The 57671-nt window shown below is 67.7% G+C and carries 46 protein-coding genes (1 of these 46 running past the window's edge); 30 read left to right on the forward strand and 16 right to left on the reverse strand.

Annotation, left to right across the window (positions count from 1 at the left end; translation table 11 throughout):
• The 7 genes from BM115_RS18935 to BM115_RS18965 form a co-directional block, all read left to right on the forward strand.
• Positions 1-1631: DUF637 domain-containing protein (locus BM115_RS18935; protein WP_218158044.1), on the forward strand; the 1631-nt coding region annotated here is incomplete at its 5' end.
• A 10-nt stretch (positions 1632-1641) separates the two neighbouring features.
• Complete coding sequence (locus tag BM115_RS27140; RefSeq protein ID WP_143093919.1) at positions 1642-1956, forward strand: hypothetical protein; 315 nt, start codon at positions 1642-1644, stop codon at positions 1954-1956.
• A gap of 418 nt (positions 1957-2374) precedes the next feature.
• Positions 2375-2665 (forward strand): colicin E5-related ribonuclease, encoded by a 291-nt coding sequence (locus tag BM115_RS18945; RefSeq protein WP_255370915.1) that lies wholly within the window; start codon positions 2375-2377, stop codon positions 2663-2665.
• 5 nt (positions 2666-2670) lie between these two features.
• Entirely contained in the window at positions 2671-3000 is a 330-nt protein-coding gene (locus BM115_RS18950; protein WP_092297487.1) for a colicin immunity protein, read from the forward strand.
• A 141-nt stretch (positions 3001-3141) separates the two neighbouring features.
• Positions 3142-3471 (forward strand): hypothetical protein, encoded by a 330-nt coding sequence (locus BM115_RS18955; RefSeq protein ID WP_255370900.1) that lies wholly within the window; start codon positions 3142-3144, stop codon positions 3469-3471.
• The gene (locus BM115_RS18960) at positions 3468-3926 is read left to right on the forward strand and encodes a DUF2846 domain-containing protein (RefSeq protein WP_092297495.1); all 459 of its coding nucleotides are present in this window, start codon (positions 3468-3470) and stop codon (positions 3924-3926) included. The genes BM115_RS18955 and BM115_RS18960 overlap by 4 nt, the downstream gene beginning before the upstream one ends.
• A gap of 109 nt (positions 3927-4035) precedes the next feature.
• Positions 4036-5130, forward strand: coding sequence for a M14 family metallopeptidase (locus BM115_RS18965; RefSeq protein WP_092297498.1), 1095 nt, complete (start codon positions 4036-4038; stop codon positions 5128-5130).
• Between the two features lie 15 nt (positions 5131-5145).
• On the opposite strand, the gene BM115_RS18970 is transcribed toward BM115_RS18965, so the two are convergent.
• The 5 genes from BM115_RS18970 to sctQ all read right to left on the reverse strand — a co-directional run bounded on the left by BM115_RS18970 (position 5146) and on the right by sctQ (position 10571).
• Entirely contained in the window at positions 5146-6048 is a 903-nt protein-coding gene (locus tag BM115_RS18970; RefSeq protein WP_092297501.1) for a LysR substrate-binding domain-containing protein, read from the reverse strand.
• A gap of 90 nt (positions 6049-6138) precedes the next feature.
• Positions 6139-7371, reverse strand: a complete 1233-nt coding sequence (locus tag BM115_RS18975) for a metal-dependent hydrolase family protein (RefSeq protein ID WP_092297504.1) — start codon at positions 7369-7371, stop codon at positions 6139-6141.
• A gap of 25 nt (positions 7372-7396) precedes the next feature.
• A complete protein-coding gene (locus tag BM115_RS18980) occupies positions 7397-8701 on the reverse strand; it encodes an MFS transporter (protein ID WP_092297507.1) in 1305 nt (434 codons plus the stop codon).
• 128 nt (positions 8702-8829) lie between these two features.
• A complete protein-coding gene (gene sctR / locus BM115_RS18985; RefSeq protein ID WP_092297510.1) occupies positions 8830-9489 on the reverse strand; it encodes a type III secretion system export apparatus subunit SctR in 660 nt (219 codons plus the stop codon).
• Complete coding sequence (gene sctQ, locus BM115_RS18990; RefSeq protein WP_092297513.1) at positions 9486-10571, reverse strand: type III secretion system cytoplasmic ring protein SctQ; 1086 nt, start codon at positions 10569-10571, stop codon at positions 9486-9488. The genes sctR and sctQ overlap by 4 nt, the downstream gene beginning before the upstream one ends.
• A 281-nt stretch (positions 10572-10852) precedes the next feature.
• On the opposite strand from sctQ, the gene sctV reads away from it, so the two are divergent.
• The 13 genes from sctV (at position 10853) to BM115_RS19055 (ending at position 23014) form a co-directional block, all read left to right on the forward strand.
• Complete coding sequence (gene sctV, locus BM115_RS18995) at positions 10853-12973, forward strand: type III secretion system export apparatus subunit SctV (RefSeq protein WP_092297516.1); 2121 nt, start codon at positions 10853-10855, stop codon at positions 12971-12973.
• A 7-nt stretch (positions 12974-12980) separates the two neighbouring features.
• Positions 12981-13247, forward strand: coding sequence for a flagellar biosynthetic protein FliQ (locus tag BM115_RS19000; RefSeq protein ID WP_092297519.1), 267 nt, complete (start codon positions 12981-12983; stop codon positions 13245-13247).
• Positions 13248-13292: 45 nt separating this feature from the next.
• Positions 13293-15008, forward strand: a complete 1716-nt coding sequence (gene sctC, locus BM115_RS19005; protein WP_092297522.1) for a type III secretion system outer membrane ring subunit SctC — start codon at positions 13293-13295, stop codon at positions 15006-15008.
• Positions 15009-16154 (forward strand): BON domain-containing protein, encoded by a 1146-nt coding sequence (locus BM115_RS19010; protein WP_092297524.1) that lies wholly within the window; start codon positions 15009-15011, stop codon positions 16152-16154. It begins immediately after the preceding gene.
• A gap of 76 nt (positions 16155-16230) precedes the next feature.
• Complete coding sequence (locus BM115_RS19015; RefSeq protein ID WP_092297932.1) at positions 16231-16434, forward strand: hypothetical protein; 204 nt, start codon at positions 16231-16233, stop codon at positions 16432-16434.
• A 175-nt stretch (positions 16435-16609) separates the two neighbouring features.
• A complete protein-coding gene (locus BM115_RS19020) occupies positions 16610-17101 on the forward strand; it encodes a hypothetical protein (protein ID WP_092297527.1) in 492 nt (163 codons plus the stop codon).
• Positions 17098-17889 carry a type III secretion system inner membrane ring lipoprotein SctJ gene (gene sctJ, locus BM115_RS19025; RefSeq protein WP_255370902.1) on the forward strand — a complete coding sequence of 264 codons (792 nt, stop codon included), beginning with the start codon at positions 17098-17100 and terminating at the stop codon, positions 17887-17889. Before BM115_RS19020 ends, sctJ begins: the two co-directional genes overlap by 4 nt.
• On the forward strand, positions 17886-18677 hold the full coding sequence (locus BM115_RS19030) for a type III secretion system protein SctK (protein ID WP_092297532.1): 792 nt from the start codon (positions 17886-17888) through the stop codon (positions 18675-18677). The genes sctJ and BM115_RS19030 overlap by 4 nt, the downstream gene beginning before the upstream one ends.
• On the forward strand, positions 18659-19267 hold the full coding sequence (locus tag BM115_RS19035) for a type III secretion protein (RefSeq protein WP_092297535.1): 609 nt from the start codon (positions 18659-18661) through the stop codon (positions 19265-19267). The genes BM115_RS19030 and BM115_RS19035 overlap by 19 nt, the downstream gene beginning before the upstream one ends.
• Before the next feature lie 11 nt (positions 19268-19278).
• The gene (locus BM115_RS19040) at positions 19279-20640 is read left to right on the forward strand and encodes a FliI/YscN family ATPase (protein ID WP_092297538.1); all 1362 of its coding nucleotides are present in this window, start codon (positions 19279-19281) and stop codon (positions 20638-20640) included.
• The gene (locus BM115_RS19045; protein WP_092297541.1) at positions 20637-21149 is read left to right on the forward strand and encodes a flagellar FliJ family protein; all 513 of its coding nucleotides are present in this window, start codon (positions 20637-20639) and stop codon (positions 21147-21149) included. Before BM115_RS19040 ends, BM115_RS19045 begins: the two co-directional genes overlap by 4 nt.
• A 3-nt stretch (positions 21150-21152) precedes the next feature.
• On the forward strand, positions 21153-21977 hold the full coding sequence (sctT, locus tag BM115_RS19050) for a type III secretion system export apparatus subunit SctT (protein ID WP_092297544.1): 825 nt from the start codon (positions 21153-21155) through the stop codon (positions 21975-21977).
• A complete protein-coding gene (locus BM115_RS19055; protein ID WP_092297547.1) occupies positions 21974-23014 on the forward strand; it encodes an EscU/YscU/HrcU family type III secretion system export apparatus switch protein in 1041 nt (346 codons plus the stop codon). The genes sctT and BM115_RS19055 overlap by 4 nt, the downstream gene beginning before the upstream one ends.
• Before the next feature lie 14 nt (positions 23015-23028).
• Here the strand turns inward: BM115_RS19055 and BM115_RS19060 are convergent, their stop codons facing one another.
• The gene (locus tag BM115_RS19060) at positions 23029-24036 is read right to left on the reverse strand and encodes a helix-turn-helix transcriptional regulator (protein ID WP_092297550.1); all 1008 of its coding nucleotides are present in this window, start codon (positions 24034-24036) and stop codon (positions 23029-23031) included.
• Between the two features lie 338 nt (positions 24037-24374).
• Complete coding sequence (locus tag BM115_RS19065) at positions 24375-25688, reverse strand: MFS transporter (RefSeq protein ID WP_255370903.1); 1314 nt, start codon at positions 25686-25688, stop codon at positions 24375-24377.
• A gap of 382 nt (positions 25689-26070) precedes the next feature.
• On the opposite strand from BM115_RS19065, the gene BM115_RS19070 reads away from it, so the two are divergent.
• The 6 genes from BM115_RS19070 (at position 26071) to BM115_RS19095 (ending at position 40888) form a co-directional block, all read left to right on the forward strand.
• Positions 26071-26637: an SRPBCC family protein gene (locus BM115_RS19070; RefSeq protein WP_092297553.1), complete on the forward strand. Its 567-nt coding sequence runs from the start codon at positions 26071-26073 to the stop codon at positions 26635-26637.
• Positions 26634-27599: a LysR family transcriptional regulator gene (locus tag BM115_RS19075; protein ID WP_092297556.1), complete on the forward strand. Its 966-nt coding sequence runs from the start codon at positions 26634-26636 to the stop codon at positions 27597-27599. The genes BM115_RS19070 and BM115_RS19075 overlap by 4 nt, the downstream gene beginning before the upstream one ends.
• Before the next feature lie 105 nt (positions 27600-27704).
• Complete coding sequence (locus BM115_RS19080) at positions 27705-28508, forward strand: putative hydro-lyase (protein ID WP_092297559.1); 804 nt, start codon at positions 27705-27707, stop codon at positions 28506-28508.
• A 141-nt stretch (positions 28509-28649) separates the two neighbouring features.
• Positions 28650-39299, forward strand: coding sequence for an LWXIA domain-containing protein (locus BM115_RS19085; protein WP_092297562.1), 10650 nt, complete (start codon positions 28650-28652; stop codon positions 39297-39299).
• A gap of 90 nt (positions 39300-39389) precedes the next feature.
• The gene (locus BM115_RS19090) at positions 39390-40145 is read left to right on the forward strand and encodes a sulfite exporter TauE/SafE family protein (protein ID WP_092297564.1); all 756 of its coding nucleotides are present in this window, start codon (positions 39390-39392) and stop codon (positions 40143-40145) included.
• Between the two features lie 239 nt (positions 40146-40384).
• On the forward strand, positions 40385-40888 hold the full coding sequence (locus BM115_RS19095; RefSeq protein ID WP_255370904.1) for an RcnB family protein: 504 nt from the start codon (positions 40385-40387) through the stop codon (positions 40886-40888).
• 70 nt (positions 40889-40958) lie between these two features.
• Here the strand turns inward: BM115_RS19095 and BM115_RS19100 are convergent, their stop codons facing one another.
• The 8 genes from BM115_RS19100 to BM115_RS19135 all read right to left on the reverse strand — a co-directional run bounded on the left by BM115_RS19100 (position 40959) and on the right by BM115_RS19135 (position 48639).
• On the reverse strand, positions 40959-42410 hold the full coding sequence (locus BM115_RS19100) for a Fic family protein (protein ID WP_255370905.1): 1452 nt from the start codon (positions 42408-42410) through the stop codon (positions 40959-40961).
• 281 nt (positions 42411-42691) lie between these two features.
• The gene (gene prmB / locus BM115_RS19105; protein ID WP_092297570.1) at positions 42692-43582 is read right to left on the reverse strand and encodes a 50S ribosomal protein L3 N(5)-glutamine methyltransferase; all 891 of its coding nucleotides are present in this window, start codon (positions 43580-43582) and stop codon (positions 42692-42694) included.
• Positions 43583-43642: 60 nt separating this feature from the next.
• Complete coding sequence (dapE, locus tag BM115_RS19110) at positions 43643-44794, reverse strand: succinyl-diaminopimelate desuccinylase (protein WP_092297573.1); 1152 nt, start codon at positions 44792-44794, stop codon at positions 43643-43645.
• Between the two features lie 22 nt (positions 44795-44816).
• Positions 44817-45164, reverse strand: a complete 348-nt coding sequence (locus tag BM115_RS19115) for an arsenate reductase (RefSeq protein WP_092297576.1) — start codon at positions 45162-45164, stop codon at positions 44817-44819.
• Between the two features lie 5 nt (positions 45165-45169).
• The gene (locus tag BM115_RS19120) at positions 45170-45529 is read right to left on the reverse strand and encodes a hypothetical protein (RefSeq protein WP_255370906.1); all 360 of its coding nucleotides are present in this window, start codon (positions 45527-45529) and stop codon (positions 45170-45172) included.
• A 93-nt stretch (positions 45530-45622) separates the two neighbouring features.
• A complete protein-coding gene (gene dapD, locus BM115_RS19125; RefSeq protein ID WP_092297582.1) occupies positions 45623-46450 on the reverse strand; it encodes a 2,3,4,5-tetrahydropyridine-2,6-dicarboxylate N-succinyltransferase in 828 nt (275 codons plus the stop codon).
• 68 nt (positions 46451-46518) lie between these two features.
• On the reverse strand, positions 46519-47724 hold the full coding sequence (dapC, locus tag BM115_RS19130) for a succinyldiaminopimelate transaminase (RefSeq protein ID WP_092297585.1): 1206 nt from the start codon (positions 47722-47724) through the stop codon (positions 46519-46521).
• A 75-nt stretch (positions 47725-47799) separates the two neighbouring features.
• Positions 47800-48639, reverse strand: a complete 840-nt coding sequence (locus BM115_RS19135; RefSeq protein ID WP_092297588.1) for a ferritin-like domain-containing protein — start codon at positions 48637-48639, stop codon at positions 47800-47802.
• A 451-nt stretch (positions 48640-49090) separates the two neighbouring features.
• On the opposite strand from BM115_RS19135, the gene smc reads away from it, so the two are divergent.
• The 4 genes from smc to def are packed head-to-tail and all read left to right on the forward strand — an operon-like array spanning position 49091 to position 56664.
• Positions 49091-52606 carry a chromosome segregation protein SMC gene (gene smc, locus BM115_RS19140; protein ID WP_092297592.1) on the forward strand — a complete coding sequence of 1172 codons (3516 nt, stop codon included), beginning with the start codon at positions 49091-49093 and terminating at the stop codon, positions 52604-52606.
• Between the two features lies 1 nt (position 52607).
• Positions 52608-53969, forward strand: coding sequence for a cell division protein ZipA C-terminal FtsZ-binding domain-containing protein (locus BM115_RS19145; protein WP_092297595.1), 1362 nt, complete (start codon positions 52608-52610; stop codon positions 53967-53969).
• Positions 53970-53980: 11 nt separating this feature from the next.
• On the forward strand, positions 53981-56134 hold the full coding sequence (gene ligA / locus BM115_RS19150) for an NAD-dependent DNA ligase LigA (RefSeq protein WP_092297598.1): 2154 nt from the start codon (positions 53981-53983) through the stop codon (positions 56132-56134).
• Positions 56131-56664, forward strand: coding sequence for a peptide deformylase (gene def / locus BM115_RS19155; RefSeq protein WP_092297601.1), 534 nt, complete (start codon positions 56131-56133; stop codon positions 56662-56664). The genes ligA and def overlap by 4 nt, the downstream gene beginning before the upstream one ends.
• A 50-nt stretch (positions 56665-56714) precedes the next feature.
• Here the strand turns inward: def and BM115_RS19160 are convergent.
• Positions 56715-57671, reverse strand: part of the annotated coding region (locus tag BM115_RS19160; protein ID WP_143093922.1) for a pseudouridine synthase (this coding region is incomplete at its 5' end). The annotated region continues 117 nt past the right edge of the window; 957 of its 1074 annotated nt are in view.

The raw sequence follows: 57671 nt of genomic DNA on the forward strand, positions 1-57671 counted from the left end.
GCAGCCTGGACCTGAGCCCGAACGTGGTCGACATCGGCACGAATGCGTACAAGGCGCAGGGCGGCTGGAATGTGGTGACGGGCACGGTGGTGCAGCCGGGCGGGTTCCTGTCGGCGATGCGCATGGACATCGACGCCGGCACGATCCACGCGGTGAACGACGCGTTCCGGATCACCCGAGCCGACGGCACCGTGGACGAGGAAGCCAGCGCGGCGCTGGTGGCGCAATTGAAGGAGAGCCTCGGGCTGAACTACACCGAGGACACGCTCCAGGACGACATCCACACCCGGTTTATCAAGGAAAAGAAGGGCTTCGGCATCATCGGCCAGATTGTGGCGATGGTCGCGGCGGTGGCGATCTCGATTGTTACGGCTGGGGCGGGGGCGGTTGTTGTCACAGCGGCATTTGGTGCGACGTTTGCCGGTTCCGTGATGGGCGTCGCGCTATCGGCGGCGATCTCCGGCTTGGTTGCCGGTACGTTGTCCAGCATGGTGACGCAGGTCATTACCACGGGCTCGCTCAACCTCGGCGCCGCGCTGAAAGCGGGCGCGGTATCCGGCCTAACGGCCGGGCTGACCCAAGGCGCGATGGGAGCTTTGGACCTCAGCTCTCCCGGGGTGACAAGCTTTGGCGACAACATCGCCAAGGGCGACTGGGCTGCGGTGCAGGCGAACCTGGGGAATTACGTCGAAGCAACGGTAGTCCGCTCTGCCATCAGCGCGGGCGTGAACACCGTGGCCTATGGCGGAAGCTTTGGGCAGGCGTTCGTGGGTGGGCTGGTAAGGGATGCGGCAGCAGTTGGGGCCAACGCCGTGGGAGTAAGCGCGCCGGGTATTGGCATGCCGGGCTCGGACTCCTCGACGATCCTGACCAATGTGTTGGGACATGCGCTGGTGGGGTGTGCTGCGCAGGGCCTTACAGGTGGTGATTGTGCAGGAGGCGCGATCGGCGGCGCGGCGAGTGCCATTGCGGCCCCATTGATTCGGGACGAGGTCTACGCGGGCAGCAATGTCATCAACTACAGCGATGACAAGATTCGGCAGGCTATTACGGTTGGGCTTGCGACGCTGATTGGAGGAGCAACTGGCGCGCTGTTGGGCGCCGATGTTACCTCCGCCGGGATGGCGGCGCAGAATGAGGCGCTGAACAATGCGACGAGCGGTTCAAAGAAGCCAACGGTTCCTGACGAAGTGCGCAAACTGCTTGAGCAGCAGCGGCGTGCGTTTGGTCAGGCAGGCACGGTCCCCAATTCGGGCAACGGAGTCGCGCCCCCGATGGTTGGGCCGAGCCCGTTGGTCCTTGGCGGTGCGAAGGGCGGTGCACCGAACTTCATCGTTTCGTCAGGAGGGACTGTCTACCCAGTTCCCAACGGCGCAACCGGTCCCACCCCAGTCTTGAACCCAGGGGGCAATCAAACCGGCGTAGCGTTCACGGGAGGGGCGGGCGGTGAAAATGGGAAAGTTTCAACGATACGGATTATGGATCCGACTCAACCGAGGGGGGCGAGTCCGGGCTATCCGGATGGATATGTAAAATATGAAAACTCGGCTCAGCCAAAGCCGCAAGGAGTTGATCCATATACTGGAAAAACTTTGCCGAATTCACAGTCGCATTTTCCAATAACCAAGTGAGGAAAGTATTATGCCGAGCGCGCTTTCGATTCTCGTCGGTAAAAAAATTGTTGAAATTGACATGACTCCACAGGACGGTGGAGTCATGTTTGAGGAGGGTATAACTTTAAATATATATAATAGTTATGAGGTAACTTTCAAGGATCCAGAGCGCTCGCCGTTAACTGGCTCGATCGTTGTGAGGGTTGAGGAAACTACGGAAGAAGCGATCATTGTCCTAGATAATGGTGTTTGCGTGAAGGTGGCGTTAACGAGCGATGCTTATTTCGGCCCTGAGGCAATGCAACTTCGCGTTCCAGGAAAATCAATTGTTATTTGGAGTTGACGCTCACTGCCTTAAGCTCAGTTTCCTTCTTCGTGCCATGCGCAAGTTCCAAAAAAAGACAGACTGGCGCGCTGTTGGGGCGTGACGTAACTTCCGCCGGGTTGGCTGCGCAGAACGAGGCCATCAATAACGCGACCAGTGCCGCGATGGTCCCGAAGCCGGCGCCCAGTGGGCCTGGCGGCACCGCCTTCCCGAACAACGGTCCGCGGAAGACCGACCCGCTGACGAATCCGCTAGAAGTAGAGAATGATGGTGTCCCATTGGGACGCCGAACAATGGGCCGCAGGGCGGGACGCTGACGGGTACGCCAGCAAGCGGGCCACAGGGACCAACGATTCTGAGTAATCCCGGGTGTATGCTGATGCCGGCGCTCTGCGCGGGTCTCACGCTTATCGCGCAGATTCAGAACGGCATTGGAATGCCGGTAGCCAATGTCACTATCGACAGTAAGATTGCCGGCCAACTCGGCGCGCGAGGGTGGACGCAACAAGGCGTGAGAACCGTCATTAGTGATGGGCCGGTCGGTACTACATTCGACAACCGATCCGCATCTAAAACACCAGATGGTTTGCCGAGGAACGATCCTGCATCTGTATATGGATCAAAAAATGGTTACGTCGTAGTAAATAATCGGACAGGCGAGGTTGTTCAGGTAAGTGGAAAGAATGACCCAGGTTGGATACCCGACAGCCGAATTCAGTGGAAATGACTGCAATGAAGATCGATCTCCAGCAGCGCTACACCTCATCGGAGGACTTCTTTTCCCTCGGCGGAAGTGTTGTGATGAAGCTGACTAAGGAAGCAGCGCTCAAAATTTGTGAAGGGGCGGTGGAGCAAGGGCTGGTCATTGCCCGGGTTGAAGGAGGTATTTGGCACGCGCCAGGATTCGAAGCGAGGCTAGATTGCGTTTGGGATGGAGTTGATCCTCCTGTTGATCGTCGGGAGGCCGAACGGAACAATTACGCTGCGGCTGCCTTTATTCGATCAGAGAGTGCCGAGCATGACGTCTTTGTGCTCACTGCGCCGTCGATGGCAGGGTGGTAGGCGGCAGTGTCGAACGAATCAGTCTTCGGTAGGATTCGGTGTTTTCCATCGATGTTTTGATCTTCATTCTTTATGCTTATGAAAGCTATTCGCTTTGTTTTCTCAATTGTGGCCGTTGTCGCCATGACAGCATGCGCCCCAATGATCTCCACATCGCCTGCGCACCTCGCGCTTGTGCAGCCGAGCACAGACAATAACCGCATCCAGTTCCAGTCCGACGTCCCAGTCAAACTGGACACCGGCTATACCCGCACCCTACGCGACAAATCCATCTGGTCCCGCATCGGCCAAGTCCCCCAGGGCGACGTCTACCGCCCATTCGGCACCATTTTCACCATCGAAGGTCGTCAGGTCCACGAAGCCTATCTGGTCGTAAGAGATCGCCGGCTAGTCGGGTTTTATCTTCCCGGGGAGGAGCACTATTCCCCGCTTTCCACCGCAGTACCCATAACATTTGGAGAAGTTGAATGAAACGAGTCGTTCGCCTCGCGCTGACCGGTATGGCGTTGTCATTCCTGATGGCCGGTTGCGCTTCTGGCGTGAAGCATTCGGAAATGGCGTCTTCGATCCCGTCGCTCAAGTCGGGCGAAGGTCGCGTTTATTTCCTGCGCTCGGCGTCGATGTTTGGAGTTGCCGTCCAGCCCGATCTCCGCCTGAATAACGAAGTGGTGGGCGAATCGAAGCCCGGCGGCTTCTTCTTTGTGGATCGGCCCGCCGGTAAATACGTTGCCTCGGCTGCCACCGAGACGGAGAAGACCCTCAGCTTCGTGCTTGATTCCGGGGAAACCAAATACGTACGCAGTTCGCCGTCGATGGGCCTGATGGTTGGTCGCGTCGTGCTGGAACTGGAAACGCCGGAAAAAGCAAAAGAGGATCTCTCGTCGCTGAGCTATACGGGCGATCAGGTCAAGACGGCCGCGAAGTAACAGAAGTCGTTGGGAGGATGCTGGCTTCGGCATCCTCCACGGTAAGCCTTGGCACACCCCCAAAAAATGGCGTTAAATAAACAAATCTCCACTCCCTCCAGGCCCCGCCATGCCTGCCAGCGCCAGCCCCATCGCCCGCTGCTTTGCCCAGCGCTACGCGGAAGCAAGACAGAAATTCCTCACCACAGCGCGCCAGGCCGGCGCCACGCTGACTGAATTTCCCCATCCCACCGAAACCGGCAGCGAAGGCGAGGTGCTTGCCATCGACGTGGCGTGGATTGGCCCCGCTGATGCGCTGCGCGTATTAATGATCACTTCCGGCACCCACGGCGCCGAAGGGTTTTGCGGATCCGGTGCCCAAGTGGCCTTGCTGGGCGATACCGCGCTCCATGCCGAGTGCCGCCAGGCCGGCTATGCGTTGTTGTTCGTGCATGCGGTGAATCCGTACGGGTTTTCGCACCTGCGGCGGGTCAATGAGGACAACGTCGATCTGAATCGGAATTTCATCGATTTCGATCAACCGTTGCCGACGAACGCGCCGTATGCGGAGGTGGCGCCCTTGTTGCTGCCGGCACACTGGCCGGCGTCGGATGCGGATCAGGCCGCGCTGATGAAGATTGCGGCCGAGCGTGGGATGGGGTGGTATCAGGCGGCGGTCAGCGCCGGGCAGTATCACGATCCGGGCGGGCTCTTTTTCGGTGGGCAGGAGCCGGCCTGGAGCAACTACACGCTGCGGCGCATCCTGGCGCGTTTTGGCGCGGACCGGCAGGTGCTGCGCTGGATCGATATCCACACCGGCCTCGGCCCGTGGGGCTATGGCGAGCCGATCTATATGGGGCCGGACGAGCCCGCGCAAATCGCCAAGGCCCGCGAGATCTGGGGAGCGGGTGTGACGTCGATCTATGACGGCTCGTCGACGTCGGCCAACCTCACGGGGCTGGCGTGGCAGGCGGTGCCGCAGACGCTGGGCAGCATCGACTATGCGGGTATCGCGCTCGAATTCGGCACGCTGCCACTGGCGGAGGTTCTCGATGCGCTGCGCGGCGACCACTGGCTCCATCGCCACCCCGAGGCTGACGAGAACCAGCGCGCGCTGATCAAGCTTGCGGTCTGGCGGGCGTTTTATGGGGACGCCGATGACTGGCGCGACGGCGTTGTCGCGCAGGTGCTGGAGGCGGTGCGGAAGGGCGTGGGCGTGGCCTAGCGGCGTATTGGCAAGCTACGCCTGCGCACCACTCTGTTCCACCAGCCAATTCCGGAACGAGCGCGCCGCCGCCGGCTCCACGCGGTCGCGCGGCCAGACCGCGTAGTAGCCGCCGCCCAGCGAGGCGCTTGCATCGCAGGCCCGCACCAGCACGCCAGCATCCAGGCAGTTGTCGATCATGTGTCGCCAGCCGAGCACGATGCCCTGGCCCTCGATGGCCATCTGCACGAGCACCGGATAGGCGTTGACCACCAGTTCATGTTCGATGCGCGGATCGCGCAGGCCATTGCGGGTAAGCCACGTCGGCCATGACATCCACTGCCGCTGGGCGTCCTCCAGCACCAGAAGCGTCTCCTTCGGCAGGTCAGCCACGGCCAGCTTGCGGCCGCGCAGGTAGCTGGGCGCGCACACGGGGAAGACCTCCTCGTCGTAGAGCCGCCGCGCGGCCAGGCCGCTCGGGGCACCTTCGCGCAGGTAGTAGAGGGCGATATCGAAGTCCGTGCCGGCCAGCGAGGCCAGGCTGTCGTTGACGATGAGTCGCACGCGGTAGTCGGGATGCTGCGCGCGGAACGCGGCGAGCCGGGGCGCCAGCCACAGCACCGCCACGCCGGACGAGCAGGCCACCGACAGCTCCACCTGCCCTTTGCGCTTCATCACGTCTTCCGTGGCCTCGGCGCAGGCCACCAGCAGGCGCTGCACCTGCTCGGCGTACTGCTGGCCGGCCACGGTCAGCCGCAGCGCGCGTGGTTCGCGCACGAACAGCTTCTTGCCGAGAAAGCGCTCGAGTTGCGCTACCTGCCGGCTGATGGCGCTTTGGGTGAGATGGAGTTCTGTGGCCGCGCGCGTGAAGCTGCCGTGGCGCATGGTCGATTCGAAGGCGACCAGGCAGGGCAGGGGCGGCAGGGGTGAGATGCGCATGGGGGAACGAAAACATGGCGGCAGGAGCCGCCATGATAAGTCCCACGCCGGGCGGCGACACGTTTTACCGTTCGTCCCCCGAGTCTTGCACTAGCGAGGTGCCTGATGCACCCGGCCGGCCTGCATGACGAGCCCAATGCGGGCATCGGGGCCGGCCAGCACGCCGATATCGGTGAGCGGGTCGCCATCGACGGCGATCAGGTCGGCCAGCGCGCCGGCGCGTACCGTGCCGAGTTCCCCGTCGCGCTGGAGGATGGCGGCGGCGATGGAGGTAGCCGAGCGAATCGCCTCGAGGTTGCCGAGCAGTTCCGCGCGGATGCGGAATTCCTCGGACTGGTACTGGTGCATTTCCCCGAGCAGGTCCGAGCCGAAGCCCATCTGCACGCCGGCTTCGGCGTAGATGGCCAGCGAATCGCGTCCGGCCTGGCGCACGGTTTCGATCTTGGCGACCGAGTCGGCAGGCAGACCGAGGCGTGCGCCGTCGCGCGCCAGCGCGTCGTAGGTGATCAGGGTGGGCACGACGAAGGCGCCGTGCTCGCGCATCACGCGGGCCGCGGCAGCATCGACGAGATTGCCGTGCTCGATGGTCCGCACGCCGCAGCGCACGGCGCGGGTGATGGCGCGGCCCGTGTAGGCATGGGCCATCACGTAGGTCTGGGCGGCCTCGGCCTCGGCCACGATGGCGCGGATCTCGTCCTCGCTGTACTGCGTGTTGCCGATGGGGTCGGTCGGCGATGCCACACCGCCCGAGGCCATGATCTTGATCTGCGTGGCGCCTTTCTGGATTTCCTCGCGCACAGCGAGGCGCACGGCATCGACCCCATCCGCCACGCGGGCGATGGCCCCGGCACGGAAGGCGCACGAGCAGGGCTCGAGCGTGTCCGAACGCGGCCGGAAGTCGCCATGACCGCCAGTCTGCGAGAGCGCCTTGCCGGACGGGAAGATGCGCGGCCCCGGAATCAGCCCGGTCGCCACGGCCTGCGAGAGGCCCCAGTCCGCACCGCCCGCATCGCGCACCGTGGTGAAGCCGCGCTCGAGCATGCCCTGCATGATCGGCATGGCGCGGAAGGCCACCAGCACGTTGGGCTGCACGGCGTTCACGCCGAGGTTGGCCAGCGAGGCCAGCACGTGCACGTGGCAGTCGATCAGGCCCGGCATCACGGTCTTGCCGGTCACGTCGATCACGGTGGCCTGCGGCGCGTGGATGGGCGTGGCCGAGACTTCGACGATCCGTTCGCCGTCGATCAGGACATCATGGCGCGGCAGCACCGTGCCGCGTGCGGGGTCGAGGACGTTGCCGCCCTGGAGCAGGATTTGAGTCATGAGGCTGTAGCGGAAAGACTTCCGTTCAATGCTTGCGAAGATAGGCGGGCTCGCGCACCAGACGCGTGCCGACGAAGCTGATGGCGGCGGCAATCATCACGTAGAAGGCCGGTGCCATCGTGCTGCCCGTGGTGGCGATCAGCCACGTGATGAAGAACGAGGCGAAGCCGCCGAAGATCGTCACGGCCATGTTGTAGGCCACGGAAAGTCCCGTGGACAGCACCTTGGCCGGGAACAGCTCCGAGAAGGCGGCCAGGATCGGGCCGGTATAGGTGGCGATCAGCACACCGAACACCACCTGGAACACCAGCAGCGAGGCCAGCCCCGGGGCGTGGTTGATGTAGGCGAACATCGGCCAGGCCAGCACGAAGATCAGCGCGGCGGCGCCGGAGAGCAGCCCACGGCGGCCGATGCGGTCCGCCAGCAGGCCGACGATGGGCGCGAACACCATGATCGCCATGCCCCCGGCCATGCCGGCGACAAAGCCGGTGGATTGCGGCACCTTCAGCACCTTCACGGCGTAGGTCGGCATGTAGAACAGCAGCACGTAGGTGCAGACCGTCCACAGGATCACCATCGAGAAGCTGGCGGCGGTCTGGCGCGGGTAGTCGCGCAGCACCTCGGTCAGCGGCGAGTCGGTCTTGTCGGTGGTCTCGCGGAAGGTGGGCGTTTCCTCCAGGTGATGGCGGATGTAGTAGCCCACGGGGCCGATCACCATGCCCAGCAGGAACGGCAGGCGCCAGCCCCAGCTATTGAGCGCCTCGGTGCTCAGGGAGGCCGTGACGAAAGTGCCTACGGCGGCGCCGAGCAGCACGGCCACGCCGATACTGGCCTGGATCCAGCTCGAGTAATAGGCACGCTGGTTTTCCGGCGCGTATTCGGTCAGGAAGGCGGTGGCGCCGCCCATCTCGCCGCCGGCGGAGAAGCCCTGCATGAGCCGGGCCACCACGATCAGCAGCGGCGCGAACAGGCCGATCTGGTCATAGGTGGGGGCGATGCCGATCAGCGTGGTGCCCAGCGCCATCAGCAGGATGGTCAGCGAGAGCGCGGCCTTGCGGCCCACGCGGTCGGCGTAGATGCCGAGGATGATGCCGCCCACGGGGCGCATGAAGAAGCCCACGCCGAAGGTGGCCACGGCCAGCAGCAGCGAAGTCAGTTCGTCGCCGGTGGGGAAGAACAGCTTGGCGATAATCACGGCGAAGAAGCTGTACACCGTGAAATCGAACCATTCGAGCCCGTTGCCGATCACCGTGGCGATGATGGCGCGGCGTCGCTGGCTGGCGCCGACACGGGGTTGGTCGGCCGCGTAGGCGGGGGCGCTGGCTTGCATGTCTCTCTCTCCCTTTTATGGCAGTTCAGGCCGATGTTAGGGGCGCCGCGATGACGCGAGAAACGAAATCTGCGCATGCGGTCATGACGTCAGCGCATGCATGGGCTGTGCCAGGCCGCTGCCAGCCGCTACCGATACGACAGCACCAGCCCCTGTATCAGCTGCGTCCAGCCTTCCAGCATCACGAACAGCAGCAGCTTGAACGGCACCGAGATGGTGGTCGGGGCGATCATCGACATGCCCAGCGCGAGCAGGATGGCCGCGACGATCAGGTCCACTACGACGAACACAAGATAGACCACGAAGCCGATCTGGAACGCGCGCGTCAGTTCGGAGAGCGTGAAGCTCGGGATCAGCACCATCATGTCGTCCGCCTTGAGGTCATCGGCGCGGCCCTCGGGCCAGATCCGCTTGGCCGACTGGACGAAGAAGGTGCGGTTACGTTCCTCGGTGTGCTTCACCAGGAACGCCTTGAGCGGCCCGCTCACGGCGTCGTAGACCACCACCACGTCCCCCACGTTGAACGCGGCGTTGGACTCGGCGCGGCGCTTCATGGCGTCGAACGCGTCGGAGCCGATCGGCGCCATGATGTAGGCGGTCAGGATGATGGCGATGCCGTTCAGCACCATGTTGGGCGGCACCTGTTGGAGCCCCAGTGCGGCGCGCAGCAACCCGAACACGATCACGAGCTTGGTGTAGCTGGTCACCATCAACGCCACGAACGGCGCCACGCCGAAGGCGAGGATGACGGTGAGGATCAGTACCGGATTGTAGAGGCCGTTGTTCATGCGTCGCCTGCCGCGAAGGTCGCCACGCGCACGCCCAGCCGGTTGCCCACGGCGATCAGCGTGCCGGTGCCGATGCGGTTGCCGTTCACCACGATGCGCACCTCGCTTTGCTTGAGCGGCTGGGGCAGCTCGAACACGTAGCCGGGCTTCACGGCGCGCAGTTCGGCCAGCGGCACCGCCACATCGCCAACTTCAAACCGCAGTTCTACCTCCAGGCCGTCCAGGTGCGAAAGCGTCGCCTGCGCCGCGTCGGGATGGGGAATGTCGGCCGGCGCGCCGGGCTCGGCGGCGCGGTGTCCTTCGGGATGCGTGTCTGCCATATGGGCTCCATGGAGGAAGGTGATGTCGTCCAGCGCCGTCACGCGGCGGCCTTCGGCCACGGCGGTCCACGTCATGCCGCGCTGGCCCGTGGCGCAGCGCACCACCAGCGCGCCCGCCTGCGACTGCCAACGCTCGATGCTGACGATGTCGCCCGGCTCGATCTCTCGCATCTCGCCGACCGTGATCGTGGTGGTGCCGATGCGTACGGCCAGCGGGGCCGGCAGGGCAGCCAGCCACGGCGCGGTCCGCGCGGGCGGCGCGGCGGGCAATGCCGCCAGCCGTTCCGGCGCTTCGAACTGCAGCACCGCGCGCAGCGGCGCGGCGCCGGGGCGCGTGAGTTCCACACCGAGCGCGGCGAGATTCGACGGCCACGCGGCAGGCGCCGGATGCCACGTCAGCGCGTCCGGCTGCACGGCGCCAACGGCAGCGGCCACGTCGGCGCAGGCATCGGCCATGATTGCGTGGCGCAGCAGCACAGGTAGCGCCTCGGCGGCACCCGGCACGCCCAGCAGGGTCCGTTCGCTCGCCACGTCCAGGCAGATACGGCCGTGGCGCGTGCCGAGCGTGAAGGCATAGCCCTGCGCTGTACGTGCGGCGATGGCGCCGTCCGGCGGCACGAAGCGGGCGCGCCAGTCATGGCCGGCCAGCCGCAGCGGCACGGGTGCGGCGCGGCAGGTCAGCCAGTTCATCAGGCGCGCGGTGTCGGCCTCCACATGAGGCAGGTCTGGCGCGGTGTCCAGCGTGGCCACGTTCGATGGCATGTCGCGGTGCGGTCGGTCCCGGTTGATGGATGGAAGGGGTGTCTGTCAATTCGCGCCAACTCGATTCGAGCCAACGATACGCAGCCGGGTGCAGCCGCGTCCACTACGAGCCCTTGTAGGCCCCCACCTGCCCGCATCCGCTAGCCCCCGCCGTGGCGCGGTTGGGCGTCGCATGGCGCGGCGTGTGCGCCATGCGCTACGAATCCTCGGTACTGGTCGCGCCCGGAGGTGGCCCATACACTGCGGCAACTGTCGAAACTCCGCTCAACCTGGGCTGATTCATGGCGAAATTCCCGGCAAAACTTCCGGCATTCCCACGTGGTGGTCTGGGGCCCGCTTCACCGGGGCTCCAGCAGATGGCCGCTGTCGCGTCGCGCCAGTCAGACCTCGCGCTGACGCTGCTGCTGTTCGCCGTGATTGCGCTGTTCGTGCTGCCGCTGCCCACGTTCCTGCTCGACTTCCTGCTCACGATCAATCTCGGCATGAGCCTGACGCTGCTGATCGTGGCGACCTATATCCCGTCCGCGCTGTCGCTGTCCACGTTCCCGTCGCTGCTGCTGTTCACCACGCTGTTCCGGCTGTCGCTCAATATCGCCTCGACCAAGCTGATCCTGTTGCACGCCAACGCGGGCCACATCATCGATACCTTCGGCAAGCTGATCGTCGGCAACAACGTGGTGGTGGGCGGCGTGGTGTTCCTGATCATCGCCATCGTGCAGTTCATCGTCATCGCGAAGGGCTCGGAGCGCGTGGCGGAAGTCGGCGCGCGCTTCGCGCTGGATGCCATGCCGGGCAAGCAGATGAGCATCGACGCCGACGTGCGCGCCGGCACCATCTCGGCCGCCCAGGCGCAGGACCGCCGCCGCGCGCTGGAACAGGAGTGCCAGCTCCATGGCGCGATGGATGGCGCGATGAAGTTCGTCAAGGGCGACGCCATCGCCGGCGTGGTGATCGCGCTGGTCAACATCCTGGCCGGCATCTGCATCGGTACGCTGATGCGGGACATGAGCATCGGCGAGGCGCTCCAGCGCTACGCCATCCTGACCATTGGCGACGGCATGGTGTCGCAGATCCCGTCGCTGCTGGTGTCCATCGCGGCCGGCGTGGTTATCACGCGGGTCTCGTCCGATGAAGACCGCACCCGCTCGCTGAACCTGGGCAACGTGATTGGCCGGCAACTGCTGGGCCAGCCGAAGGCGCTGGTGGTGTCGGGGCTGGCCATCGCCGTGTTCCTGGTGGTGCCGGGCTTCCCCAAGTGGACCTTCGGGATCATGGCCATCGTGGTGGCCGGCGGCGGCTACCTGCTGATGCGCCGCGCCGCGCGCAGCACCGGCACGGTTACGTGGATCGAGATGGGCGATGCGGAGGCGGACGCCAATGCCGCCGCCGTGGCCCCGGCGCTGGCGCTGGAGCTGGACGACGCCCTGCGGGGCCGCATCGACCTGCGCCAGTTCGAACAGCGCATGACCACCACCAAGGGCGAGGTGGAGGCGGACCTCGGCATGGTCTTCCCCCGGCTGCGGATCGCGCATCGCCCGCTGGCCGAGCGCGACGCCTACGCCATCCGCGTGCAGGACGTGGTGGCGTCGGCCGGCGTGCTGCGCCCCGGCAAGCGGCTGCTGGAGCCCGGCGCGCGCGCCCGCATCGACCAGGGCGAGGCAGAAGTCGGCGTGCCGTTTGGCCCGTTTCCGGAGGTGGTGTGGATTCCCGCGCCCGCCGGCGACGCGCCGCCGCCTGAGGGCGTACGCACGCTGTCCTGCGAGGAAGTGCTGGCCGTGCACGTCGGCGCCATGATCAAGCAGCACGCGGCGCCGCTGCTCGGCATTCAGGACGTGCAGGCGATGATCCACGTGGTGCAGGCCGACGCACCGGACCTGGTCATGGAACTGGCCCGGGTCGTGCCGCTGCAGCGCATCACCGACGTGCTGCGCCGCCTGTTGCAGGAGGGCGTGCCCATCCGCAACCTGCGCACGATTTTCGAAAGCCTGGTGACCTGGGCGCCGAAGGAGACCGACGCCATCGCGCTGACCGAACTGGTGCGCGTGGACCTGGGCCGACTGATCACCAGCCGTCACGTGGGACCGGCACGGTCGATCGATGCCGTGCTGTTCGAACCGGCGCTTGAAGCGCGCGTGCAGGGCGCCATCGAGCGCGCGGCGCGCGGCAACATTCTGCTGCTGAGCCACGACGTGACGCGCGACATCCGCGAGCAACTGCGCGTGCTGCTGGAGAAAGCCGGCGCCGCGCGCGTGGTGGTCGTGGTCAGCACCGATGTGCGGCGCTATATCAAACGGCTGATCGAGCCCGTGGCGCCGCGTATCGCCGTGCTGTCCTACCAGGAGGTCGACGAGGACGTGACGCTGGTGCCGGTGGGCTGGATCCAGAACCCGCCGAGCGAGTAAGACCGCCATGACCGCCGACACCATCCTCGACATCACCCGCCAGGCGCTGCTGGTGGTGCTGTGGGTCACGCTGCCCGTGGTGCTGATTGGCACCGTCGTGGCGCTGGTGGTGGCCGTGCTGCAGGCCGTCACGCAGATCCAGGACCAGAGCATCGGCACGTCCACGCGGCTGATTGCCGTGCTGGTGTCGCTGGTGCTGCTGGGCGGCTGGCTGGGCGGCGAAGTGATGCGCTTTGCGCAGCGCGCGCTGCAAACGATGCTGACGTTTCTCTGAAGTGCTCCGCAACCTTCCACAAGAACCGAAAGAGACCGAGCCGACATGACGCCGCACCCTGGGGAGCACCGAAACAAGATCCAGCGCACCTGCATGGCGCTGCTGCTGGGCCTGTGCCTGCTGGCTACGGCCGGGGCAGCGGAGGCGGCCGACCTGCGCTGGTCCGGCAAACCGTTCGCCGCCACCGCCAGCGACAAGCGGCTGCCGGACTTCCTGCGCGAGCTGGCCGCCTCGCAGGGCACCACCGCCGTGATCGACCCGAAGGTGGAGGGCACCATCAGCGGCAAGTTCACCGAATCCGCCCAGCACGTGCTGCGCAGCGTCTGCGCGATGTTCGGGCTGACGTACTACTACGACGGCTCGCTGCTCTATATCGACGTGGCCAACGAGGCGCGCAACGAGGTGATTCCGATTGCGCGCGGGGCCGGCACGCGGCTGCGCGAGTCGCTGGTACGGATGCAGGTGCCCGATGCGCGCTATCCGATCACCATCAACGACGCCGAAGGCACGCTGATGGTCTCCGGGCCCAAGCGCTATGTGGAGACGGTGCGGGCCGCCGTGCGCGCCGTGGACGATCGCTCCATCGCCGATGACCGCGCCGAGGTGCAGCTCTTCCCGCTCAAGTACTCGTGGGCGTCTGACTTTCGCATCAACCGCTCCGGCAAGGAGATGACCGTGCCCGGCGTGGTCAGCGTGCTGCGCAATCTCTATGGCCGCAATCGCGGATCGCTGGCGAATTCGAACCCGAGCCTGGGCACCAGCCGTGGCGCCACGCGCATGGCCAAGCTGCGCACCGGCGACAGCGGCGGCATGAGCATTCCATCCGCCGATCCGGGCCAGGTGCTCGACAGCATGGGCGGGAACGGCATGATCGCCGCCGACGTGCAGGGCAACGCCTGGGGCAGCGGACAACTGCCGCAGTTCCAGGCCGACACCCGGCTCAACGCCGTGCTCGTGCGCGACACGCCCGACCACATGGCCCAGTACCGTCGCCTGATCGAATCGCTGGACGTGAAGCCGCGTCTGGTCGAGATCGAGGTGACGATCATGGACATCAGCCAGGAGGACCTGGACAGCCTCGGCGTGGACTGGCGCCTGCACACGCGGCACGTGGACCTCCAGATCGGCGGGGGCAATAACAACGCGCCGCTGACCTTCGGCAACCTGACCTCGGAGGCGGGCACCACGGCGGCGTCGGCGGCTTCCGGCCTGCAGTTCACGGGCGCCATCGGCAACGATGTCACGCGCTTCCTGCTCACACGGGTCAAGGCGCTGGCGGACCGGGGGCAGGCGAACTTCGTCGCCCGGCCCAAGGTGCTGACGCTGGACAACACCGAAGCCGCGCTGGAGAACCTCCAGGAGTTCTATGTGCGGGTGGATGGCTTCCAGGACGCCGGCCTCTTCAACGTGACCGCCGGCACGGCGGTGCGGGTGACGCCGCTGGTGGTCGATGAAAGCCAGAGCCGCGCGGTGATGCTGACCATCGACATTGCCGACGGCAACCTGTCGGGCGAAACCGTGGATCGCATTCCGGTGGTGCGGCGCCGCTCGATCACCACGCAGGCGATGGTGGAGGAGGGCAAGAGCCTGCTGATCGCGGGGTATACCACCGAGGAGCGCATCAACGCCTCGTCCGGTGTGCCGCTGCTGCAGGACGTGCCGATCATCGGCAATCTGTTCAAGTATCAGGAGAAGCGCCAGAACAATATGGAGCGCTTCTACCTGCTCACGCCGCGCCTCGTGCTGCCGGGGATGAGCTAAATGGCCGACATCCTGCATGAGGGCAACTCGGGCTGGTCGCTCCGGTTCCTCGGGGGCGATGTCTACGGCCGTCTCGTCACGCTGCGGCGCGGCGAGAACGTGCTGGGTGCCGCCGGCGAGGTGGACATCAGCGTGCCCGGCGCCGACGTGCAGCCGCGCCATCTGGTGCTCAACGTGGGCGACGTGGCGGTCTCGGCCGAGCGCGTGGGCGATGCCGCCGTGGAGATCAACGGCCGTCCCACCACGCAGCGCGTGTTCGCGCTGGCCGGCGGAGACATCCTGACTATCGGCTCGCTCGATGTGGAGCTGCTGCGCGCGCAGCCGGCGGCGACGGAAGCCACCGACACCCTGTTCGCCTGGGCCGAGTCGGGCCGCCGCGCCGAGCGGCAGGCGGACGGGCAGGGCGAGGGCGAAGCGGCCCGCCGTCATGGGCGCGCCCTGATGGCGGCGATGGGTGTGGCGGCCACGGTGCTGCTGGTCGGCGCCGGCTGGGCCGCAGCCACGCTCTCGCAGCGCGGCGCCCCGGTGCCCGGCGCGCAGGTGGACCCGGCGGCGGTACGCAAGACCGTGGCAGCGTTTCCCGAACTGGAGGTGGTCTCGCAGCCCAACGGCACGGTCGCGGTGCGCGGCTTCGTGAATTCACGTGTGGACCGCCAGCGCGTGACGCAGGCGCTGGCGCCCTATGGCCGCGCGGTGCAGCAGCAGCTCCGTTCCGCCGACGATCTGATCGAGCACATCCAGCGCTATCTGGACGAGCCCGGCGTGGGCATCGCCTATCAGGGGCAGGGCCGCGTGCTGCTCAGCGGCACAGCGGATCCGTCGGCCGGGCGCGACAAGGTCAAGCGGCTGACCGAAGACCTGCACCCGGGCGTGCTGGTCACGGACCGCATCGACTACCGCGAAACGGTGGACAACCGCCGCCGGCAGGTGCGGGATGGCCAGATGGAGAACTGGCAGGGCGTGTTTCCAGCCCGCGTGGTCAGCATCACCGAGGACGGCGAGGGCAAGCGCTCGGTGCAGCTGGCCAACGGCAGCCGGTATTTCGAAGGGGCGGTGCTCAAGAACGGTGCCGAAATCGAACGAATCGACGCGGATGGCGTGGTGCTGCGCGACAGCCCGGCGCCCGCGCCGCCGCAACGCAAGTAATTTGCATCACGCGATGCAGATGCCGCCGGCCTTTGGGGGCCTGGCGGAAGGTCGTCAACCCACCAAGGAGCAAACCATGGCAAATGAAGTGGACCTGAACGCCAAGATGAACGAGATCCAGCAGAAGGCGCAGGAGTTCTCCGTGAACATCCTGAATCTGCAGGACACGCTGACGCGCCAGAACGCGGTCGTCAGCAGCGAGATGGCACACAACACGCAGAAGGCGAACCTGATCCAGGGCGCCATGCAGGATGTGAAGCAGACCTCGCGCACGAACTGACGTTCGCAATGCCGATTGGGTTCTCCCCTCTCCCCTTGGGAGAGGGGCGGGGGAGAGGGCAGGCGGTTCCAGGGGCGATATCGCTTCGAGAGACTCAGGCCCTCTCCCCCGGCCCCTCTCCCGCATGCGGGAGAGGGGAGCAAATCGTCGTCAAATCGAAACAGGGAGAACCACCATGGATCCCACCACGATTGCCGCCACCGGGGCCGTAGCGGGCGCCGGGGGCAACGCGGGCCCGACCTCGGACGCCGCCACGCTGGCCGCGCACCAGGCGCCGCCTGCCGCGCCGACTCACGCCAGTCAGGCCAACCCCGCCGACGCCCAGACCTTTTCCGATATGGTGCGCGGCGGCCAGGCCGCCGATGGCTCGCGCGGTGCCCATGCGGCGCAGGCCGCCAGCGACCCGTCGTCCACCACACTCGGCAATGCCATCCGCTCCAGCTACGTGTCGGCCGGCGAGGAAGCCGCGCGGCAGGCCACACGGCTGCAGGAAATGCGCGAAGGCATGTTCGCCGCCATCCACACCGGCAGCACCTCCGACGTGGTCTATCAGGCCATGATGCTCCAGACCCAGTCGCTCGAGCTGTTTTCGTCGATCCACGTCACGTCGAGCATCGGCAGCGCCGGCACCAACCTGTTCAACAGCCTGCTGAAGAACCAGCAATGACCGCACCCCTTCCCCGTTGGATGTGCCGCGCGCGGCTGGCCCTGCCGCTGCTCGCCGCGCTGGCGCTGGCCGGCTGCAAGGTGGACCTGTACGCCTCCCTGAACGAGAACGAGGCCAACCAGATCCTGGCCGCGCTGACCGCCGATGGGCTCAACGCCGAGAAAGCGCGCGCCGGCGAATCGGGGGGCGGTAACCAGGACGGCAACTGGAGCGTGCGCGTGGAGGAGTCGCAGCTACCCGCCGCGCTGGAGATCTTGCGTAGCGAGGGGCTGCCCGGCGAGCGCTTCGCCTCGCTGGGGCAGGTGTTCCAGAAGCAGGGGCTGGTGGCCACGCCTACCGAGGAGCGCATGCGCTATATCTATGCGCTCTCCCAGGAGCTGTCCGAGACGCTGCGCAATATCGATGGCGTGGTCACGGCGCGCGTACACGTGGTGATTCCGGCCACCGATCCGCTCTCCGACAAGATCCGCCCCTCGTCGGCGGCCGTCTTTATCAAGCATCGGCCGGATGTGGACCTGCGGCTGCTGGTGCCGACCGTCAAGGACATGGTGGCGCACAGCATCGAGGGGGTGACGCATGACAGCGTGTCCCTGTCGCTGGTGGAGGCGCGGCCGTTCACGCCCGTCGCCCATGCAGCAGCGGTGCCCGGGGCGTTCCCGGTGGGCCGCTTTGCGTTGATCGCGCTGATGGTGGTGCTCGCCGCCGCGCTGATTGCCACCGGGGCACTGGCCTGGAAGCGTGGCGGGCTGCGCTGGCCGCCGCGTGCGCCGTCGCGGGGCCTGTCATGAGCCTGCCCGCCGCCGCGCTGCCCACGGCGCTGGCGCCGGCATTGCCGGCCCTGCCGGATGCCGCGCTGGCCCGGGCCGTGGTGGGGCTGCTGCAACGGCCGCTGGCGCAGTTGCATCCGAGCTGGCTGCCCGCCGACTGGCCGCTCGCGTGGCGCCGGCCTGCGCGTTTCGGCGCGGCGGCGGCAGACCTGCTGGCCGCGCCACTGGGTCTTGCCGCCGACGTGGTGACCCGGGACACCCTCGTGCGCGTGCTGACCGGCGATGGCGATGCCCGCGCCGATGTCCTCCCGCGCATCGTCCTGATGGACCGTCCCGCGCTGCGCCTGCTGGCACTTTGGGTGGGGCTGGCCGTGCACAAGCCCGGCTTCGCCAGCGAGCGCCGCATCGTGCCGGCGCCGCTCGCCAATATCGAATCGATCGCCGGCTCGCTGATCGGCCAGTTGCCGCGCGCCATGCGCCGCGTGGCGCGGCGGATCGACGCGCAGGCGGTGGCCTTCCTGCTCAAACGCGTGCCGGACCTCAGCGAACTGCCGATGAACCTCGCCCCGCTGCGCGCCCGCCCGCCCGGCGTGGGCCGTGTGATGGCCGAGCGTGGCTACCGGCTGCTGTGCGGCCTGATGGCCGGCTACGGCGCCCCGTTGCGGCAGGCGCTGATGCGCAAGTTCCCGCGCCGGCTGGCGGCCCTGCCGCCCGTGGCGCTGACCCGCGCGCAGGCCGCGCAGTTGCGCGAACTCCTGCTGCTTAACCTGATTCCCGAACGGTTCCCGGCATGGCACTGGCTTTTCTGATCACGAGCGAGAACCTGCAGCTGCTGTCAGAGCGCAAGGTGCTCAAGGAGGCAGAGTACGCGGCGCTGATGGATGCGGCGGAGGTCATCGAGTCCGCCCGGCGCGAGGCGCTGCACATCAGCACCGAGGCCCAGCGCGAGGCCGAGCAGCGGCGCCAGCACGGCTACCGCGACGGCTGGGCCCGCGCGCAGGCCGATCACGCGGCGGCCCAGGTCAGCGCGGCGGCCGAGGCCGAGCGGCAGCTCACCGGCATGCGCCGCACCATGGCCGAGATCGTCATGAAGGCCGTGCAGCAGATCGCGGGCGAGCTGGACCCGGACATCATCCTCGAAGTGGCGCTGCAACGCGTGGAGGCGCTGGTGCGCGCCGAGCCGTTCATCACCATCCAGATTCCGCTCGGTCGCGAACAGACCGTGCGCGGCCTGCTCGACCAGTTGGCCGAAACGCTCGACTGGCCGCGCCGCGCCAACGTGGTGGTGGAAGGGAGCCTGGAAGCCGATGCCTGCCGCATCCTGACCCCGTCCGGGACGATGGAAGTGGGCCTGCAGGCCCAGCTGGAGGCGTTCGCGCGGCGCCTGCAGGCTAGCTGACGGAGACGACCATGGCGACCGAACTGCCCGCCGCCGACATCCAGGCTGCGCTCCAGCATGCCGCCGCCGACCTGGGCCGCGCCTTCGACCATTTCACGCCGGTGGCGATGCGTGGCCGCGTCAGCAAGGCCGTCGGCATGCTGATCCATGCCACCGGCATCCAGGCGCATGTCGGCGAGATCTGCCAGTTGGTCACGCCGGGCGAGGCGCCGTTGCTGGCGGAGGTGGTCGGCTTCATGCAGCAGACTGCCGTGCTGACGCCGCTGGGGCGCATCACCGGCATTTCCGCGCTGACCGAGGTGGTGCCGGCGATGCACGGGCCGCAATGCCCGGCCGGCGCCGCGCTGCTCGGGCGCGTGCTCGATGCGCTGGGCGAGCCGATCGATGCCAAGGGCTCGCTCGTGGGCGTGACGCGCGTGCCCATCGACAACGAGCCGCCCGATCCGCTCACGCGCCGCCTGATCCGCGAGCCGCTGGCCACTGGCGTGCGCGCCATCGACGGCCTGCTGACGCTGGGCGAAGGCCAGCGCGTGGGCATCTTCGCGCCGCCGGGCGTAGGCAAGAGCACGCTGCTCGGCATGCTGGCGCGGGGTTCGGCGGCCGATGTGAACGTGGTGGCGCTGGTGGGCGAGCGGGGCCGGGAAGTGCGCGAGTTTATCGAATACAGCCTGGGCCCGGAGGGCATGGCGCGCACGGTGCTGGTGGTGTCCACGTCCGACCGCTCGCCGATGGAGCGCGTGCGCTGCGCCTACACCGCCACGGCCATCGCCGAGCACTTCCGCGACCAGGGCAAGCGCGTGCTGCTGCTGGTGGACTCCCTGACGCGGCTGGCCCGCGCACAGCGCGAAATCGGGCTGGCCGGCGGCGAACCGCCCACGCGGCGCAGCTATCCGCCCTCGGTGTTCTCGATGCTGCCGCAACTGCTGGAGCGCGCCGGCACCGGCGTACAGGGGTCGATTACCGCCGCGTATACGGTGCTGACCGAAGGCGAGGACGACAGCGACCCGATTGCCGAGGAAGTCCGTTCGATCCTCGACGGCCATATCGTGCTGTCCCGCAAGCTCGCCAGCGCGGGCCAGTATCCGCCCATCGACATCCTGCAGTCGGTCAGCCGCGTGATGCCGCAGGTGGCGGCTGGCCCGCATCAGCAGGACGCCCTGCGCCTGCGCCAGCTGCTGGCCAAGTTCCAGGACATGGAGCTGCTGCTGCAGATTGGCGAGTACCGGCCCGGCGCCGATGCCGTGGCCGACGTGGCGGTGGGCGCCATCGGCGCGATCCGCGCCTACCTGACCCAGCCGGCGATCCGGCTCGACACCTTTGCCGGGGCGCTCGCCAAGCTGGCGCAGGCCATCCGGCAGGAAGCGAAACCATGAGCCACGATCCGCGACTCGCCCAGCTTGAATCGGTGCGCCAGCGTCGCCACGAGGACGCCACGCGCGTGATGCAGCAGCACCGCGCCTGGGTGATGGAAGGCCTGCGGGATGCCGAAACCGCCCAGCAGGCCGTGCAGGGCGCACTGGCCGAGCGCGCCGCCTTTATCACCCGCTTGCGCGATGGCGCCACGCAGGGCGGGGTGTCGGTGTCCGGCCTGCTGGACGCGCAGGGCTGGCAGGCCGCCTTCGACGCCCGCATCGGGCGCGCCAACACGCGGCTGGCCGAGGCGCTGGACGAGGTCCAACGCCGCCGCACCGTGTTCGAGGAGAGCCGTCAGGCGCTGCTGCGCGCCCATGGGCGGCTGGTCGGGGCGCGTGAACTGGTGGCGCGGGCCCGGGCCGACGCCCGCGCGGGGCTGGAACGCCGCGACGACGAGGCCGTGGACGAGGCCGCCGTACGGGGCTGGCATCGTGCCGATCGTGCCGATCATGTGGACGGAGCGGCATAGCGCATGCCGGGCTCCACCATCGATCCGGCATGGCTGTTCCATTGGGGGCGCGAGGTGGTCATGCCCATCGTGCTGGTCATGCCGCGCCTGCTCACGGCGTTTACCGTGCTGCCGTTCCTGTCGCATCAGGCCGTGCCCGGCGTGGCGCGCAACGGCATCGTGCTGGCCATCGCGCTGTTCGTCTCGCCCGGCGCGCGGGTGGACCTGGACCATATCGCCAACGGCCTGTGGCTGGTGCTGATCTTCAAGGAGGCGTTCATCGGCCTGCTGCTGGGCATGGCTTTCGGCCTGTTCTTCGTGGCGCTGCAGATGGTGGGCGAGCTGATCGACTTCCAGACCGGCTCCGGCAACGCCACCTTCTTCGACCCGGTGACCCAGCAGGAAGACGGGCCGATGGAGAACCTGCTGTCCCACCTCGGCATCGCGCTGTTTGCCTCGTTCGGCGGGTTTTTCGCGATGACGGGCGTGATCATCGAGTCGTTCGCGTTCTGGCCGGTGATGTCGTTCGGCCCTGAGCTGTCGCTGTCGTCAATCGGGTTCGCCGGCGCCTATGCCGGCACGCTGTTCTCGTGGGTGGTGAAGCTGGCCGCGCCGATCCTGCTGTTGCTCGTCATCGTGGAGCTGGGCTTCGCGCTGATCGCGCGCTTCGTGCCGCAGTTCGATGTGTTCCAGTTCGCCCAGCCGGTGAAGATCACCGTGGCGTTCCTGATGCTGGTGTTGATGCTGGCGGTGATGGTGGACACGCTGCAGGGCTTCCTGCGGCCCGACAATACCCTGATCGACCTGCTGCGCAAGGGCATGAGCGCAGGAGGGGGAGGCGGCCCATGAGCCAGGACGGCGAGAAGAACCTCGAAGCGACCCGCCGCAAGCTGGACGAGGCGCGCAAGCGCGGCGAGGTGCCGCGCAGCACGGACGTGACGTCCTCCGTGGTGTTCCTCGGTGTGCTGGCCCTGCTGTGGGTGCTCGGCCGTTACTTCGTACGGCTGTTTCAGGCGCTCTGGCATAGCGCGATGGGTGCCGTACCGCAGCATCTGCAGGATCAGCAAATGCTGGTGCTTGGCGAGGCCAGCGCGCGCTTCCTGCTGATGGGCGTGCTGCCGGTGGCGGCCGTGGCGCTGGTGTGCGGCATCCTCGGCGCCTTCGTCCAGGTGGGGCCGCTGGTGGCATTCGAGCAGATCAAGCCGAACATGGCGCGGCTGAATCCCGCTGAAGGTTTGAAACGGATGTTCGCCGTGAAGAACCTGGTCAACCTCGCCAAGATCGTGCTGAAGATCGCCTTGCTGGGCGGGCTGGTCTATATCCTCGCGCTCGGCGCCATCGAGGACGGCGTGCGCTCGGGCCACGCCCGACCGGCCGAAATCCTGGTGCTGGTGGCCTACATCCTGCTGCGCATGTGCTGCTGGGCCGCGCTGATCTACCTGATCATGGCCGTGGTGGACTACGTGCACGAGCGCTACCAGTTCATGAAGCAGCAGCGCATGAGCGTGGAGGAGTACCGGCGCGAGCACAAGGACACGCAGGGCGACCCGATCATGGCCGGGCGGCGCCGCGCGGCCTTCTTCGAGGCGGCGTTCTTCGGCGTGGGCGAGCGCGTGCGCGTGTCCACGGCGGTGGTGTATTCCACGCAATACGCGGTGGCGCTGCGCTACGACGGCCCGGGCACGCTGCCGCGCGTGCTGGCCAAGGGCGGTGGCCACGTGGCCGCGCGCATCCGGCAGGCGGCGGCCGATTACCTGATTCCCTCGGCGTTCGATTCCGACCTCGCACAAAGGCTCTACATGAGCGTGCCACTGGACCGCCCGATCGATCGCGCGCTTTATACGCGCGTGGCAGACCTCATGCGCTGGGCCACGGGCGAGGAGTAAGTCCCCCGGCGCCCTCAGCCTGCCAGCGCGGCGGCGCGATGATCGGTGATGATGGCCGGCGCCGTGTCACCAGCAACCGGGTGGCCCGGCAGCGGCGCAGCGGGGCGCAGCAGCGTGGCGGCAGCCGCGAGCTGCACGCGGTTGCGCACGCCGAAGTGGCTGCGCAGGCGGCGCATGTGGTAGTCCACGTTGAAGATCGACATGTCCATGCGGCGCGCGATCTCCTTGTCGGAGAGGCCCTGCGCCAGGCAGGCGAGGATGTCGCGCTGCACGTCCGACAAGCCCTCCTTGGGCCGGCCCGCCGTGGGGATCTCGGCATGGCAGGTCAGGAACTCGTGCAGGCCCAGCCCCACCGTCAGCGCCTGCCCCAGCACCGTGTCGCCAATCCAGCGGCGGCTCTCGATGCCCGACATGAAGCTGATGATGACGATGTCGCTGGTGCCCGGCATCGGCAGGTTCAGGAAGACCCCGCTGCGGATGCCGGCGTCGCGCAGGTCGTCGAGGAAACGGCGCAGGCGCAGCGGCGGAATGCCGCCGGGCGGGGTGTGTTCGAGGTCATCGGCGTCCCACACCATCGGCAGGCCGAACATGCCGGGCTGCGGATTGCGCGGGTCGATCTCGAAATAGCGCTCGCGGAAGTACCGGTCGCGCCAGCCGGGGGCCGTATAGGTGTCGAAGAACGTGCGCGGCTGGATGTGCCCGCCCACGTTGGCGGCGGTGCCGTAGCCGAGGTAGTCGAAGCCGATCGCGTGGATCGCGGCCTGCATGACCGTGCTGCGGCCCTCGTGCGTGCCTTCGCCTGCCAGCGCCGAGACCAGCCCCGGCGAGCCGCCCTGGCGGGGCCGCGCGCGTACCGGCACGATCTGGCGTTCGCCATAGAAGCGGATGCCGTGGTGCGCCATGGTGGGGCTGGTCGGGCTCGCCATGGCGGGCGCCGCGCGGCGGGCGCGCAGCGTGCTTGCGGTATCCAGTGCGGACGCCCCCGCGTCCATGCCGGATACAACTTCTACTGCTCTGGTCATAAGGCCTCCGTGCGTATGCCTGCCGAGCCGTCTGGCTCCACATACTGCTGACCCGGATCCCGTCGGAAACCGTTGCTGCACCTTGCTGCGCGGGCTCATGGGCCCGGGCTGTCGATGTTCTGGTGTTCTAGTGTTGTGCTGGCTGGGTGCGGGCCATGAAGGCGCGGCCCGTATGGACCTGATGGTGAACGCCACGCGGCCGGTCGATCTTATGATTCTGGGCGGCGGGCGCGGCGTGGGTGCAAGCGTACGCCAGTCGGCACCGATGCCGCAAGCGCCGTGGTGTCGTCGCCACTTTCCCTGTCCGGTCCATGGTTTTGTGCACCGCGTCTTGCATGTCAGTCCTCCAGCTGCTTGCCGCGCGTCTCGGGCAGCGTCAGCGCGGCCAGGATCAGCACGCCGTAGGCCGCCGCGGCAAAGATGCCGATGGCGTGGCCCAGCGTCATCTGCTGGCTCACCTGCCCGATCAGGAACGGGAAGAACGCGCCGATGGCCCGGCCCACGTTGTAGCAGAAGCCCTGGCCGGAGCCGCGCACCCGCGTGGGGAACAGCTCGGTCAGGAACGCGCCCATGCCGGCGAAGATGCCCGAGGCGAAGAAGCCGAGCGGGAAGCCCAGCAGCAGCATGACGGTGTCGTTGACCGGGATGTGCGTGTAGGCCAGCGCGATGGTCATCGAACCGATCGCGAACAGGATGAAGTTGCGCTTGCGGCCGATGCGGTCGGTGAGGTAGGCACTGGTCACGTAGCCGATATAGGAGCCGACAATCACCATCGCCAGGTAGCCGCCCGTGCCGAGCACGGTCAGGCCGCGCTCGGTCTTCAGGAAGGTCGGCAGCCAGGTGGTGATAGCGTAGTAGCCGCCCTGGGCGCCGGTGGTCAGCAGCGCGGCGCGCAGCGTGATGGACAGCAGCTTCGGCGAGAAGATCGCGGTAAAAGAGGCGCGGTCCTGGTCCTGCCGGGCCTCCCGGGCCTTGTGCTCGGTATAGACCTCCGGCTCCTTGACCATGCGGCGCAGCACGATCACGAATACGGCCGGCAACAGGCCGATCAGGAACAGCGCGCGCCATGCCGTCTCGGCCGGCAGCAGCGAGAACACCAGCGCGTAGAGCAGGGCGGCAAGCCCCCAGCCGATGGCCCAGCCCGCCTGCACCATGCCCACGGCCTTGCCGCGGTCCTGCGCGCGGATCGCCTCGCCGATCAGCACGGCGCCGGCGGTCCATTCGCCGCCGAAGCCGAAGCCCATCAGCGCGCGGGCAATCAGCAGTTGTTCATAGTTCTGCGCCAGTCCGCACAGGAAGGTGAAGAAGGCGAACCAGAGGATGGTCAGCTGCAGCGTGCGCACCCGGCCGATGCGGTCCGACAGGATCCCGGCCACCCAGCCGCCGGCGGCGGAGGTCAGCAGCGTGGCGGTGCCGATGAAGCCGGCGTCCGCACGGGAGATGCCCCAGGTGGCGATCAGCGTGGGAATCACAAAGCTCAGGAACTGCGTGTCCATGGCGTCCAGCGCGTAGCCGACCTTGCAGCTCCAGAACGTGCGGCGTTCGTTGGGGGTGATGTCGCGATACCAGGAAAAGAAGCCGCGCGATGGCTCGGCGTGCGGGGTGGTGTCAGCTTGCGCGGGGGTGTCGATACGGCCGATCTGCGATTCCATGCCTTTCCTCTTCGTGGTCTTGTCGTGGTCTCTTGCCAGGGCTTTGCCGATGGTTCTTCTTGTTCTTGTCCTGCATTCTTGAAACCGCGCCTCCCTCGCGTCCAACTAGTTTTTCGGGCGAGGGCCGATAAGAAAAATTGAATCCTGTGCTGAAAGGCAGCTAATTCGGGGGATTGCGGGAGAGCGCCCGCGCAGCGGTTCGGGGTTTTCCCTGATCGTGCCGATGCCCCCCTTTCGCAGGGGAAGGCGTAAGCATACGGCGCGCCAGCCCCGTCACTTCCTACGGAGATCCGTAGGCGAGGGTTTCCTACGAGTGCTCGGTAGTGGTCGCGCGCGCACGTCGCCGGTAGGCTTGCGGCAATCTCATTGCACGCCCATTCCCATGCTCCCCAACCTCTCGCTTCGACCCCTGCTCGTGGTCCTGCTGCTTGGCGCGGCCGGTGCCGCGCACGCCCAACTGGTGCCCGTGGAGCGCTCGGTGGCGATCAACGCCGACGCCGACCTGGTGTGGCAGCAGGCCGGCGGCTACTGCGCACTGGCGAAATGGGACGGCGAATTCAAACGTTGCGACGTAGTGCTCGGCAGTGGCGCGCCCGGCACGGTCCGGCGCATGGTCTACAAGGCGGGCGGGCTGCCGGCCGTGGACATCCTGACCGACAAGGGGCCCTACGCCTATAGCTACCGCAAGCTCTCCGGCCATACGCGCGGGCGCCTGCAGGCCAAGCCGGGGCTCGATGCCGGCACCACGATCCTGACGTGGCAGGTGTGGCTGGACCCCTTCGCGCTGCCCGATGGCGCGGGCTCCGAGTATCCGCACGCGCTGGGGGATGCGATGCAGGCCGCGCTGGGGAATTTGAAGGCGAGGGCGGAGGAGGTGGCGCTGGAAGCCGCTGCCGACGCAAAATCCGCGACGGTTGTCGCCCCTCTCCCGCAAGCCCCCACCCCATGAACCTGCGTTTCCTCGAAACCTTCGTCTGGGTCGCGCGTCTGCGCAGCTTCCGGCTGACCGCCGAAAAGCTGTTCAGCACACAGGCGTCCATCTCCAGCCGCATTGCCGTGCTGGAGGAAGACCTCGGCGTGAAGCTGTTCCTGCGCGATTCGCGTGGCGTGACGCTGACGCCCGAGGGCCAGCGCGTGCTCGAGTACGCGGAGAAGATGGTGAACACGATGCACCATCTGCGGCAATCGCTGGACCGCTCGCGCACCATCGCGGGGCGGGTGCGCATCGGCGCGATGGACTCGGTCATCCATACCTGGCTCTCCACCGTGGTCAAGCGCGCGATGCAGGCCTATCCGCAGCTTGAGATCGAGCTGACTGCCGATGCCGCGCTCAATCTCTGTGACCAACTGCAGAAGGGCTACCTCGACGTGATCTTCCAGACCGACCTGCTGCGGCTGGAGACCGTCCGCAACATCGAGCTGGCGCGCTACCCCATCCGCTGGATCGTGGCGAAGGGCAGCGCCTATGACCGCCCGTACCCGTCGCTGGAGGCGCTGGGCGCCGAGCGCGTGATCACCTTCGTCAAGAATTCCCGGCCGCACCAGGACATCCTGAGCCTGTTCCACCTGAACGGCGTGACCTCGCCGCGCATCAACTGCGTCAACTCGGTGGCGGCCATGACGCGGCTGATTGGCGATGGCTTCGGCATCGGCGCGGTGCCGCCGGCACTGGTCCGGCAGGAACTGGCCGACGGCACGCTGGCCGTGGTGCAGGTGGACAACCACCCGCCGGCGCTGGACATCGTGGCCTCGTGGCGCATCGGCGCGGGGCTGGAAGTCAACGAGTCCATCGTCGAGATCGCCACGCAGGTGGTGGCCGATTTCTGCCTCGAAGTGGGCGACGACATGGCCACGGCGGCCTCCCCGGTGCTGGCCACCGCCATGCCCGAAACCTCCCACGCAGGCTCGTAGTCATCGGATTTCTTTATCGCGCGCCACCCGAAAGATTTGTTGGACGCGATGCGGCACCGGCCACCAGAATCGGTTTCGACTTCACCCGATTCCCACGCCGCAGCCATGAACCAGCCTCTCCAGCACGCCGCCTCGATCCTGCCCGACGACCCCGCCGCATTGCGCCGCATCATTCGCGAGGGCCGCTACCGTGGCCACACCAGCGGCCTGGCGCGGGGCTACGTGCAGGCCAATATCGTGATCCTGACGCGCGACTGGGCCTATGACTTCCTCCAGTTCTGCGCGCTGAACCGCAAGTCCTGCCCGGTGATCGACGTGACCGATCCGGGCGATCCGGTCTTCCGCAACCTGGGCGTGGATGTCGATATCCGCACCGATGTGCCGATGTACCGCGTCTATCGCCACGGCACCGAGTACCACGAGACCGCCAGCGTGGCGGAGCTGTGGCGTGACGACTTCGTGGCCTTCGCCATCGGCTGCTCGTTCTCGTTCGAGCACGCGCTGCTGGCTGCCAACGTGCCGCTCAAGCACATCAACCTGGGCCGCAACGTGGCGATGTTCCGCACCGATATCGAGACCCGGCCGGCCGGGCGGCTCTCCGGCAAGCTGGTGGTGTCCATGCGCCCGCTGTCCGCCGCCGACGCGATCCTGGCCACCGAGATCACCGCGCGCTACCCGGACGTGCACGGGGCGCCGGTGCATATCGGCGACCCGTCGCTGATCGGCATCGAGGACATCGAATCCCCCGACTATGGCGATGCCGTGCCCCTGGACGCCCACGAGATCCCGGTGTTCTGGGCCTGCGGCGTCACCCCGCAGGCCGTGATCCGCGAGGCGCGCCCCGAAATCTGCATCACGCACGCGCCGGGCTGCATGTTGGTGACCGACCTCGACAACAACCGGCTGTAGCGCCGGCTGTAGCACCAGTCAGCCCTACGAGTTCTCATAGTGTCGCGCGCGTGCCCGCGCGCGCAAAATCTGCGGCACCGTCTGACCTGCCGGCCGCCGCGCCCCGCGTGGCTTGCCGGCATCCACGTGGAGACAAGCGACATGCTGGATTTCATGGATGCGATCCGGGCCGCGGCAGCGGCCGCCGCCCGTGCCGCCGCCGAGGCCGCCGAGCGCGCCCGCGAAGCCGCGGAGCGCGCCGCGCGGGAGGCCCAGGAGCAGGCCCAGCGCCGCGCCCAGCAGGAAGCCGCCGCCCGCGCCCAGCAGCCGCAGCAGCCCGAGACGCCCAAGCAGCCGGCCAAGACCGAGCAGACCGAGAAGCCCCAGCAGACGCCGCAGGTCACCAATGCGGTCTACACCGGCAACGAGCCGCTCACGTTGACGCTGGCCAGTGCCCCGAAGACGGAAAAGCCTGCCGCGCCGCCGCCCGACCCCGCCGAGACCAAGCGCAAGCAGGAAGAGGACGACGCCAAGGCACACACCGACCGCTGGGAGAAAGACGCCAAGAGCGCCTACGACGATACCGTCGACAAGCTGAACGGCGGCCCGATGACCGACGCCAAGTGGAAACCGCTGGGCGAGAAGTACGGCACCGTGCTCGGCGGCGTGCAGAACGAGCTGCGCGTGGCGGCCAATCACGCGGCCCAGACCGGACGGGACGAGACGGCCGCCGTCGACGCCAAGCTCAAGGAAATCACCAAGCGCTACGACGACCCGGCGCTCAAGGCCAACCTTGAGGACGCCAGGAAGGACTACCTGAAGACCGAGCCCAACCAGGCCGCGCGCGACACCGGCGCGGCCCGCTTCAAGCTGGTGCTGGCGCAGGACAAGGCCGAAGCCACCGGCAAGACGCTCCAGCAGGAGACGGCCGCCTACAACAAGATCCCCGGCGGCGTTCGCCGGGCCGAGGCGGGCCTCGACGATGACCTGCAAACCGCTCGCGCCAACGACACCGCCGCGCAGCAGGACCTCCAGAAGGCCAGCGACGACTTCACTGCCGCCCTGCAGAAGGAAATCGACACCTCGGCGGTCAATCGCTACCAGCATGATTCCGATGAGGGCCTGAAGACGGTCCAGAACGACAAGACGCCGAACCGCTACGAGCGGCAGGAAGGCATGTCGATCTATACGACTGCCGTCAACGACGCCAAGGCGCAGCGCGCGGCACTGGACAAGGGGCAGGGCGTCAAGGTGCCCGAGCGCTTCCGCGAGCAGGCCGTGGCCGAGGTCAAGGAGCGCTACGGCGCCAGCCCGGACCTCGGCAAGGTCATCGACCTCGCCAATGCCAAGGGGCAGCTCAAGGGCGAGATGGCCAACCTCGTGCCCACCAACGACTTCGAGCGCGGGCTGGCCAAGACCGACCCGACCACGCTGGCGCTGGCCCACATGGAGGGCCTGACGCTCGATCCCTATGCGAAGAACGATCCCAACTCGGTCCTCACGCGCGACCTGCCCGCCGACGAACGGGCGATGATGAAGGACAACCCGGCCGGCTACGTCCTCTACAAGTCGCTCGATGCGGACAGCCTCCGCCCCGACCCCAACGCCCCGGCCGGCGACCCGAAAACCGCGCAGTACAACCAGGGCGTGCAGCAGTACGGCGGCCAGCTCCTGTTCTACACGGCGCAGCAGATGACCGACGCGGCCAAGGCCCGCGCGAAGACGCCGGAAGAGAAGGCGACCGCGACCACGCCGGCGCTGGACCATATGCGCGTGCTGCTCCAGGCATCGACCGAGCAGCGCGTGGAGACGATGACCACCAGCATCGCCAGGCAGCTCGATGCCGGCGACGTCAACGGCGCACTGGCCACCCGCAAGGCTGGCGTGGACGCCGCCCAGTCGCCCGACGAGCGCGCCCAGTACGTGGCCGTGCACAACGACCGCTTCGACAGCGACCTGTTCAAGACGCAGATCAACGCGGCGATGGACAAGAACCTCAAGAACAAGACGCACGACGACGAGGGTCGCCCGATCCAGGGCCAGCAGGACATGTACGCCGACAAGGTGGGCCAGTACCTGCAGGACACCGCGCCGAACCTGATTCCCGAGGATGCCGACACGTTGCTGGAGACCGTCCGCTCGGAGTACAAGAACGACTGGACCGCCCGCAACGACAGCACCGGCGCCGGCTACAACGACTGGGACGACTTCTACCACGGGCTGGCCGCCGTGGTGGACAAGGCCGACGCCAACTACTACGCCACCACCGAAGGCGCCAAACCGGGCTCCGGCCCCGCCGCCCAGCGCACGGCCGCCTGGCTGACCGACCGCGACAACGACGTCAGCCTGCTGATGATGAGCAACCAGTCCGGCAGCTCCCGCCAGGGCCGCATCTACGGCGGCGCCCAGGACGCCGCCGCGCAGGGCTACACCGGGCTCTCCATCGCCTTCGAGCAGGCACTGAAGTCCAGCAAGGACGCGCCGCCGATGTCGGACTACTACGTCCAGAAGGCCACCGCGCGCGGCAACGAGAAGTACGGCGAGAGCGCCGAGGCCAAAGAGCAGAACAAGATGTTCGATCTCGACAAGGACGAGATCCTGCGCCAGTCGTTCGACAGCATGGGCCTGCAGAAGCAGGACCTGAAGGCCAAGGTCGGCGACGACGCCGCGCTCGACAAGGCGATCCAGCTGGCGATGCCCAGCGCCACGCCCCAGACCATCAAGGACGTCAAGGCGGAGATCCGCGCCAATGCCGGCAATGACGCGACGGCCTCGGCCATCCCGATCTTCGTGACCCAGCCGGGCAGTGCGGCGTACCAGACCGCGGTGTTCGAGTTCAAGGGCCGCGACGGCAACACCATGTGGGTGGACGACAGCGGCTCCGTCTACGGCAAGGAGGGCGCCGACCCGAAGCGCGATTTCCAGGAGAACAACCTCCTGGCCGACAAGGGCACCGTCTACATCGCCGACCGTAACCTCGATCTCGGCAGGGATGGCCACGTCAGCTACGAGGCGATGGACGCCCATATCGTGACCGGCACGGAAAAGGTCATGGGCTGGGTCAACCTCGGCGTGGCGGCGGTCGGCGCCGTGGCGGGCGGGGTGGTCATGGTGGCGTCGGGCGGCACGCTGACGCCGCTGGTGGCGGTGGCCTGGGGCGGCATGATCGGCAGCATGGGCTACGGCATCGGCACCTCGTGGCACGAGCTGGACAACATCGCCGATCATGGCCGCTCGATCAATCCGTTCAAGAGCCAGGAGGCGATGTCCCAATGGCTGAACGTGGGCGGCTCGGTGGCCGGCATCGGCGGCATGGGCTTTGCCAAGTTCGGCTCGCTGGCGGCCAATGCCGGCGTGCGGGTGGCGGCTGGCGGCGGCACGGTGCGGGAGATGGCGGGCCAAACGCTGATGCAGTCGGCCTCGCGCTTCGGCACGACCAGCCGCGTGCTCAACGGCACCGCGTTCGGCATCGGCGGTGTGCAGACCGCCCAGCAGGCCACGGCGTTCGCCCAGCACGGCAAGGACATGAGCGTCAGCGAGGTGGTGCAGAACAGCGCCATGCTGCTGATGGGCGCCACGCAGATGATGCCGGCAGCCATCCAGAAGCGGGTGGGCGAGTCCGTGCGCGATACCTACCAGCGCACGCGCGGCCGTACGCCGCTGGACGATGCCGCCAACAGCCCCGCGAACCGCGCCGCCGATGGCGAGGCCGCCAACGTGCTGCGGGACGGTGATCCTGACGTGACTACCGCGCCGCGTACGTCGCGCGATGCCGCCAACCCGGGCGGCGGCCGTCCGCGCCTGCACGACGATGTGCCGGCGCCGGGCCAGCGCCCTGGCGCGCGCGATGGCGAGGCCGGACGTCCCTCGACGTCGAACCGCGCGCGCACGCCGGGAGAGCCTACCAGCCCCGCTGCACCATCCACTGGACGATCGACCAACACGCCGGAAGGCGCCACCACCCGGCCGACGACGTCGCCGGACGCCCAGCAGGTCGCCTCGCGCTGGCAGGCATTCCGCGCGCGCGGCACGCTGGTGCAGGACCGCGTCATCACCAATATGATGGATCGCGCGCTGGCGCGGGCCCAGGAGCGCTATCTGTCCGAGGCGACCAGCCGCCGGCGCGAAAGCGCCGATGCCGCAGACCGTCGATCCGAAAGCGCCGCGTCCGAGCGCCGGCGCATCTTCCACGGCCCGGCCCTGCGGCGGGGCCGGGGCGATGCGGAAGGGGCCGCCCCCGCCCAGCGACGCACCATCCGGCATGGCCCGGCCGAGGAGGCGGCGCGCGCGGCGCGTACTGCGGATGAGGCCGATGCCCCGGCGCACGCGCTGCGCCAGAACGCCATCTCCCCGCTCGACAACGTGCTCTGGATCGACGGCCGCATGGAGCAGATCGGCGTGCCGTACGGCGCCGAGCTGGCCGCGCGGGCACTGGCGGACCTCGACCGCGTGATGATCGTCACCGCGCCGCTGACCGCGCATGGCCATGCCGAGACCAATGGCGTGATCGGCGCGGCCTCGCTGGGCGCGTACCTGACCTCGCTCGGCAAGGAAGTGGTTTACGTGACCGACCGCGCCCACGGCCGGGCGCTGCGCAAGATGCTGCGCAATGACCTCGACCAGCCCAACGCACGCGTGGAAACCTTCCGCGCCAAGGACCATCTGGCGGCCACGCTGCAATCCAAGGCGCTGCTGGCGATGCACCAGCCCGAGGCCGTCATCGCCGTGGAAGTAGCCGGCCGCAACCTGAACAACGAATACCGCCTCCAGACTGGGGAGGCCGTGGCCGGCGGGCCGCGCGTGGACCAGCTTCTGGTGGATGCCCGGGACATGAAGGGCGTGCTGACGGTGGCCGTTGGCGACCACGGCAACGAGGCCGGCATGCGCCCCCTGCGCGAGCGCATCACCCGGGCCATGGCGCCCGAGGACGTCCACGCCGAACTCTGGTCAGACGTGAGCGCGGACCACGTGGTCACCGGCATGAACTCGAACCTGGCCGCGCAGGCCATCGGTTTCGCGCTCCAGCGGTACCACAACGGCGAAGGCAAGATGCCGGACATCCAGCAGATCGGCGACATGTTGGAGACCATGGCGAGCTTCAACGCGCGCGACGGCGTGACCTACGAGGTGGGCGCCACCAGCGTGCGCGGTATGGACAAGTCCGTGCAGCTTGGCGTCTACGAGCTGCTCGGCAAGGCGGCGGAGAGCCTGCCGGAGGGGCTCGACTTCGTGAAGCTGTTCGATGGCATCCAGCGCCGCTTCCTGCCGAAGGATGTCGATGCCGAGGCCGCCGGCATCCGCGTGGAGGACGATGTCATCGTCGTCACCGCGTTCGATTCGAGCAACGGCGGCCTGCTGGCCGCCCAGAACCTCGCCCGCCACATCTACGCGCTGACCGGCAAGGCGGTGCAGGTGGAGGCGGTGACCGACCACGCGGCCGGCACCTACGGCGGCCGCACGCCCGAGGATCTGGCCGAGAAGGTCCACGCCGGCCTGCAGGCCGTGCAGAAGCTGATGGGCGACGTGAACCTGGCCGCCTGCAACACCGCCTGCCTGGCGCTGGCCACGGTGCTGGCGCGCATGCACGGCTTCGAGATGGTGAACCTGATCCAGCAGACCGTGCCGCAGATCGTGGAGATGGGCGGCGAGCGGCCCGTGGTGGTGGCCACGCCCGGCACGGTGGGCGGCCACGCCTACCTGAACGGCGTGCGCGAGGCCAGCGGCGGCCGGCGCACCGTGGAGGAAATCCCTGCCACGGAATGGGCCGGCGCGGTCAACAACCTGATGCACCTGGACGATGGCGCGCAGCTCGCCCAGCTCAAGCAGTGGATTGCCGACTACATCAACCTGGACCGCATTCCGGCCGATACCACCTCGGTCTGGTTCTGCTGCACGCACTACCCGGCGCTGGAGTCGCTGGTGCGCCAGCAGCTCGACGCCATCGGCATGTCCCACGTGAAGCTGATCGACCCGATGCAGTTCCAGGCGCGCAAGGCCGTGGACGTGCTGATCGACAAGGGCCTGCTGCAGGCCACGGACCTGCTGGACACGCCGCTGGACCCGATGCAGGTGCCCGACAGCAAGACGCTGCCGACGATGGTGGTCACCTCCGGCCAACCCTCGGCGGTGTCCCGGCTGGCACACGCTATGGGTGGCCGCAACGACATCCGCGTGTTCAAGTCGCCGTTCGGGGAAGCCGCCGATGTGTCCGGCGTGCGCGCGCTGGTGGATGCCGGCCGCCACCTGAACCCGGTGGATCGGGTCAGCTTCAGCTATATCGGGCGGGGCCTGCGCGAGTTCTATATGCCGGACGGGGCCCAGCGCGCGGCGGCGGCGCTGGAAAGTGGCGAGAACATCATGCTGCTGACCGGGTTCTCGGTCGCCAAGGGCATGCCCGAGACCGACGGGCCGCCGGGCACGGCCGAACTGGGCCGGGCGCTGCGCCTGCGCGGCAAGCAGGTGACCTACGTGGTGGATTCGGCCAACAAGCCGATCCTGGAGGCCATCCTGCGCGAGATGGGCGAGCCGACCGACAACATCAAGGTTTTCGACGTACCCGTGGGCGACGCCAAGGCCCCGGCGCGGGCGCTGCTGGAAGCCGTGGGGCCGGACCGGGTGATGGCGATCGAACTGCCGTCGCGCGCGGCGGACGGCACCAAGAACAATATGCGCGGGATCGAGATCGACGATTTCAACCCGGCCATCGACGAGATCCTGATCCAGGCCAACGCGCGCGAGGGCGTGGAGACGCTGGGCATTGGCGACGGCGGCAACGAGGTGGGCATGGGCGGGCTCAAGGGCCTGATCCCGAAGGGCTGGAACGGCAAGCAGATCGCGGCCGAGATCACGGCGGACCATGTGGTGACGGCCAGCGTGTCCAACTGGGGCGCGTATGCGCTGTCGGCGTTGCTGCTCAAGCGCGGCAACATGATCGAGCGGTTCCAGACGCCCGACGAGCTGCGGCGCGTGCTGCAGGCGGCTGCCGATGCGGGTGCCGTCGATGGCGTCTCGCGCGAGCGCGTGCCGACGGTGGACGGCTTCTCGACCGACGTGCATGCCGCCATCGTCCAGCTCTACCGCCACGCGGCCACGGGCGAACTGCCTGCCGGCCCCGGTGCCGCGCCGAATGCCTGGTTCGGCGGCCCGGGCGTGGCGCGCACGCCGGTGGCGGAGGCGGCCAACGCGGTGATCCACCATGGCGGGCGCACGCCGGCGGGGGGCCATCCTCAAGGACAAGCCGGCCCGCGTCCGCGCGCCGTGTCCACGCGCCGCACGGACGCCGCGCCGGTGCGCGACGGCAGCTGGTCCTTGCGCGACGAGACCGTCGACGCCGGCGCCATGGCGGCGACGATCGACGGCGTGCACGCTTCGGGCGGGCGGCTGGCCGGCGTGCACTACGTGGTGCTGCCGGCGGCTGGCGGCGAGGTGACCGTGCGCAGCGGCCTGCCGGAGTCCTCGCATGACTCGCTCCAGCAGGCGCTGGCCAGCGCCGACGAGGCCGTGCAGGCCGGCCAGCCGGTGCAGGTGGCCGTGGTCGCGCAACGCGGCTTCCAGGGTCGGATCCACGACGGCAACCTGATCGGCACGATTCCGGTGACGCTGACCGGCCGCACCACGCGCGCCGGCAGCCTCGCGCTGAATCGGGGCTATGGGGGCGAGATCCGTATCGCCTTGCCCGAGGATTTCCGCGCCGGAGCGCCGCTGGTGCGCCGCGAGGGCGGGCGGCGCGTGGACCATCTCGGCCAGCTGGCGCAGTTCCCGCGCGGGCCGGCCCATCTGGATCTGGCGCAGGAGGCGGGACAGGTCACGTTCGATGGTGCGGCGGTCGGCATTTCCGTGCCGCGTGTGCCGGGCTACTTCACGGTGCGAGCCGAAGGCGTGTTCGGCGGCGTGGAGATGAACGCGAGCGGCACGGGGCCGTCGCGGATGGCCGACGCCGCCACGATCATCGACCGCATCCGCGCGCATCCCGACTACGAGGAAGGCATGCCCGTGCTGCTCTACGGCTGCCACGCGCAGGACGGCGTGGTCTCGCTGGCGCAGGAAGTGGCCAATGGGCTGGGCGCCAACGTCTATGGCCCGGACGGCGCGCTCAATATCGACGCGTTCTTCTCGCCGGGCAGCGACCTCGCGCACGGCGCCGGGCTGGGCGTGGCGGCGGACCGCGCGACGATGGCGATGTCCGGCGCGAACCTCCACGTGGTGAACGGTGGCCGCTTCTTCGGCGCCCGGCCGGGGCTGCCCATCGTGGGCGTCACCCACGGCGGGAGGACGGCGGCGGCGGCTGCGGCGGCGCCGGTGCCCGACGCGGCCACGCCGGCAGGCTGGCGGCAGACGCCGGCGCGCTGGAGCGAGGTGGCGGTTGGCGACAAGCCGCACCGCGTGAACGCGCCCGGGGACCATACGGTGGTGGTCGGGGCGATCCACCCCGAGGGCGGCCTGCGTGGCGAGGATGGCCAGCCCATCGGCGCGCACGCGTTCGCGCTCCGCATGGCCGACGAGTGGCAGGCCGGTCAGCCGATCGTGCTCGCGCTCGACGGCGCCCACCTGCCGCAGGGCCGCGTCTTCGCGGAGCAGGTGGCGAACGTGATGCAGACCGAGGTGCTGGCCCCCGAGTTCGCGCTGCAACGCCATGCGGACGCGGACGGCAAGCCCGCCATCGACCTGACACAGGCCGGCGGCAACTGGCGGCGCGTGCAGCCCCAGCCAGACCCGTACGCCAACCATCGTTTCGATGTGAACGCGCGCGGGGTGGTCTACCTGCGCCATCCGGGCGGCGGGCGCGAGCGGGTGGACCTGGCCACCTATCTCGGGCCACGGCTCGGGGGCGGCGGCGCCAAGACCGTGTTCGCGCTGGGCCGCGACAAGGCCGTGGGCATCGCCAATGACGAGATGACCGGCTTCATGGTGCAGGGCGAGCGCGAGGCGCTGCGCACGGCGGCGGGGCTCGGCTTCAACACGCTGAAGACCTTTGGCGCCGACGACATGACGGTCTCGGGCCGGCCCACCGTGGTCTACGAGCGCTACGCGGCCAGCTCCCGGGACCTGTTCGGCAACAAGGCCATGCACGGGGTGCCCGATCCGCGCACTGAACTGCTGAACGGCAAGTCCCTGCGCGACCTCGACCATATCCTGGACACCATGGCGGACCGCCACGTCTATCTGGGTGACGTGGAGTTCAGCATCCACCCGGACGGCACCGTCAAGGTGGCAGACCTGACCAGCGTGGAGCTGAAGGTGGATGACACGCAGGGCAGCGCCCATGCCGACATCGTGGCCCGCATGCGCGAGGTGGCGCGCGCCAACGAGGCTGCCGGGCAGGGCGGCGCGGCCCAGCGGCGCACCATCACCCATGGTCCCGCGACCCCGCCGGCGGGCGAGAATGGCCCGCGCCCGTGGAAGATGGCCAAGACGATGACGGTGTCCACGGTGGGCACCTTCGCGCTTGGCACGCTGGCTGGCGTGGCGACGTCCGCGGCGCACGTGAACCCGGTGCTCAGCAGCGCGACCTGCTTTATCTACCGCGGCAGCGTGGCGGCGGGCCGGACCCTGCACACCCTGCGGATCAACGCGCGGGCGGCGGACCCCACGCCGGCCAACATCGCCTATCTGCGCAGCCGGCTGCACGGCCGCTCCGCCGATGCGTGGGGCATCCACGCCAAGGACCAGGACGTCTTCAAGACCGCCGTGGACACGCTGGAGGCCCACACCCACGGGGCGAAGAAAGACGCCCCGGACCGCGCCACGCAGATTCAGGACGCGCAGGCGACCATCAAGACCGTCGGCACCAAGCTGCTGAACCCCGATACCGTGCCGGGCCGGCTCAACGACACGGCGCAGATCGGCACGCTGGCGGTCAACAACAGCAACACGGCGATCTGGTTCATGCAGCACCATCTGCCGGCCGACAACCCGCTGACCTACAGCAACGCGGCGTTCCTGGCATCGAACACGGTGCTGAGCACGCTGAACATCGGCACGCGGCTCGGACATCACCTGGGCGGCAAACCCACGGTGCTGCTGTCTGCCCAGATGCGCAAGTTCGTGATGAACGGGTACGCGCTCGGCACGATTCCGCTGGCCGTGGCCGATGCCATGAACACGCCGGGCGTGGTGGGCATGATCGAGGCGGCCGGCATTACCGTGTTCGGCGTGGGCGCGCACCTGCAGTCGCGCGTGGACCGGAACGCGGTGGTGGGCGAGAAGAACCGGCTGGCGCTGCAGCAGGACCCCAAGACCGGGCTGCTGCCGGCGCAGGGCTGGGCGGAGGGCAAGTGGAATGTCTTCGGCCGGGCCATGCCACGCGGGCTGGTGCTGCTGGGGGCGGGCGTCATCGTCAATTTCGTCGCCAAGATTGCGGTGGAGCTGACCAAGGACGATGACAAGGACGGGGCGCCGAAGCCGGGCGGGACGCCGACTGTGGCGCCGACTTCGACGCCAACCCCCACCCCGGACGCCTCGCCGTCCCCGTCGCCATCCCCCTCGGGCACGAAGCCGCCCGCCGAGACGCCGCCGGACACCCGGCCGGAGACGCCACCAAGGACGCGGCCCACATCGCCGGAAACCGTGCGCGTGCAGCCGTACCGGCGTGGCAACGAGGCCGTCTCGACGCTCTGGGGCATCTCGCGCGCGCATCTGGACACGCTGCTCTCCGACGAACAGAAGGCCGAGGCGCGCGAGCAGGCCCTGCCGCCGGACACGCAGGTGGCCGACTTCGCGCTCCGCGAGTTGATCAACCTCAATCCGAAGTACAAGCTGGCGGAGAATCCCGGGCATATCGAGCCGGGCTGGGAGTTCGACGTGACCCGTTAGGGTGAGGAGGGGCGCGTGAGGGATGTGGCGGGTGGCGACGACGTTACAATGCCGCTTCCCTTCGCCCCGTTACGCCCCTTCCGCCCCCCCATGTCCGTCGATCCGGTCGTCATCCTCATTGCCCTCGGCGCCGCCGTTGCCGGCTTCGTTCAGGGCCTGTCCGGGTTCGCGTTCGGCATGGTCGCCATGTCGTTCTGGGCATGGGGCGTGGATCCGCGCATGGCGTCGGCCATGTCGGTGTTCGGCGCGCTCACCGGGCAACTGCTGGCCGCGTTCACGGTCCGCCGCAAGTTCCATCTGGCCACCGTGCTGCCGTTCCTGATCGGCGGGGCGGTCGGCATCCCGATCGGGGTGTCGATCCTGCCGAAGCTGGATATCCACCTGTTCAAGCTCTGCCTCGGCATCATCCTCGTGATCTGGTGCCCGATCATGCTGTTCTCGGCCAAGCTGCCGCCCATCCGTCGCGGCGGGGGGCTGGCGGACGCCGTGGTCGGTGGAATCGGCGGCATCCTGGGTGGCATCGGCGGGTTCACGGGTATCGCGCCCACGCTCTGGTGCACGCTGCGCGGCTTCGACAAGGATACCCAGCGCGTGGTGATCCAGAACTTCAACCTCGGGGCCTTGATGGTGACGATGGCCGTCTACATCGGTACCGGCATCGTCACCCGGGACATGCTGCCGATGTTCGCCGTCGTCGCCCCGGCCATGCTGATTCCCACGCTGCTCGGCACGCGGGTCTATCTGGGGATCAGCGACATCATGTTCCGCCGCATTGTGCTGACGCTGCTCACGGGCTCGGGGTTGGCCATGCTGGCGTCGTCGGTGCCGCAACTGCTCACCCGCTGACCGGCCGGGGTGGCAGTTGCTACACGCCCGCGCCGTTTTTACCGGTTGCCGTGCAGAAAACGCATATCGCGGCAGGCCACATCTTCCATCCGGTAAGTGATTGAAATCATTCGGGAAAACCGCCTCGCGCCGACGGCTGGGCGGGTATATGCCGATGCGGGCCCCGCAATTGCTACTAAGCTGATTTGGGGGCTGCCCGCGCCCGGGCGGCCTGACGTTCCATCTGTGAGGAGATCACGATGAAAACGAAGTTGTTAATAACCTCCCTGGTGGCGGCAGGCATGCTGGCCGCACCATTCGCGATGGCGCAACAGAGCCAGGGCCAGATGCCCGGCCAGACCCAGCCATCCGGCCCGACACCCATGCCCGCACCGGGCCAGGCTGGCGCGACGCCGCCATCGGCCACACCAATGCCACCTGCCTCGCAGGGCAAGCCACGCAGCACTGCGCCCGCACCGAAGAGCCAGGGCATGTCCCAAGGCGGGACGTCCTCGGATTCCATGAGCAGTTCGGGCCGCACCGGCTCGCAGCCGATGGGTGCCCAGTCGCCCTACGCGCCGCAGAAGTGGAACAAGGGTGACAAGCTGCCGGCGGAATTCCGCGACCGCCAGTACGTCATCGACAAGTACAAGGATTACAACCTGCCCGCACCGCGCAAGGGCTATCACTGGGTCGGCGTGGGTGCCGATTACTACCAGGTGTCGTCCAACGGGACGATCTACTCGGTGGGGCCGGGAGGCTGAGTGGTCTGCTAATGAGTAAACAACTAATTAGTAAACAGCAGGGCAACGGGCACGTCGGCGTGCCCGTTTTTCATGGTGCGACTGGATCGGACTCGTCCGAAAAGAACACGTCCTTGACGGCGGCCTCGATGGCGTCGAACGCGGCCGGCTGCACGCGCAGGGCCAGTTGCTTGCGCCAGCGGTTGGAAACGCGGCCTTTCTCGCGGAAGCAGCTCGAAACCAGCGTGGCAAGGTCCGCGTTGCGGATGTCGAACTGTGCATCCACACGCTTGGCCACTTCGTCATAGCCGATCAGGAAGCGCGTTTCGGCTTCCAGGTCGTGCTCCAGGGCCTCCCGGACCATGCGCACGCCGAATTCCACGCACGACGTGGCATCCCAGTAGCGATAGGGCGTGGCCCCGGCGCTGGTCTCGCAATCGAACTGTTGATCGCCCAGCACCCGCACCCGCCAGAGCGCGCGCACCGGCTTGGAGAAGCTCTCCAGCGCGGCGAGGTAGTCGGCTTCATGCCGCTTGATGGCCACCGAGACCGGCAGCAGGAAGCCTTTGGCCATCTTGCCCGAGCGGCACAGCGCGTGGTGGATCAGGAAGCGCGAGAGCCGCCCGTTGCCGTCCATGAACGGGTGGATGAAGACGAACCAGAACGACACCACGCTCGCCACGATCAGCGGGTCCACGTTGGCCGGCGGATCGTTGGCGAAGTCTTCCAGCGCCTGCATCAGGCCGGGCACGTCGTCCGGCACCGGCGGCACGTAGGTGACGGACGCCGGCCCGTTGCCGCCCCGGCGCAGCCAGTTCTGCTCGGTGCGGTACTGCATCGCCTGGTCGAACGGGTTGGAGATGACATCGTTCTGGAGTTCGGTCAGGTACTCCTCGCTCAACGGCCGCTTTTCATGCGCGTGGCGCAGCAGCTGGACGAAGCGCTCGGACTTGTCCTGCGTGGCGCTCTCCCGTTCGATCTCGAACGAACTGTCGGTCTCGCTCAGGTAGGCCCAGTGCAGCGCGCGGTCCAGGATGTCCGGGCCGACTGAGGCGATAAAGGCGTCCATGCGCCCGAAGACGTCCATGTCGAGAATCGACTGGATGGTCTCGGTGCGGCGCACGGTGACGCAGTAGTCCAACTCGCCCAGCCCGTTGAAGCGCACGCGCCAGCGCGGATGGAGCTTGCCCGGCGCGGCGGTGTAGTAGCGCGCCGGGTCGAACAGATTGACGTAGGGAACCTTGTCGGAGAGGGTGGGCGTGAGCGTCTGGCCGGTGAAGTGCTCCCACAGCATGGCCGCGATACGCCCGAAGCGGCTGGTGGGGTGCAGGTCCAGTTCGGCCTGCATTTCCGCCTGCGGCACCTGGGGCAGCGCCTGGGACAGGATGGCGAGGTTCACGCCCTCGTGCTTGATGGCGAAGAGCGTATGGGCGAGGAGTGGGGCGTCATCGGACGGCGCCACCTTGCGCGGGAACAGGATGGCGTCGGGCATCTCCAGGATGCGCGTCGTGGCGCCCGAGCGTGCCTCGCGGGTCACGGGCACCAAGGGTGACGTGAGGTGGTTCCGGACCCACGCATAGCCAACCTGCCGCATGTGATGCACGCCATTCCCTCCAATGTGATCAATAAGACCCAACAAAATTCGCGCTAAACGCACAAATTTTATATTTGGAGGCCAGGTTGTCTACTTTTTTTTAGGGAGACCGGGAAAAACTTAGAAAAACCGTCGTTTCGCGGCCCCGCCGCCCACCAAATTCGCGCTGAACGAACCGAATTTATATTTCGGCCGATTTTCCGCACAAAATTTTAGGGCGAGGCGGGATTTCAGTCAGGAAGTGCGTCGTAAGTCACCAAGAACACCTGTTCGTCGCCAGCGCTGACCGGCAGCCAGATGATGTCCAGGTTGGGGAAGGCCGTCTCGACGTTGGTCTGCTCGTTGCCGATCTCCACCACCAGCACGCCACCCGGATTGAGCCGCTTCTTCGCGCCGGCGATGATCCGACGCACGATGTCCATGCCATCGTCGCCCCCGGCCAGCGCGATGCGCGGTTCGGCCAGGTACTCCGGCGGCAGGTCGCGCATCGACTGCTCGTTGACGTACGGCGGATTGGTCAGGATGACATCGTAGGTGGCGCCCGACGGCAGCGGCGCGTACAGATCCCCTTCATATAGCGCGATGCGCTCGCCCATCTTGTAGTCGGCCACGTTGCGGCGCGCCACGGCCAGGGCATCGGGGGAGATGTCCACGGCATCGATCCGGGCGTTCGGCCAGACGTGCGCGGCGATGATCGGCAGGCAGCCCGACCCGGTGCAGAGTTCCAGCGCGGTGGTAATCCCGTCCGTCTCGCCCAGCCACGGCTCCAGGCCTTCCTGGAGCAATTCGCCGATGAAGCTGCGCGGCACGATCACGCGGGAGTCCACGTAGAAGCGCAGGCCGTGCATGAACGCCTCGTGCGTGATGTAGGCGGCCGGCACGCGCTCGGTCACGCGGCGCTCGATCACGTCGAGCACGGCTTGCACCTCTTCGGGCAGCAGGCGCGCGTCCAGGAACGGGTCGAGCGTGTCGAGCGGCAGGTTCAGCGTATGCAGCACCAGGTAGGCCGCTTCATCGTAGGCATTGGCGCTGCCGTGGCCGAAGGACAGCTTGGCGGCGGTGAAGCGCGAGACCGCCAGGCGCAGCAGGTCGCGGACGGTTTGCAGGGGGGAAGAGGCCATGGGAGACACCACAATAAGGATAAGAAAAGGGGCCGCCAGGGCCCCCGTCGTCGCTGCCGGTCAGGCGATCAGCCGTTCCAGCACGCCGCGGTAGACATTCTTCAGCGGCTCGATGAAGCGCACTTCCACATGCTCGTCGATCTTGTGGATGCTCGCGTTAGGCGGGCCGAACTCGATCACCTGCGGGCAGATCTTGGCGATGAAACGCCCATCGGAGGTGCCGCCAGTCGTCGACAGCTCGGTCTTGACGCCCATCTCGGCCGCGATGGCGGCGCTCAACGCGTCGGACAGGTCGCCGCGCGGGGTCAGGAACGGTTCGCCGCCCAGCGTCCAGTCGAGCGTGTACTCAAGGCCGTGCTGGTCGAGGATGGCATGCACGCGGGCCTTCAGGCCCTCCGGCGTGCTGGCCGTCGAGAAGCGGAAATTGAAGTCGATGGTCACGTGGCCCGGAATCACGTTGGTCGCGCCCGTACCGCCATGGATGTTCGACATCTGCCACGTGGTGGGCGGGAAGTACTCGTTGCCCTGGTCCCAGGTCTCGGCGACCAGCGTGGTCAGCGCCGGTGCGGCCAGGTGGATCGGGTTGCGGGCCAGGTGCGGATAGGCGATATGCCCCTGCACGCCCTTGACCGTCAGCTTGCCGGACAGCGAGCCGCGCCGGCCGTTCTTGACCATGTCGCCGAGGGTGTCCACCGAAGTCGGCTCGCCGATCACGCAGTAGTCCAGCCGCTCGCCGCGCGCCTTGAGGGCCTCCACCACCTTCACGGTGCCGTCGTGCGCCGGGCCTTCCTCGTCGCTGGTGATCAGGAAGGCGATGGAGCCGGCGTGGGCCGGGTGCTTGGCCACGAATTCCTCCACGGCGACCACGAAGCCGGCGATGGAGGTCTTCATGTCCGCCGCGCCCCGGCCGTAGAGCTTGCCGTCGCGGTGGGTGGGCTGGAACGGGTCCGATTGCCACTGGTCCACCGGGCCGGTGGGTACCACGTCGGTATGGCCGGCGAAGGCCAGCAGCTTGCCCGCCGTGCCCGCCGTGCCGCGCTTCACCGCCCACAGGTTCGTCACGCGGAAGTCGTCGGGGCCGCTGACGAGGTTTTCGCACACGAAGCCGAGGGCCTTCAGGCGGGATTCCAGCACGGCCTGGCAGCCTTCGTCAGCGGGCGTGACGGAGCGGCGGCGGATCAGGTCTTCGGTCAGGGCGAGGGTGGGGTTCATGATGCGGTGGCGGCAGGAAAATTCAGAAAAGTGCGGCGTAGCCGTCGGCGGAAAAACCCACGCTGACCTGGCCGTTGCGGTCCAGCACGGGCCGCTTGATCAGGGACGGACTGGTTTGCATCAGCGCGATGGCGCCGGTTTCGGACTCGGCACTGGCCTTGTCCGCGTCGGACAGCGCGCGGTAGGTGGTGCCCTTCTTGTTCAGCAGCGTGGCCAGTGGCACGTGCTTGAGCCAGGCGCGCAGCAGCGTTTCGTCCACGCCTTGCTTCTTGAAGTCGTGGAACGTATACGGCACGCCGTTCGTGTCGAGCCAGGTGCGTGCCTTCTTGACGGTGTCGCAGTTCGGAATGCCGTAGAGCAGGACAGTCATGGTGATTATCGGAACAGCAGGTTGAGGGCGATGACCAGCCCGCCCAGGCCCAGCGCCACGCCGGTCATGGCCACGGCGGTCATCAGCCGCAGGCGGCGGTCCAGCCGGGCGGCTTCCTTGCGCAGCGCCTCGATGGTGATGGCGTGCTGCTCGGCCAGCAGCTTCACGGCCTCGGCCTGCTGCATGGCCGCCATTTCCAGTTCGGCGATGCGGGCGGCGGGGTCGCGCGGCTCCAGCGTGCCGCCGATGTCCGGCTCGTCCTTGCGGCGGCCCTTCTTGATCTTCTCGATGGTCTTGTTGGCCTGGTCGAGGATGGTAGGGAGCAGGGAGAGCACGGTGCTGACAGTGGCGGGGTCTAGGGCCATGAGTCGCTTGCGGAGGGAGGGCATGGGCGAATCGGTTCGCCGCCGGCCATCCTCGACGAGGATGGCCGGCGGCGCTGCGGCGGCTTGTGCGGATCAGTCGCCGCGCAGCAGGTCGTTCAGGCTGGTCTTGGCGCGGGTTTGCGCGTCCACCTTCTTCACGATCACGGCGCAGTACAGGCTGTACTTGCCATCCTTGGACGGCAGGTTGCCGGCCACCACGACCGAACCGGCCGGGACGCGGCCATAGTGGATCTCGCCGGTTTCGCGGTCATAGATCTTGGTCGACTGGCCCAGGTACACGCCCATCGAGATCACCGAGTTCTCTTCCACGATCACGCCTTCCACCACTTCCGAGCGCGCGCCGATGAAGCAGTTGTCCTCGATGATCACCGGGTTGGCCTGCAGCGGCTCCAGCACGCCGCCGATGCCCACGCCGCCCGACAGGTGGACGTTCTTGCCGATCTGCGCGCACGAACCCACGGTGGCCCAGGTATCGACCATCGTGCCTTCATCCACATAGGCGCCGATGTTCACGTACGACGGCATCAGCACGGCGTTCTTGGCGATGAACGAACCACGGCGGGCCACGGCGGGCGGCACCACGCGGAAACCGGCGCGGGCGAAATCGTCGCCGGTCCAGTTGGCGAACTTGGTCGGCACTTTGTCGTAGAACTGTGCGAAGCCGCCAGCGGCCATCGGCGCGTTGTCTTCCAGGCGGAACGAGAGCAGCACGGCCTTCTTGATCCACTGGTTGACGACCCATTCCTTGCCTTGCTTTTCGGCCACGCGCAGGGCGCCGGCGTCGAGCTGGGAGATCACGTTGGCCACCGCCTCGCGGATGTCGTTCGGGGCGGACTTGGGCGACAGGCTGGCGCGGTCTTCCCAGGCCTGGTCGATCAGGGCTTGCAGTGCTTGCGTCATGGTCGTTTCTTTAGTGGTGATTGTTCAGGTAATTGTTCAGGCAAAAGCGTTGGTCCGCCGGAGCGGGATCAGTGCCCGCCCAGCGACTTGCAAAATTCGACGATCCGGCGCGCGCCTTCCACGCATTCGTCCGGCGTGGCCACCAGGGCCATTCGCACGCGGTTCTTGCCCGGGTTCACGCCATGGGCGTCGCGCGCGAGGTAGCTGCCGGGCAGCACGGCCACGTTCTGCTCGGCCAGCAGGCGCACGGCGAAGTCGGTATCGGACAACCCGGTGCGCGAGACATCGGCCCAGAGATAGAAGGCGGCATCGGGAAGTGTCACATCGAGCACTTCGGCCAGCATCGGCGTCACGGCGCTGAACTTCTTCACGTACGCCGCGCGGTTCTCGCGCACATGGGCCTCGTCGTTCCACGCGGCCACGCTGGCGGCCTGCACGGCAGGGTTCATGGCCGCGCCGTGGTAGGTACGGTATAGCAGGAATTTCTTGAGAATTGCCGGGTCGCCGGCCACGAAGCCCGAGCGCAGGCCCGGCACGTTCGAGCGCTTGGAGAGGCTCGAGAACATCACCAGTCGCTCGAAGCCGCGGCCCAGCTTGTGGGCGGCTTCCAGCGCGCCCAGCGGCGGGTTGGCTTCGTCGAAATAGATCTCGGAATAGCATTCATCCGAGGCGATCACGAAGCCGTGGCGATCGGACAATTCGAACAGTTGCTTCCAGTCCGCCAGCGACATCACGGCCCCGGTGGGATTGCCCGGCGAGCAGACGTACAGCAACTGGACGTCTTGCCAGGTCTCGGCGCCGATCTGGTCGAACGCGGGCGCAAAGTTGCGTGCCGGGTCGCTGTTGGCGAATACCGGCTTGGCGCCAGCCAGCAGCGTGGCGCCTTCGTAGATCTGGTAGAACGGGTTCGGGCACAGCACCAGCGGGTTGGGGCGGCTGGCGTCCACCACGGTCTGGGCGAAGGCGAACAGCGCCTCGCGCGAGCCGGTCACGGGCAGGACTTCCGTGGCGGCGTCCACTTTCGGCAGGCCGTAGCGGCGTTCCAGCCAGCCGGCGATGCCCTGGCGCAGTGCGTCGGTGCCGGCGGTGCTCGGGTAGCTGGCCAGTCCGGCCAGCGACGCGGTCATCGCCTGCTTGATGAATTCGGGGGTCGGATGCTTGGGCTCGCCAATGCCGAAGCTGATGGCTGGCTTGTCGGCGGGTTTGACGTCCGCCACCAGCACGCGCAGTTTCTCGAAGGGATAGGTCTGGAGCAGGTCGAGGCGCGGATTCACGGTGGCAGGCAGGCGGGGCGGTTGAAACCCGGCATTATAAAGGAATGCCGCCGACGCCCCGCGTGCCGGCTTCGCTTAATAAAGCATCACTCGCGACACCGTGGCCACCAGCGGCCGGCGGATGAACCGCTCCAGCGCCGCGTTCAGGTGCAGCGGACGCAACAGCATCTTCACCGTCATCTCGAGCGGCAGGTTCCGGCGCACCACGGCGCTGCACTGGGAGTTCAGCGCGCGCACGTCGCGCTCCGGCACGTCTTCCTGATTGCGCTCCACCCGCAGTACGTTGCGCAGCGCGATCTCGGCATCCTCGTTCTTGATTTCGAGCAAACGCCGCGCCAGCGCGCCCAGCACCCGGGCGCGCCCAATCCGCTCCTGCCCGTTCAAGGCATTGAAATAGCGGAAGAAATGCTTGTAGTGGCGTACCTCGTCGTTGGCGATGCGGCGCGTCAGGTCGCGCAGCACCGGCTCGTCGCTGGCCTGCTCCAGCGCGCGGTAGTAGGTGGCCGTGCCGGTCTCGACCACGCAGCGCGCCGCCATCTCCAGCGCGTGCGACCGCTCGAAATTGTCGATCGAGCAGGTCTTGCTGTATTCGTCGAAGAAGCGCTGGTAGCCGCGCGGCCAGTCGAACTCCGGCCAGACATGCTCCACGTAGCGGCGCAGCGCGAAGCCGTGCTGCAGCTCCTCGGATTCCCAGTGCCGGGCGAGCCACGTGGCGGCCTCGGGCACATGGGCGTAGTAGGTGGCGAGGTTGCCTGCGTAGGTGTCGGAGCCGCTTTCGATAAACGATGCGGCGACGAGCAGGTAGAACAGCGTACGGTTGTCGCGCACCTTTTCCACGTCGATGGACGCGTAGTCGATGTCGGACACGGACCAGGGCAGGTCGTCCCGTTCCGGGGTCGCTTGGCTTACGGTCATGCACAGATCTCCAGGCAAATCGCGACCTGCAGGCGGCGTGTGACGGCCGGATGACGGTCGAGCGGCGGGGAGGGCGCTTCGCGCCGGAGGGGCTCCGGGGTCACGCCAGCATTCCAAGAGACTAGCACTAACCCTAGGAAGTTTCTTTTGGATTTGCCGCGTGGGCGTCGCATCGCGGTGTTGCGGTCACGCAGCAGCCACCTCGAAACCGCTTGCATGAATAGACGCAACTCGTGGAAAAGCAAGGATTTTCCGGGCGGGGAATGGGAGGTCCGAAACGCCGCCCATCGGGCGATAAAGCGGCCGGACGAACGGTGCGCGATGGTATGATTACCGCCAATCTAATCGGGCCCCAACGGGTCGCATGAGACGTAGACGTCACGTCGCGTCGAGCGCCTCCGGGGCAGCCCGGCTTTTCCAACATTCGTAACGCCCAAACCACACGACAACCGTGCGACTGTCCTCGATCAAGCTGGCGGGCTTCAAGTCCTTCGTCGATCCCACCAATTTTCAAGTGCCCGGCCAACTGGTCGGCATCGTCGGTCCCAACGGCTGCGGCAAATCCAACATCATCGACGCCGTGCGTTGGGTGCTGGGTGAGTCACGCGCGTCCGAACTGCGTGGCGAATCCATGCAGGACGTCATCTTCAACGGTTCCACCGCGCGCAAGCAGGCCGGGCGCGCCAGCGTGGAACTGGTGTTCGACAACGCCGAAGGCCGCGCCGCCGGCCAGTGGAGCCAATACGCCGAAGTGGCCGTCAAGCGCGTGCTGACCCGCGACGGCACCTCCTCGTACTACATCAACAACCAGCCGGTGCGCCGGCGCGACATCCAGGACATCTTCCTTGGCACCGGCCTCGGGCCGCGCGCCTACGCCATCATCGGGCAGGGCATGATCTCGCGGATCATCGAGGCCAAGCCCGATGACATGCGGATTTTCCTGGAAGAGGCCGCGGGCGTCTCCAAGTACAAGGAACGCCGCCGCGAGACCGAAAACCGCCTGGGCGACACGCGCGAGAACCTGACCCGCGTGGAAGACATCCTGCGCGAACTCGGCGCCAACCTCGACAAGCTGGAAGGCCAGGCCGAGGTGGCCCAGCGCTTCAAGACGCTGCATGCCGACGGCGAGGAAAAGCAGCAACTGCTGTGGCTGCTGCGCAAGCGCGAGGCCCAGGCCGAGCAGGAGCGCCATGCGCGCGCCATCGAGCAGGCCCAGATCGACCTGGAAGCCCAGACCGCCCAGCTACGCCATGTGGAAGCCGAGCTGGAGACGATGCGCGCGGCGCACTACGCCGCGTCGGACGGCATGCACGCCGCACAGGGCGCGCTGTACGAAGCCAATTCCGAGGTCAGCAAGCTCGAAGCCGAGATCCGCTATGTGGTGGAGTCGCGCAATCGCGTGCAGGCGCAGATCGCCGCGCTGACCACCCAGCGCGAGCAATGGCAGGGCAAGGCCGAGCAGGCCACCGAGGAACTGGCGCAGGCCGAGGAAAACCTCGCCCTGTCCGAGGCCCGCACCATCGAGGCGCAGGACGCCGTGGCGCAGAAGTCCGACGAACTGCCGACGCTGGAAGGCCAGTGGCGCGATGCCCAGCAACTGCTGAACGAGCAGCGCGCCGGCATCATGCAGGCCGAGCAGACGCTGAAGCTCGAGGCCGCCCAGCAGCGCAGTGCCGACCAGATGCTCCAGCAGCTGGAGCAGCGCAAGGAACGCCTGTCACTGGAAGACAAGGGGCTCGACCGCCCCGACGAGACCCGTCTGGAAGAACAACGCGGCGAACTGGCCGAGCAGGAAGCGATGCTCGAGGAAGCCCAGGCCTTGCTGATGGACAGCGAGGACCGCGTGCCGCGCCTGGACGGCGAGCGCCGCAGCGCGCAGGAGCGCGTGCAGAGCGAGGCCGCCGCCATCGCCGCGCTGGAAGCCCGCCTCTCCGCGCTGCGCCAGCTGCAGGAAAACGTGCAGACCGAAGGCAAGGTCCAGCCGTGGCTGGAGCGCCATGGTCTGGCCGAGCTGCCGCGCCTGTGGAAGAAGGTTCATATCGAGCCGGGCTGGGAAAACGCGCTCGAATCCGTGCTGCGCGAGAAGTTGGCCGCACTGGAAGTGTCCAACCTGGACTGGGTCAAGGCCTTCCTGTCCGATGCCCCGCCCGCCAAGCTGGCCTTCTACTCGCCGCCGTCCGCCGCGCGGCCCGTGGACGCGCCGGCCGGCCTGCGTCCGCTGATGTCGCTGGTGCAGATCACCGAGCCGGGCATCCGCGCGGTCATGCAGGACTGGCTGGCCGACATCTACACCGCCACCGACATGGCACAGGCGCTGGCCGGGCGCGGCACGCTGCCCGAGGGCGCGCAGTTTGTCGTCGCCGAAGGTCACCTGGTGGGCCGCAACGCGATCCAGATCTACGCTGCCGATTCGGAGCAGGCCGGCATGCTGGCCCGCGAGCAGGAAATCGAAAACCTGCAGAAGCAGGCGCGCGCGCAGATGCTGCTGTCCGACGAGGCCAAGACCCAGGCCGTGCGCGCGGAGTCGGCCTACACCCAGGCCAGTCAGGCGCTGGCCGAGGCCCGCACCCGTGCCGAGCAGGCCACGCGGCGCGTGCACACGTTGCAGATGGACGTGCTCAAGCTGTCGCAGGCGATGGAGCGATTCTCCGCCCGGAGCGGCCAGATCCGCGAGGAACTGTCGGAGATCGAGGCCCAGATCGAGGAACAGCGCGCCGTGCGTGCCGAGTCCGAGGCGACCTTCGAGCAGCACGACACCCAGCTGGCCGAGATGCAGGCGGCTCACGAAGACCACCAGATGGCCTTCGAGGCGCTGGACGGCAAGCTGACCGGCGCGCGCCAGCAGTTGCGCGATTTCGAACGGGCTGCGCAGGAGGCGGTGTTCGGCGAGCGCAATCTGTCCGGCCGCATCGACGAACTGCGCCGCAACATCCAGATGGCGGCGGACCAGTCCGAGCGGATCGCCGAATCGCTGGAAAACGCACGCGTCGAGCTTGAGACGATCAACGAGCAGACCGCCCACACCGGCCTGCAAGAGGCGCTGGAAGTCCGCGCCGAGAAGGAAGAGAAGCTGTCGGCGGCGCGTATCGAACTGGATGCGCTGTCCGCACAGCTGCGCCAGTTCGACGAACAGCGCCTGGCCGCCGAGCGCAGCCTGCAGCCGCTGCGCGACCGCATCACCGAGTTGCAGCTCAAGGAGCAGGCTGCGCGCCTGAACCAGGAGCAGTTCACCGAGCAACTGACGACCGCGCAGGTCGACGAGGTGGCGCTGGCCGAGAAGCTGACCGGCGACCTGAAGCCGTCCTACCTGCAAGGCGAGGTCACGCGTATCAACAACGCGATCAACGCGCTGGGCCCGGTCAACATGGCCGCGCTCGATGAACTGTCCGCCGCGCGCGAGCGCAAGACCTTCCTCGATGCCCAGTCGGCCGACCTGAACGACGCCATCAACACGCTCGAGGACGCCATTGCGAAGATCGACCAGGAGACGCGCGCGCTGCTGCAAGGCACGTTCGACCAGGTCAACCATCACTTCGGCGAGCTGTTCCCGCAGCTGTTCGGTGGCGGCCAGGCGCGCCTGATCATGACCGGCGAGGAAATCCTCGATGCCGGCGTGCAGGTGATGGCCCAGCCCCCGGGCAAGAAGAACTCGACGATTCACCTGCTGTCCGGCGGCGAGAAGGCGCTGACCGCGATTGCGCTCGTGTTCGCGATGTTCCAGCTCAACCCGGCGCCGTTCTGCCTGCTGGACGAGGTGGACGCGCCGCTCGACGATGCCAATACCGAGCGCTACGCCAACATGGTGGCGCACATGTCCGACAAGACCCAGTTCGTGTTTATTTCTCACAACAAGATAGCGATGGAGATGGCCCACCAGCTGATCGGCGTGACCATGCAGGAGCAAGGCGTGTCGCGGATCGTGGCGGTGGATATGGATGCAGCAGTGTCTATGGCGGAGGCCGCTTGAGATGGAACTGCAAAACGCTCTGATCATCGCCGGTGTCATCCTGTTGCTGTTGCTGGTGGCGTACAACCGGTGGCAGATCCACAAGGCGCGCCGCGTGCGGCCGCTGATGCCTGAAGACGACCTGCCGCCCATGCGCGAGCCGGTGGTGGGCAAGACCGTGCATCCCGAGACGGCCGCCAAGCTGCAGGAGCTGCCGCCCGAGCACATCGCCCGGCGCGAGCCCACGCTGGGCGAGGCTGGCAAGATGGCCAGGCCTGAGGTGAAGCCAGCCACCCGGCAGGAGTCGAAGCACGACGCCGAGGTAGCCACTGCCACCGCCGCCGCGCATGCAGCCGCAGGTTCGGCCGATGCGGACGAGATCGTCGCCGACGAAGTGGCCGTGGCGGCATCGCCGGCCATGGCACAGCCTGCCAGCCGGAATGAGCAAGCCGACGAGGACAGCGATCAGGCCCAAACCGCCACCGTGGCGGCGCCCGCGCCGAAGCCCGCCGCCCCGGAGGCCGCCCCCGCTGCGATGGACGGCCAGCCGGCCCAGGCCGTGATCGACCCGCTGATCGACTGCATCGTGCCGATGCACCTTGAGCGCAAGGCGTCTGGCGACCGCATCCTGCCGCTGACGGGCCGGCTGCGCCGCGCCGGGACCAAGCAGGTCCATATCGAGGGCCTGCGTGCCGAAGCCAACGCCTGGGAGCCGGTGACCGCCGGCCACCAGTACGAGGACATCCAGGTCGCCGTGCAGCTGGCCAACCGCAGCGGCCCGCTGAACGCGCTGGAGTTCTCCGAATTCGTCAATGCCGTGGAGGCGCTGGCCGAGGCGCTCGATGCATCGGCAGACCTCCCCGACATGACCGAGACCGTCGCCAACGCCCGCGAGTTGGACGGCTTTGCCGCCGGCGCCGACGTGCAGCTTGGCGTGAACGTGATTTCCGATGGCGCGCCGTGGTCGGCCGCCTATGTGCAGACCGTGGCCACGCAGGACGGGCTGGTGCTGTCCCGCGACGGCACGCGCTTCATCCGCTATGAACCGGGCGCCGATGGCGTGCAGAAGCCGCTGTTCACGCTGCAGTTCGGCGACACGAACTTCCTGCGCGATGACCTGACCGTCAACGCCGGCCGCCAGATCACGCTGCTGCTGGACGTGCCGCAGGCCGCGCAGGCCGTCAAGCCGTTCAAGACCGTGTGCGAGTACGGCTACAGCCTCGCCCAGCGCATGGGCGCCCAGCTCGTGGACGACAACATGCGGCCGCTGACCGAGGCTTCGTTCGTGGCGATCTTCGCCCAGCTCGAAAAGCTGTACGAGAAGCTCGAGGCGCGCGGCATGCCCGCCGGCTCATCGGCGGCCCAGCGCCTGTTCAGCCTGTAAGGAAGCCTGCCATGACCGCCAAGACTCAGGGCGCGCAGGCTCCGGCCTCCGCGCCCCCCGGCGCGTTGCCGGCCGACGCCGCCGCCACCGCGCGCGTGCAATGGCTGCGCGATGAACTCGATCGCCACGCCTACCAGTATTACGTGCTCGATGATCCGTCGATTCCGGACGCCGAGTACGATGCGCTGTTCAGCGAACTCCAGGCGCTGGAGACCGAGCATCCCGACTTGCTGACCGACGATTCGCCCACGCAGCGCGTGGGCGGCGCGCCGCTGTCCGCGTTCGACTCCGTGCGGCATCGCGTGCCGATGCTGTCGCTGAACAACGGCTTCGCCGACGAGGACGTCGTCAATTTCGACCGCCGCTGCGCCCAGGGGCTGGGCCGGACCGCCGCCGCGCCCGCGCCGGCTGACGACCTGTTCAGCGCCGCCGAGGCGACCGATCAGGCCGTGGAATACGCCTGCGAACTGAAGTTCGACGGTCTGGCCATGTCGCTGCGCTATGAGGACGGCAAGCTCGTGCAGGCCGCCACGCGCGGCGACGGCGAGACCGGCGAGGATGTGACCGTCAACGTGCGAACCATCAAGGCGATTCCGCTGAAGCTGCGCGGCAAGGCGCCGGCCGTGCTGGAAGTGCGCGGCGAGGTCTTCATGTACCGCGCCGAGTTCGACAAGCTCAACGCGCGCCAGGCCGAGGCCGGCGAGAAGACCTTCGTCAATCCGCGCAACGCGGCCGCCGGCAGCCTGCGGCAGCTCGATCCGCGCATCACGGCCAAGCGCCCGCTGTCTTTCTTCGCCTACGGTATCGGCGAGTTGCAGGGCGCGGACCGGCCCGCCACCCACAGCGTAATGCTCGACGGCTTTGCCGGGCTGGGCCTGCCGGTCTGCACCGAGCGCCAGGTGGTGAAGGGGGCGCAGGGCCTGCTGGCCTTCTATCGCGATATTGGCGCGCGCCGCGACCAGCTGCCGTACGACATCGACGGCGTGGTCTACAAGGTCAACGCGATTGCCGAGCAGGAGCAGCTTGGCTTCGTCTCGCGCGCGCCGCGCTTTGCGCTGGCGCACAAGTTCCCGGCGCAGGAGATGACGACGACCGTCGAGGACATCGAGGTGCAGGTGGGCCGCACGGGCGCCATCACGCCCGTGGCGCGGCTCGCGCCGGTGTTCGTGGGCGGCGTGACCGTGACCAACGCCACGCTCCACAACGAGGACGAGATCCGTCGCAAGGATGTGCATATCGGCGATACGGTGATCGTGCGCCGAGCCGGCGACGTGATTCCCGAGGTGGTGGCCGTGGTGCTGGAACGGCGCCCGGCTGACGCGCGCGCGTTCGTCATGCCGACCACCTGCCCGGTGTGCGGCTCGCACGTGGAGCGGCTGGAGGACGAGGCCATCGCCCGTTGCACCGGCGGCCTGATCTGCGCCGCGCAGCGCAAGCAGGCGCTGCTGCACTTCGCCCAGCGCCGTGCGATGGACATCGAGGGCCTGGGCGACAAGGTGGTGGAGCAACTGGTCGATCTGGGCATTGTCCGCACCCCGGCGGACCTCTTCAAGCTCGGCGTAGCCAAGCTGGCCGCGCTGGACCGGATGGCCGACAAGTCGGCGACGAACCTCGTGGCCGCCATCGACAAGTCGCGCAGCACCACGCTGAACCGCTTTATCTTCGCGCTGGGCATCCGCCACGTGGGCGAGGCCACGGCCAAGGATCTCGCCAAGCACTTTGGCAAGCTGGACAACCTGCTGGCCGCCGACGAGGCCGCGCTGCTCGACGTCAACGACGTCGGGCCGGTGGTGGCGCAGTCGATCGCCAACTTCCTGGGCGAGCCGCACAACGTGGAGGTGGTCGAGCAACTGCGCGCCGCCGGCGTACACTGGCCGGAGAGCGAGCCTGCGGCCCGCGCGCCGCTGCCGCTGGCCGGCAAGACCTTCGTGCTGACCGGCACGCTGCCGACGCTTTCGCGCGAGGACGCCAAGGCGCGGCTGGAAGCGGCCGGCGCCAAGGTGGCCGGCTCGGTGTCGAAGAAGACCGACTACGTGGTGGCTGGCGCCGAGGCGGGCAGCAAGCTCGAAAAGGCGCAGGCGCTCGGCGTGGCGGTGATCGACGAGGATGGCATGTTGGCGCTACTGGCCGACGCCACGGGCGCACAACCGGAGGACGCGCAATGATCCGTGACATTTTGAAGATGGGAGATTCGCGCCTGACGCAGGTGGCGCGGCCCGTGACTGCGTTCAACACGCCCGAGCTGCGCGTGCTGATCGACGATATGTTCGACACGATGGCGCACGCCAACGGCGCCGGCCTGGCCGCGCCGCAGATTGGCGTGGACCTGCAGGTGGTGATCTTCGGCTTCGACAGCAACCCGCGCTATCCGGACGCCCCGATGGTGCCGAAGACGGTGCTGATCAATCCGGTGCTGGAACCGCTCTCCGACGAGATGGAAGAGGGCTGGGAAGGGTGCCTGTCGGTGCCGGGGCTGCGAGGCGTGGTGCCGCGCCATGCCCGACTGAAGTATTCGGGATTCGACCCGATGGGGAACCCGATCGAGCGGGTGGCCGATGGCTTCCATGCGCGCGTGGTGCAGCATGAGTGCGACCACCTGATCGGCGTGCTGTACCCGATGCGGGTGAAGGACTTCACGCGCTTCGGCTTCACCGAGGTGCTGTTCCCGGAGCTGCCGGCGAACTACGACGATTGAGGCGGCTGGCCTCCCTCACCGCTTGCCGGCGAGGGAGGCGCAACCTGACGTCAGAACTTCTCGAACGCCCCCAGGAAGCGCCACTGGCCCGGCGGCAGGTCGCCCAGCACGATGCGGCCCATGCGCACGCGCTTCAGGCCCACCACGCGCAGGCCAACCTGCTCGCACATGCGGCGAATCTGGCGCTTGCGGCCTTCGCGCAACACGAAGCGCAGCTGCTCCTCGTTCTGCCAGCTCACCTTGGCGGGCTTCAGCGGCACGCCGTCGAGCGACAGGCCGTGGCGCAGCCGCTCGATCTCCTCGGCCGGAAACACGGTGCTGATGTCTCGCTCGACCGGACCTTCCGGCGATTCCCAGACCACGCGGACCAGATATTCCTTCTCCACATTCGAGTCGTCGCCGATCAGCGCGCGTGCCACGCGGCCGTCCTGCGTCAGCACGAGCAGGCCGGTGGAGTCGATATCGAGACGGCCAGCCGGGGCCAGGTTCTTGCGCTGCCACGGCTGGAAACGCTTGCGGGTGGGGTCTTCGGCCCACTGGTTCTCGGGCGCGAACAGCACGGCGGCCGGCTCGTAGCCGTCTTCGGCCTGACCTGAGACATAGCCGACAGGCTTGTTGATCAGCACGGTCACGCGCTCGCCCTGTTCAGAGCGGGCGGCCTGCAGGATCTCGATCTCGGCGTCGGGGCGGACGCGCGAACCCAGTTCGGTCACGGCCTTGCCGTCCACGTGCACCCAGCCACGCGGAATCCACTCGTCGGCCTCGCGGCGCGAGCAGAGGCCCAGCTCCGACATGCGCTTGGACAGGCGGATGAGACCGTCGTCGTTGGCCTCCGCCTGCTGCCGGACCGGCTCGCGCGCCTCGGCGCGGGGCGCCGGACGCTCGGGTCGCACCGGACGCGCACGATCGGCGGTGTCGCTGAAGCGACGGGTCGGCGCGGCAGGACGGCGCGCGTCATCGCCATCGGCACGACGCTGCGGCGGACGGCGCTCGTCATCGCCATAACG

The organism is Cupriavidus sp. OV096, from assembly GCF_900115455.1.
GTDB lineage: Bacteria > Pseudomonadota > Gammaproteobacteria > Burkholderiales > Burkholderiaceae > Cupriavidus.

Coding starts and splice junctions, on each gene's coding strand:
- sctC (WP_092297522.1), top strand. CDS start 13,293: ATGACGCCGCACCCTGGGGAGCACCGAAACAAGATCCAGCGCACCTGC.
- BM115_RS19000 (WP_092297519.1), top strand. CDS start 12,981: ATGACCGCCGACACCATCCTCGACATCACCCGCCAGGCGCTGCTGGTG.
- BM115_RS18955 (WP_255370900.1), top strand. CDS start 3,142: ATGATCTCCACATCGCCTGCGCACCTCGCGCTTGTGCAGCCGAGCACA.
- BM115_RS27140 (WP_143093919.1), top strand. CDS start 1,642: ATGCCGAGCGCGCTTTCGATTCTCGTCGGTAAAAAAATTGTTGAAATT.
- sctR (WP_092297510.1), bottom strand. CDS start 9,489: ATGAACAACGGCCTCTACAATCCGGTACTGATCCTCACCGTCATCCTC.
- BM115_RS18975 (WP_092297504.1), bottom strand. CDS start 7,371: ATGACTCAAATCCTGCTCCAGGGCGGCAACGTCCTCGACCCCGCACGC.
- BM115_RS19030 (WP_092297532.1), top strand. CDS start 17,886: ATGAGCCTGCCCGCCGCCGCGCTGCCCACGGCGCTGGCGCCGGCATTG.
- BM115_RS19015 (WP_092297932.1), top strand. CDS start 16,231: ATGGCAAATGAAGTGGACCTGAACGCCAAGATGAACGAGATCCAGCAG.
- BM115_RS19080 (WP_092297559.1), top strand. CDS start 27,705: ATGAACCAGCCTCTCCAGCACGCCGCCTCGATCCTGCCCGACGACCCC.
- BM115_RS19145 (WP_092297595.1), top strand. CDS start 52,608: ATGGAACTGCAAAACGCTCTGATCATCGCCGGTGTCATCCTGTTGCTG.
- BM115_RS19070 (WP_092297553.1), top strand. CDS start 26,071: ATGCTCCCCAACCTCTCGCTTCGACCCCTGCTCGTGGTCCTGCTGCTT.
- dapE (WP_092297573.1), bottom strand. CDS start 44,794: ATGAACCCCACCCTCGCCCTGACCGAAGACCTGATCCGCCGCCGCTCC.
- BM115_RS18980 (WP_092297507.1), bottom strand. CDS start 8,701: ATGCAAGCCAGCGCCCCCGCCTACGCGGCCGACCAACCCCGTGTCGGC.
- BM115_RS19120 (WP_255370906.1), bottom strand. CDS start 45,529: ATGGCCCTAGACCCCGCCACTGTCAGCACCGTGCTCTCCCTGCTCCCT.
- BM115_RS18965 (WP_092297498.1), top strand. CDS start 4,036: ATGCCTGCCAGCGCCAGCCCCATCGCCCGCTGCTTTGCCCAGCGCTAC.
- BM115_RS19075 (WP_092297556.1), top strand. CDS start 26,634: ATGAACCTGCGTTTCCTCGAAACCTTCGTCTGGGTCGCGCGTCTGCGC.
- def (WP_092297601.1), top strand. CDS start 56,131: ATGATCCGTGACATTTTGAAGATGGGAGATTCGCGCCTGACGCAGGTG.
- prmB (WP_092297570.1), bottom strand. CDS start 43,582: ATGGCCTCTTCCCCCCTGCAAACCGTCCGCGACCTGCTGCGCCTGGCG.
- BM115_RS18950 (WP_092297487.1), top strand. CDS start 2,671: ATGAAGATCGATCTCCAGCAGCGCTACACCTCATCGGAGGACTTCTTT.
- BM115_RS18970 (WP_092297501.1), bottom strand. CDS start 6,048: ATGCGCATCTCACCCCTGCCGCCCCTGCCCTGCCTGGTCGCCTTCGAA.
- BM115_RS19135 (WP_092297588.1), bottom strand. CDS start 48,639: ATGACCGTAAGCCAAGCGACCCCGGAACGGGACGACCTGCCCTGGTCC.
- BM115_RS19035 (WP_092297535.1), top strand. CDS start 18,659: ATGGCACTGGCTTTTCTGATCACGAGCGAGAACCTGCAGCTGCTGTCA.
- sctV (WP_092297516.1), top strand. CDS start 10,853: ATGGCGAAATTCCCGGCAAAACTTCCGGCATTCCCACGTGGTGGTCTG.
- BM115_RS18960 (WP_092297495.1), top strand. CDS start 3,468: ATGAAACGAGTCGTTCGCCTCGCGCTGACCGGTATGGCGTTGTCATTC.
- BM115_RS19045 (WP_092297541.1), top strand. CDS start 20,637: ATGAGCCACGATCCGCGACTCGCCCAGCTTGAATCGGTGCGCCAGCGT.
- BM115_RS19010 (WP_092297524.1), top strand. CDS start 15,009: ATGGCCGACATCCTGCATGAGGGCAACTCGGGCTGGTCGCTCCGGTTC.
- sctQ (WP_092297513.1), bottom strand. CDS start 10,571: ATGCCATCGAACGTGGCCACGCTGGACACCGCGCCAGACCTGCCTCAT.
- BM115_RS19095 (WP_255370904.1), top strand. CDS start 40,385: ATGAAAACGAAGTTGTTAATAACCTCCCTGGTGGCGGCAGGCATGCTG.
- ligA (WP_092297598.1), top strand. CDS start 53,981: ATGACCGCCAAGACTCAGGGCGCGCAGGCTCCGGCCTCCGCGCCCCCC.
- BM115_RS19060 (WP_092297550.1), bottom strand. CDS start 24,036: ATGACCAGAGCAGTAGAAGTTGTATCCGGCATGGACGCGGGGGCGTCC.
- sctT (WP_092297544.1), top strand. CDS start 21,153: ATGCCGGGCTCCACCATCGATCCGGCATGGCTGTTCCATTGGGGGCGC.
- BM115_RS18945 (WP_255370915.1), top strand. CDS start 2,375: ATGCCGGTAGCCAATGTCACTATCGACAGTAAGATTGCCGGCCAACTC.
- sctJ (WP_255370902.1), top strand. CDS start 17,098: ATGACCGCACCCCTTCCCCGTTGGATGTGCCGCGCGCGGCTGGCCCTG.
- BM115_RS19040 (WP_092297538.1), top strand. CDS start 19,279: ATGGCGACCGAACTGCCCGCCGCCGACATCCAGGCTGCGCTCCAGCAT.
- BM115_RS19055 (WP_092297547.1), top strand. CDS start 21,974: ATGAGCCAGGACGGCGAGAAGAACCTCGAAGCGACCCGCCGCAAGCTG.
- BM115_RS19065 (WP_255370903.1), bottom strand. CDS start 25,688: ATGGAATCGCAGATCGGCCGTATCGACACCCCCGCGCAAGCTGACACC.
- BM115_RS19020 (WP_092297527.1), top strand. CDS start 16,610: ATGGATCCCACCACGATTGCCGCCACCGGGGCCGTAGCGGGCGCCGGG.
- BM115_RS19090 (WP_092297564.1), top strand. CDS start 39,390: ATGTCCGTCGATCCGGTCGTCATCCTCATTGCCCTCGGCGCCGCCGTT.
- dapD (WP_092297582.1), bottom strand. CDS start 46,450: ATGACGCAAGCACTGCAAGCCCTGATCGACCAGGCCTGGGAAGACCGC.
- BM115_RS19115 (WP_092297576.1), bottom strand. CDS start 45,164: ATGACTGTCCTGCTCTACGGCATTCCGAACTGCGACACCGTCAAGAAG.
- BM115_RS19085 (WP_092297562.1), top strand. CDS start 28,650: ATGCTGGATTTCATGGATGCGATCCGGGCCGCGGCAGCGGCCGCCGCC.